At 71.4% G+C, this 57107-nt stretch carries 46 protein-coding genes and 3 pseudogenes (2 of these 49 running past the window's edge); 23 read left to right on the top strand and 26 right to left on the bottom strand.

Translation table 11 applies throughout. The features are described 5' to 3' along the window. Positions 1-122 carry the start of an alpha/beta fold hydrolase gene (locus tag OG747_RS05730; protein WP_405878202.1) on the bottom strand. The gene continues 670 nt to the left of window position 1, outside the view, so only the first 122 of its 792 coding nucleotides appear in the window; the start codon lies at positions 120-122; its stop codon lies off the left edge, out of view. An 806-nt stretch (positions 123-928) separates the two neighbouring features. On the opposite strand from OG747_RS05730, the gene OG747_RS05725 reads away from it, so the two are divergent. Next, positions 929-2635, top strand: a complete 1707-nt coding sequence (locus tag OG747_RS05725; RefSeq protein WP_405878201.1) for a nitrate/nitrite transporter — start codon at positions 929-931, stop codon at positions 2633-2635. A gap of 521 nt (positions 2636-3156) precedes the next feature. Here OG747_RS05725 and OG747_RS05720 read toward each other — a convergent pair. From OG747_RS05720 to OG747_RS05710, 3 genes are all read right to left on the bottom strand, one after another. Continuing rightward, positions 3157-3351 (bottom strand): hypothetical protein, encoded by a 195-nt coding sequence (locus tag OG747_RS05720; protein ID WP_405878200.1) that lies wholly within the window; start codon positions 3349-3351, stop codon positions 3157-3159. A gap of 157 nt (positions 3352-3508) precedes the next feature. Further along, positions 3509-4501: a LacI family DNA-binding transcriptional regulator gene (locus tag OG747_RS05715; RefSeq protein ID WP_405885454.1), complete on the bottom strand. Its 993-nt coding sequence runs from the start codon at positions 4499-4501 to the stop codon at positions 3509-3511. Between the two features lie 247 nt (positions 4502-4748). Beyond that, on the bottom strand, positions 4749-7127 hold the full coding sequence (locus OG747_RS05710; RefSeq protein WP_405878199.1) for a beta-galactosidase: 2379 nt from the start codon (positions 7125-7127) through the stop codon (positions 4749-4751). 414 nt (positions 7128-7541) lie between these two features. Here OG747_RS05710 and OG747_RS05705 point away from each other — a divergent pair, with 414 nt between their 5' ends. Then, complete coding sequence (locus OG747_RS05705) at positions 7542-9464, top strand: TIGR03767 family metallophosphoesterase (protein ID WP_405878198.1); 1923 nt, start codon at positions 7542-7544, stop codon at positions 9462-9464. 451 nt (positions 9465-9915) lie between these two features. After that, positions 9916-10614 (top strand): class I SAM-dependent methyltransferase, encoded by a 699-nt coding sequence (locus OG747_RS05700; protein ID WP_405878197.1) that lies wholly within the window; start codon positions 9916-9918, stop codon positions 10612-10614. A gap of 79 nt (positions 10615-10693) precedes the next feature. On the opposite strand, the gene istB is transcribed toward OG747_RS05700, so the two are convergent. Together istB and istA are read right to left on the bottom strand one after the other, a co-directional pair. Next, positions 10694-11542, bottom strand: coding sequence for an IS21-like element helper ATPase IstB (istB, locus tag OG747_RS05695; protein ID WP_405878196.1), 849 nt, complete (start codon positions 11540-11542; stop codon positions 10694-10696). Further along, a complete protein-coding gene (gene istA / locus OG747_RS05690) occupies positions 11539-13221 on the bottom strand; it encodes an IS21 family transposase (protein ID WP_405878195.1) in 1683 nt (560 codons plus the stop codon). The genes istB and istA overlap by 4 nt, the downstream gene beginning before the upstream one ends. A gap of 466 nt (positions 13222-13687) precedes the next feature. Between istA and OG747_RS05685 the strand changes: the two genes are divergently transcribed. From OG747_RS05685 to OG747_RS05675, 3 genes are all read left to right on the top strand, one after another. After that, positions 13688-16141 carry a beta-glucosidase gene (locus tag OG747_RS05685; protein ID WP_405878194.1) on the top strand — a complete coding sequence of 818 codons (2454 nt, stop codon included), beginning with the start codon at positions 13688-13690 and terminating at the stop codon, positions 16139-16141. Positions 16142-16233: 92 nt separating this feature from the next. Then, the gene (locus OG747_RS05680) at positions 16234-17904 is read left to right on the top strand and encodes a carboxylesterase/lipase family protein (protein WP_405878193.1); all 1671 of its coding nucleotides are present in this window, start codon (positions 16234-16236) and stop codon (positions 17902-17904) included. 80 nt (positions 17905-17984) lie between these two features. Further along, positions 17985-18635, top strand: a complete 651-nt coding sequence (locus tag OG747_RS05675) for a DedA family protein (protein ID WP_405878192.1) — start codon at positions 17985-17987, stop codon at positions 18633-18635. 98 nt (positions 18636-18733) lie between these two features. Here the strand turns inward: OG747_RS05675 and OG747_RS05670 are convergent, their stop codons facing one another. Continuing rightward, positions 18734-19264: a gamma carbonic anhydrase family protein gene (locus tag OG747_RS05670; protein WP_405878191.1), complete on the bottom strand. Its 531-nt coding sequence runs from the start codon at positions 19262-19264 to the stop codon at positions 18734-18736. 99 nt (positions 19265-19363) lie between these two features. Here OG747_RS05670 and OG747_RS05665 point away from each other — a divergent pair, with 99 nt between their 5' ends. Next, positions 19364-20164 (top strand): acyltransferase, encoded by an 801-nt coding sequence (locus tag OG747_RS05665; protein WP_405878190.1) that lies wholly within the window; start codon positions 19364-19366, stop codon positions 20162-20164. A 135-nt stretch (positions 20165-20299) separates the two neighbouring features. Here the strand turns inward: OG747_RS05665 and OG747_RS05660 are convergent, their stop codons facing one another. After that, positions 20300-21157, bottom strand: coding sequence for an EamA family transporter (locus OG747_RS05660; protein ID WP_405878189.1), 858 nt, complete (start codon positions 21155-21157; stop codon positions 20300-20302). Between the two features lie 107 nt (positions 21158-21264). On the opposite strand from OG747_RS05660, the gene OG747_RS05655 reads away from it, so the two are divergent. Together OG747_RS05655 and OG747_RS05650 are read left to right on the top strand one after the other, a co-directional pair. Next, a complete protein-coding gene (locus tag OG747_RS05655) occupies positions 21265-21837 on the top strand; it encodes a helix-turn-helix domain-containing protein (RefSeq protein ID WP_405878188.1) in 573 nt (190 codons plus the stop codon). Positions 21838-21880: 43 nt separating this feature from the next. Beyond that, positions 21881-22438, top strand: coding sequence for a YbaK/EbsC family protein (locus OG747_RS05650; protein WP_405878187.1), 558 nt, complete (start codon positions 21881-21883; stop codon positions 22436-22438). Between the two features lie 4 nt (positions 22439-22442). Here OG747_RS05650 and OG747_RS05645 read toward each other — a convergent pair whose 3' ends face one another. Then, on the bottom strand, positions 22443-23615 hold the full coding sequence (locus OG747_RS05645; RefSeq protein WP_405878186.1) for a cation diffusion facilitator family transporter: 1173 nt from the start codon (positions 23613-23615) through the stop codon (positions 22443-22445). A 62-nt stretch (positions 23616-23677) separates the two neighbouring features. Between OG747_RS05645 and OG747_RS05640 the strand changes: the two genes are divergently transcribed. Next, positions 23678-24037, top strand: coding sequence for an ArsR/SmtB family transcription factor (locus OG747_RS05640; RefSeq protein ID WP_405878185.1), 360 nt, complete (start codon positions 23678-23680; stop codon positions 24035-24037). A gap of 11 nt (positions 24038-24048) precedes the next feature. On the opposite strand, the gene ppk2 is transcribed toward OG747_RS05640, so the two are convergent. Both ppk2 and tnpA read right to left on the bottom strand, forming a co-directional pair. After that, the gene (gene ppk2, locus OG747_RS05635) at positions 24049-24933 is read right to left on the bottom strand and encodes a polyphosphate kinase 2 (RefSeq protein WP_405878184.1); all 885 of its coding nucleotides are present in this window, start codon (positions 24931-24933) and stop codon (positions 24049-24051) included. A 133-nt stretch (positions 24934-25066) separates the two neighbouring features. Then, a complete protein-coding gene (tnpA, locus tag OG747_RS05630) occupies positions 25067-25495 on the bottom strand; it encodes an IS200/IS605 family transposase (RefSeq protein WP_405878183.1) in 429 nt (142 codons plus the stop codon). A gap of 26 nt (positions 25496-25521) precedes the next feature. Here tnpA and OG747_RS05625 point away from each other — a divergent pair, with 26 nt between their 5' ends. Further along, positions 25522-26679, top strand: a complete 1158-nt coding sequence (locus OG747_RS05625) for an RNA-guided endonuclease InsQ/TnpB family protein (RefSeq protein ID WP_405878182.1) — start codon at positions 25522-25524, stop codon at positions 26677-26679. Between the two features lie 71 nt (positions 26680-26750). On the opposite strand, the pseudogene OG747_RS05620 reads toward OG747_RS05625, so the two are convergent. Continuing rightward, positions 26751-26992: pseudogene (locus tag OG747_RS05620) on the bottom strand (hypothetical protein). Positions 26993-27197: 205 nt separating this feature from the next. On the opposite strand from OG747_RS05620, the gene OG747_RS05615 reads away from it, so the two are divergent. Beyond that, complete coding sequence (locus OG747_RS05615) at positions 27198-28046, top strand: alpha/beta fold hydrolase (protein ID WP_405878181.1); 849 nt, start codon at positions 27198-27200, stop codon at positions 28044-28046. A gap of 15 nt (positions 28047-28061) precedes the next feature. Here the strand turns inward: OG747_RS05615 and OG747_RS05610 are convergent, their stop codons facing one another. Both OG747_RS05610 and OG747_RS05605 read right to left on the bottom strand, forming a co-directional pair. Beyond that, complete coding sequence (locus tag OG747_RS05610; protein WP_405878180.1) at positions 28062-28505, bottom strand: GNAT family N-acetyltransferase; 444 nt, start codon at positions 28503-28505, stop codon at positions 28062-28064. 75 nt (positions 28506-28580) lie between these two features. Beyond that, positions 28581-28988 (bottom strand): CoA-binding protein, encoded by a 408-nt coding sequence (locus OG747_RS05605; protein WP_405878179.1) that lies wholly within the window; start codon positions 28986-28988, stop codon positions 28581-28583. Positions 28989-29147: 159 nt separating this feature from the next. Between OG747_RS05605 and OG747_RS05600 the strand changes: the two genes are divergently transcribed. The 3 genes from OG747_RS05600 to OG747_RS05590 all read left to right on the top strand — a co-directional run bounded on the left by OG747_RS05600 (position 29148) and on the right by OG747_RS05590 (position 30772). Further along, a complete protein-coding gene (locus OG747_RS05600) occupies positions 29148-29255 on the top strand; it encodes a GntR family transcriptional regulator (RefSeq protein WP_405878178.1) in 108 nt (35 codons plus the stop codon). A gap of 207 nt (positions 29256-29462) precedes the next feature. After that, complete coding sequence (locus OG747_RS05595) at positions 29463-30128, top strand: SDR family NAD(P)-dependent oxidoreductase (RefSeq protein WP_405878177.1); 666 nt, start codon at positions 29463-29465, stop codon at positions 30126-30128. A gap of 116 nt (positions 30129-30244) precedes the next feature. Next, positions 30245-30772 (top strand): MarR family winged helix-turn-helix transcriptional regulator, encoded by a 528-nt coding sequence (locus OG747_RS05590; protein ID WP_405878176.1) that lies wholly within the window; start codon positions 30245-30247, stop codon positions 30770-30772. A gap of 276 nt (positions 30773-31048) precedes the next feature. On the opposite strand, the gene OG747_RS05585 is transcribed toward OG747_RS05590, so the two are convergent. Then, positions 31049-32218, bottom strand: a complete 1170-nt coding sequence (locus tag OG747_RS05585; protein WP_405878175.1) for an acyl-CoA dehydrogenase family protein — start codon at positions 32216-32218, stop codon at positions 31049-31051. Positions 32219-32220: 2 nt separating this feature from the next. Continuing rightward, the gene (locus OG747_RS05580; RefSeq protein ID WP_405878174.1) at positions 32221-33375 is read right to left on the bottom strand and encodes an acyl-CoA dehydrogenase family protein; all 1155 of its coding nucleotides are present in this window, start codon (positions 33373-33375) and stop codon (positions 32221-32223) included. Positions 33376-33859: 484 nt separating this feature from the next. Between OG747_RS05580 and OG747_RS05575 the strand changes: the two genes are divergently transcribed. Further along, positions 33860-34540 carry a hypothetical protein gene (locus OG747_RS05575; protein ID WP_405878173.1) on the top strand — a complete coding sequence of 227 codons (681 nt, stop codon included), beginning with the start codon at positions 33860-33862 and terminating at the stop codon, positions 34538-34540. Continuing rightward, on the top strand, positions 34537-35121 hold the full coding sequence (locus OG747_RS05570; protein WP_405878172.1) for a SixA phosphatase family protein: 585 nt from the start codon (positions 34537-34539) through the stop codon (positions 35119-35121). The genes OG747_RS05575 and OG747_RS05570 overlap by 4 nt, the downstream gene beginning before the upstream one ends. 17 nt (positions 35122-35138) lie before the next feature. On the opposite strand, the gene OG747_RS05565 is transcribed toward OG747_RS05570, so the two are convergent. Further along, a complete protein-coding gene (locus tag OG747_RS05565; RefSeq protein ID WP_405878171.1) occupies positions 35139-37130 on the bottom strand; it encodes an amino acid transporter in 1992 nt (663 codons plus the stop codon). A gap of 468 nt (positions 37131-37598) precedes the next feature. Between OG747_RS05565 and OG747_RS05560 the strand changes: the two genes are divergently transcribed. Beyond that, positions 37599-38246, top strand: coding sequence for a YigZ family protein (locus OG747_RS05560; RefSeq protein WP_405878170.1), 648 nt, complete (start codon positions 37599-37601; stop codon positions 38244-38246). A 276-nt stretch (positions 38247-38522) separates the two neighbouring features. Here the strand turns inward: OG747_RS05560 and OG747_RS05555 are convergent, their stop codons facing one another. After that, positions 38523-38927 (bottom strand): nuclear transport factor 2 family protein, encoded by a 405-nt coding sequence (locus tag OG747_RS05555; RefSeq protein ID WP_405878169.1) that lies wholly within the window; start codon positions 38925-38927, stop codon positions 38523-38525. Between the two features lie 196 nt (positions 38928-39123). On the opposite strand from OG747_RS05555, the gene OG747_RS05550 reads away from it, so the two are divergent. The 3 genes from OG747_RS05550 to OG747_RS05540 all read left to right on the top strand — a co-directional run bounded on the left by OG747_RS05550 (position 39124) and on the right by OG747_RS05540 (position 43871). Further along, the gene (locus tag OG747_RS05550; RefSeq protein ID WP_405878168.1) at positions 39124-39249 is read left to right on the top strand and encodes a hypothetical protein; all 126 of its coding nucleotides are present in this window, start codon (positions 39124-39126) and stop codon (positions 39247-39249) included. Positions 39250-39673: 424 nt separating this feature from the next. Continuing rightward, entirely contained in the window at positions 39674-40837 is a 1164-nt protein-coding gene (locus OG747_RS05545) for an exonuclease SbcCD subunit D (protein ID WP_405878167.1), read from the top strand. Between the two features lie 31 nt (positions 40838-40868). Beyond that, positions 40869-43871 (top strand): AAA family ATPase, encoded by a 3003-nt coding sequence (locus tag OG747_RS05540; RefSeq protein ID WP_405878166.1) that lies wholly within the window; start codon positions 40869-40871, stop codon positions 43869-43871. A gap of 407 nt (positions 43872-44278) precedes the next feature. On the opposite strand, the gene OG747_RS05535 is transcribed toward OG747_RS05540, so the two are convergent. Together OG747_RS05535 and OG747_RS05530 are read right to left on the bottom strand one after the other, a co-directional pair. Continuing rightward, positions 44279-45970 (bottom strand): DUF885 domain-containing protein, encoded by a 1692-nt coding sequence (locus OG747_RS05535; RefSeq protein WP_405878165.1) that lies wholly within the window; start codon positions 45968-45970, stop codon positions 44279-44281. Between the two features lie 63 nt (positions 45971-46033). Then, positions 46034-46564: an Lrp/AsnC family transcriptional regulator gene (locus OG747_RS05530; protein ID WP_405878164.1), complete on the bottom strand. Its 531-nt coding sequence runs from the start codon at positions 46562-46564 to the stop codon at positions 46034-46036. 60 nt (positions 46565-46624) lie between these two features. On the opposite strand from OG747_RS05530, the gene OG747_RS05525 reads away from it, so the two are divergent. Then, positions 46625-47821: a trans-sulfuration enzyme family protein gene (locus OG747_RS05525; RefSeq protein WP_405878163.1), complete on the top strand. Its 1197-nt coding sequence runs from the start codon at positions 46625-46627 to the stop codon at positions 47819-47821. 49 nt (positions 47822-47870) lie between these two features. Here OG747_RS05525 and OG747_RS05520 read toward each other — a convergent pair whose 3' ends face one another. The 5 genes and pseudogenes from OG747_RS05520 to OG747_RS05500 all read right to left on the bottom strand — a co-directional run bounded on the left by OG747_RS05520 (position 47871) and on the right by OG747_RS05500 (position 56066). Beyond that, complete coding sequence (locus OG747_RS05520; protein WP_405878162.1) at positions 47871-49325, bottom strand: GNAT family N-acetyltransferase; 1455 nt, start codon at positions 49323-49325, stop codon at positions 47871-47873. A 147-nt stretch (positions 49326-49472) separates the two neighbouring features. After that, positions 49473-52145, bottom strand: a complete 2673-nt coding sequence (locus OG747_RS05515; RefSeq protein ID WP_405878161.1) for a DUF6493 family protein — start codon at positions 52143-52145, stop codon at positions 49473-49475. A 287-nt stretch (positions 52146-52432) separates the two neighbouring features. Beyond that, positions 52433-52675 (bottom strand): annotated as a pseudogene (locus OG747_RS05510) (SWIM zinc finger family protein); the annotation flags it as partial. 146 nt (positions 52676-52821) lie between these two features. Next, entirely contained in the window at positions 52822-54414 is a 1593-nt protein-coding gene (locus OG747_RS05505) for an alkaline phosphatase D family protein (RefSeq protein ID WP_405878160.1), read from the bottom strand. Between the two features lie 197 nt (positions 54415-54611). Beyond that, complete coding sequence (locus OG747_RS05500) at positions 54612-56066, bottom strand: PLP-dependent aminotransferase family protein (RefSeq protein ID WP_405878159.1); 1455 nt, start codon at positions 56064-56066, stop codon at positions 54612-54614. An 87-nt stretch (positions 56067-56153) separates the two neighbouring features. On the opposite strand from OG747_RS05500, the pseudogene OG747_RS05495 reads away from it, so the two are divergent. Next, positions 56154-56510, top strand: a pseudogene (locus OG747_RS05495) (EamA family transporter); the annotation flags it as partial. A 585-nt stretch (positions 56511-57095) separates the two neighbouring features. Here the strand turns inward: OG747_RS05495 and OG747_RS05490 are convergent. Beyond that, positions 57096-57107, bottom strand: partial view of an alpha/beta fold hydrolase gene (locus tag OG747_RS05490; protein WP_405878158.1) — the final stretch only. Its footprint extends 819 nt past the window's final position; the window shows 12 of its 831 coding nt (coding positions 820-831); its start codon lies off the right edge, out of view — the gene reads right to left on this strand; the stop codon is at positions 57096-57098.

The following is a 57107-nucleotide window of genomic DNA, read 5'->3' as shown; positions in this document are numbered from 1 at the left end:
GGCGAGACGGTCTGGCCGCCGCCACCGTGCAGCAGCAGGAAGGGGTGGCCCTGGCCCCGGTCGCCGAAGGTGATGTCGAGGTCGCCGGAGTCGAGGGCGAGGGTGTGGACGGTCCTGGTCATGAGTTTCTCCTGATGGGCGCGCGTGGTCATCGGTGTGCGCAATGACTGGTGGTGACCGGTGTGCATGGTCGCTGACGTGAGTCGTCAGGTTGGCGAAGGTGTGCGGTGCGCCGGGCGGGATCATCGCGAGCGTGCCTGCCGAGCCGATGGAACTGTCGCCAGGCGGGGCCGGACGTGCGCGGGCCGGGGCGGTGCCGGCGGCGTGCAGGATCTCCCAGAGCGTGGACGGGGTGATCGGGTGCCCCGGGCGCGCCGGTTCTCCTTGGATCCGTCGATGGCTCCGCGGAGGATTCTCCTTCGCCGGGCGCAGCACCGGCTTCCTGGGCGCGGCTGCGGTCGGCGGGCGCCTGGTGCGGTTGCGGCGGGTGGAGTAGTCCCACTTCTTGGCGGTCATCTTGCGGTGCCGGACCAGTGGCGTTCCCGGCGTGGCGGGGAGGGCATCGGTCCAGCGGCGGTGCGGTATCAGTGACGACTGGGCCGCCGGCCAGAGGCGGTCGGCTGGCTCATGGCGCACCGGGCTCTTCGACTGCCGCCGCGGGATGGCGTTCTCGTGCCGCAGCGGCGGCGCCTGCCCGCCGGCTGGATTCGGTTCATCGCTGATCAGTGGCCTGACCAGGACGGATGACTATTCGGCACTCGCACCGTCGGCGGCCGGTGATGAACCGGGTGAATGACCTCGTGCAGACCTCTAGGCGTACCGACTAGTCGGTACTAGCCTCTGGCCACGCTCTCGGAGCCGGGCCGCACCGCGCCCCCGTCGCACCGACGCAAACACCCGGTTTCCAGGTATTCCCAGGAGGAGCCGTATGTCCGCCAACCCGACGACGTTCGACGCCGACAGACCCGCGCCCGATGTGCCCGCCGCGGACGCCCGCGGCCCGCTGGCCTGGCTGTACCGCCGCGACCTGGCGGACTACCCGCCCACCGGTCGTCGTATGGCGTATCTCGCGATCGTGGTCATCACCACCGTCGTCCTGTACTACATGCTGTACATCCAGTACGCGGTGGCGACGTCGATCATCACGCACTTCGACATGACGTACCGCTACTTCGTCTGGGTCTCGGTGATCGGCAACGCGATCGGGGCCTTCGCCTCGCTCGTGGCCGGTCTGGCGGACCGCTGGGGCCGGGCGAATCTGGTGGTCTACGGGCTGCTGATCGCCGCGCTGCTGGTCTTCTTCGGGCTGCCGAACGCGGCGAACAAGACCACCTACCTGGTGCTCTTCGCGCTCGTCAGCTTCATCGAGGGCATCGTGCTGGTCGCCACCCCCGCGCTGATCAGGGACTTCTCCCCACAGCTCGGCCGGGCCACCGCGATGGGGTACTGGACGATGGGCCCGGTCATCGGCTCCCTGGTGGTCACCACCGTCACCAGCAACACCCTCGACAGCGCCACCTGGCAGGACGAGCTGCGCTATTCGGCGATCGCCGGGTTCGTCGTCTTCGTCGTCGCGATCTTCGCGCTGCGCGAGCTGTCCCCGGCGCTGCGCGACCAGACCATGGTGTCGCTGCGGGACCGGGCACTGGTCGAGGCGCGCGCCAAGGGGCTGGACACCGAGGCGGTACGCCGCGGCGAGTGGCGGCAGATGATGCGCCTGGACGTGCTGGGCTCGGCCTTCGCCATCGCCGTGTTCCTGCTGCTGTACTACGCGGCGGTCGGCAACTTCGTCGTCTACTTCGCGACCACCTTCGGCTACAGCGAGCAGCGCACCAACGCGCTGGCCAACTGGTACTGGGGGGCGAACGCCATCGCCCTGGTCCTGGTCGGCCTGCTCTCGGACCGGCTGAAGGTGCGCAAGCCCTTCATGATCGTCGGCGCGGTCGGATCCGTCGTGGTGACCGCGATCTTCGCCACCCGCGCCACCCACCTGACGACCGACTACTACACCTTCGCCTGGCTGTTCATCGGCATCGGCGTCTTCAGCGGCATCGCCTACGCGCCCTGGATGGCGAGCTTCACCGAGACGGTGGAGAAGCACAACCCGGCGGCGACCGCGGCGGGCCTGGCAGTGTGGGGCTGGACGGTGCGCATCGTGGTCGCCGTCTCCGCGGCTTTCATCCCGGTGCTGGTCACCTCCGTGACCCCGCTCGTGGAGCACGGCGCCGAGGTCAAGGTCGCCTCGGTGCAGGCGGCGCCCGCGCTGGCCATCGTCAACGCGCACCCGCAGCTCTTCGCCGAGCTGAACAAGTACACCCCGGCCACCGTGCCGCCCGCGCTGGGCGCCCGCGCCGTCCAGGAGGTCGGCGCGGAGAACCTCGGCGTCGTGCAGAAGGCGGCGCCGCAGCTGAAGCTGCTGCAGGAGTACGGCGCCAAGGTCCAGAAGGCTTCGAAGGACGGGCCCGGCGAGTGGCGCAACTGGTGGTGGATCTGCGTCGGCGGCCAGGCGCTCTTCCTGCCCTTCGTCTTCGTGATGGCGGGTCGCTGGAGCCCGAAGAAGGCGCGTGAGGACGCCGAGGCGCACCAGCTCGCGGTCGACCGCGAGCTGGCAGCCCTCGCCGCCGCCAAGGAGTGACCGGACGCGGAGCCGGCCGTCCGTGAACGGGCCGGCCGGCTCCGCGGTGGGGTGTCGGGTACGTGACAAGATGCGATTCGCCGGTCCCTGATCATGACCGAACGTCCGTTTGGGGCCCTGGGGTTGAGTGCCGACGGTCCGGGCCTATCCGTTACTCGTGGCCACGCGGGGGTGTCGGCAACTGGACTGGCCAGCTGTGGTGTTTCACCCACGAGATGGCTGCAGGTGATGTGATCGTCACGCCCACCGGCGGACGCCGGATTGCCGTTGGCCATCTCGACGGCCCCTACCGCTACCGTCCTGAAGCCGACCCCGAAATGCGCCACGTGCGCAGCGTCAAGTGGGCACAGAGCGACATAGATGTCGTCCAGCGGCACCGTCGCCGTACGCCGCGCCCGCTGCGCGGCGTAGATGAGGCGGTGCGCCGCCCGGTCCCCGGCCCGCACCAGCCACAGCCCGGCCTGCGGCTCGCCCACCGGCATGGCCGCGAGCTCGACGGTCACCGCCGTCAGCACCTCCTGCTACAGCTCACAGGCCTCGACCTCGGCCAGCCGGGGCAGCCGGGCGAGCGCGCGCCGCAACCCCGGCACCGTGGAGCCGACGGCAACGGTGCCCCACGGCTCACCCTGCTCCCGGCGGCGGCGCAGGACTTCACGCCACACCCGGGCCCGGGCCTCGGCGGTGCAACTGGGGTGCACCAGCCGCGAACGGACCATGGATCGGGTGGTCGGCCGCGGGAATGTGACACTCGCCGCGCAAGTGTCACATTCTCCGGGCCACACACCGTGACCCTGGGGCACCGGCCAGACCGCCCACCACGCCGACCGGGATGCGCCGACAGCGTCCGGCGAGTGCCGGGCGGGGCCCGCCGCGTCAACCTTGTCGGGGTGGCGGGCCCGTGCTGCGGCGGACGACGAGCCGGACCGGCTCGATGTGATCGGTCCGCGGCTCGGCCGATCCGTCGATGCGGGACAGCAGGAGCTGCAGAGAGCGTCGGCCCGTCGCGGCGAAGTCGGTACGCACGGTCGTCAGCGGGGGCAGCATGTGGGCGGCCTCGGGGATGTCGTCGTAGCCGACGACGCTGACGTCGTCCGGAACGTGCCGCCCGGCCTCGTGCAGGGCGCGCAGCACGCCGAGCGCCATCTGGTCGTTGGAGGCGAACACCGCCGTGACATCGGGGCGCCCGGCCAGTCGGCGGCCCAGTTCGTACCCGGAGTCCGCGCTCCAGTCGCCGATGAGCGGCTCGGGGATCTCGGCCCCCGCTGCCCGAAGGGTGTCACGCCACGCTTCCAGACGGCGCTCGGCGGACAGCCAGCCGGTGGGGCCCGCGATGTGGTGAACCGTGGCGTGGCCGAGCGACAGCAGGTGTTCGGTGGCCTGGCGCGCTCCGTCGCGGGAGTCCGCGGTGACGTAGGAGGCGTCGTCCCCGAGGTCGTTCTCCAGGACCATCAAGGGGACGTCGAGCGCCGCCTCCGCCAGGGCCTTTCCCACCCAGCGCTGCGGTGCGATGGCAAGAAGGCCGTCCGCCCCCTCGGCCGACAGCGTGTGCACGGCGCGCACCAGGGTGTCCCGGTCGGCCGTGTCGAGCGCGATGGAGCTGACCAGGTAACCGGCCTCCTGGGCCACGGTGTTGATCGCGGTGAGGATGGAGGCGGGGCCGTAGCGCGCCGCGTCGAAGGAGATCACCCCGAGCATCCGCGTCCTGCCGCTGGCGAGGGAACGCGCGCTGCGGCTGGGGCGGTAGCCGAGCGTGCGCATGGCCGTCAGTACCGCCTCCCGGGTGTCGGAGCGCACCGCGGGACTGTCGTTGAGCACCCGGGAGACCGTCTGTTTCGAGACACCGGCCAAGCGGGCCACGTCGTCCATCACCGGACGCGCCCCCGCGAAGCTGCGCCGGCTGCGTCCCTTGGGCGCGTCGGGTCCGTCGGGTGCCTCGGGTCCGTCGGGCCCCTTGGGTCCCTCAGGGCGGTCGGGTCCCTTGGTTCCTTTGGGGACGGCGCCGTCCGTGGCACCTCGGGTCATGGGGGCGCATCCTCCGACGTCGTGGCGGCGGTCGGTCCTGATCCGCCCGGCAGGCCCACAGGATAGGCCTGCCGCGTACACCTCCCCCTCCTCAGTCCGCCCGGACCGCCCAGGCGCGGGTGGTCACCCACTCGACGCGCCACACCGCCGCCCGTCCCGTGACGTCCCCCGCCTGCTCGGGCACGTGGACCGGAGCGCCGGCGGCCGGGGGCAGCAGCCGCAGCGTCAGGCCATGGCCGCGCAGGGCTTCCGAGGGGAGCCGGTCGAGGCCGATGTCCCAGACGCGCCCCGAGAAGAACTGGTCGGCGACGAGGGTGTCCGCGACGTACGCGCGCCCCACGTCGCCGGTCCAGTGGATGCGCAGGAGCGTGCCGGACGGTCGGCGCAGGAGGTTGTCCGGGATTTCCACGTGGTACTCGGCCGCGGCGGCGGCGAAGTGCTCGTCCGCCGGGGTGCTCGCCCGGCCCAGGGGACCGGTCGCGGTCGCGGGTGGCGGGCCCGCGGGGCGCACAAGGGTGGCGGCGGGCGCGGCGTCCCCGTCGGCCCACTCCTCGGTCGTGCAGCGGGTGAACACGCCGTCGGCCGACGTGGAGAGGGGCGCGCCGGCCACCGTCAACGGCCGTTCGGGCGCGGGCAGTACGGCGAAGGAGGGCCGCGACGCCGAACTGCGCACGCGGAGTTCGTCCCGGTCGAAGACGACACCGTCCGGGCAGAGGACCAGCCGCTCGGCGCCCCAGGCCGTGCCCCGGTAGGCGGTGCGCGCGGTGGCGGCGTCGAGCACGAGCAGGCCGACGCCGTTCCCGTCGCGGGTCTTCACCTGGACCAGGGCGTCGGTGCCGGGGCGCAGCCCCGTGATCAGAATGCGGTTGTCGGACTGGGTGACCTCTCCGGAGGGCGCGTCGACGGAAACGACCGTGCCCGCGTCCAGGGCGAGTTCCACGGGGATGCCGTCGGTGGCGGCCAGCACCAGGACCGTGCGGCCGTGGTCCGCCATGCGGCACACCGGCTGGGCGGTCGCCCAGTCGAGCCGCAGGTCGGCGACGTCGAGGCGCAGCGGCCAGCAGAAGTACGCGCCGGTCGGGACGGTGACCGGGGCGCTGGGGAAGGTGAGTGCGGGGGTGTCGGGGAAGTCGACGGTGAAGGTCGTGTCGGGGTGGGCCGGCAGTGGTTCGTGCGGCTGGTGGTTGTTGACGAAGAGGAAGCCGGAGGTGCCGTCGCCGCGCACGGCCCAGCGGAGGGTGTCCCGGTCGGACTGGGAGGCCGGCTGCCGCTCGGGAAGGACGGACTCCATGGGGGCGATCAGGCCGCCGAAGTCGGCCAGCAGGAGGTGCTGGAGGCGCAGCGCGTGGTACGAGGGCCGGACCTGGCCGTACTCGCCGAGGGGAGCCTGGAAGTCGTAGGTGAGGACGGGCAGGTCGTTGGGGTAGTCGGTGGCGTGGGACTCCTGGAGCGTGCTGAGCTCACCGGCCGGGTTCGTGCCGCCGTGGAACATGTAGTAGCCCTGCCAGACCGAACCACAGCCGATCTTGGTGAGGCCGAGGGCGCCCACGTCGTCGGGTTCGACGCGCGGCCGGCGGTGGTAGGCGACGGCCATGCCGCCGCCCAGCTCACAGGTGGCCCAGGGGAAGCGGTCCGTGGCGGCGGGGGCACCGCCGCGTACGGTCGTCGGACGCAGATCGGCGCCGATGCCCTCGTCGTCGCGCTGGTGGGTGAAGAAGAAGTGCTTGCGGCAGGTCTCCGGCCAGCCGCCGTCCGCCTCGGTCCAGAACGCCTCGGTGTAACCGCCGTACAGGGGCAGCAGTTCGTCGGGCGGCAACTGGACCCCGCCCCAGGCCGTCGACGTCCACAGCGGCGCGCTCAGCCCGACCTCCTGGGCCATCCGCTTCAGGGTGAGGAGGTGGCCGGGCTGGTCGTAGAGCTCGTTCTCGATCTGGATGGCGACGATCGGACCGCCGTGGGCCCGGTCGAGTCCGCGCAGTTGCCCGGCGATGGCCGTGAACCAGCCGCGTACGGGCTCCAGATAGGCGGGGTCGTCGGTGCGGGGCGTGCACGTGCGGGCCAGAAGCCAGTCCGGCAGGCCTCCGTTGCGGACCTCCGCGTGGCACCAGGGGCCGATGCGGGGGATGAAGTCCAGGCCGTGCCGGGCGCACAGCTCGGCGAAGCGCCGCAGATCGCGGTCGCCGTCGAAGCGGACGCGGCCCTCGGCCTCCTCGTGGTGGATCCAGATGACGTAACTGGCGACGACCGTGACCCCGCCCGCCTTCATCTTCAGCAGCTCCTCCTCCCAGTCCCGGGCCGGGTAGCGGGAGTAGTGGAACTCGCCGGAGACCGGGAACCAGGGGCGGCCGCCGCGTGTGAGGTAGCGGCTCGTCACCTCGATGGGATCGTGCGCGGTGGCGGCATCGGTGAAGGGGAGGTGGCCGGTCAGGGGCGGTGCGGGGGGCGCGGGGACGCGCAGGAGATGCGGCATCGGGTCTTCTCCGGTCCGGGGTTGGGAGGGGTGGTGAGAGGGGCTTGGCGTGGCGGTTTGGGAGCGTTCCCAGGGTAGCGATGTTATCGGTAACATCCCGCGCGTCAAGGGGCTTTGAGGCCTGCCGCGAAGTGCTCGCGAAGTGCTCGCGGCGTGCTCGCGGCACGGCTGTGAAGTGGCTGTGGCCGGTGGCGGTGCGGCCGGCGGCGTCGGCGATCGCGCCGATCGGTTGCTTCCGTGCCTTGGGCGGACCGACGGCGCGGCGCGGTGCAGGCGGCGCCGTCGGAGACGTACGGGCTGAGCGGCGTTCTGCCTGTTCCGATGGCGTTCACGGCGACGCCACACCTGAGTCCCCGTGGCCTGAATGAGTGGATCCGCCCAGTGATTCGCTCGGAGGCACCGGAGGGTCGCCCCATGGCCGGAACCGAACCCGTATCCGAACCCGTATCCGACCCCGTATCCATACCCGTATCCCCGTCCGTGTCCGATCAGGTATCCACCTCCGTATCCGCGCCCGTGTCAGCCGTCGGTCGCCGTCGGTTTCTGCTCGCCTCCGGTGCCGGCATCGCCGTCGCCGGAGTGGGTACGGGGGCGTTCTTGCCGCGGCAGCGCCGGACCCCCTCCGTCGAGCCCGCCGCCGTACGGAGCGTCGCCCGGCAGCCGGCCCGCCGGGCTCCGCGGTCGGCGCCGTACGCCGCGACCACCCTGGAGACGACGGCCCGCCTCGGCGGCGGCGCGCACGCCCAGACCTACCGGCGGCTGGTCTCGGGGCCCGGCTGGCCACTGGTCGTACGGCGAGAGCTCGCCGCCCCCGGTTCCGGGCGCCAGGACCGGCGTACCGCGCTCGCGTGCTTCGTGCAGTTCACCGACCTCCATCTCGCCGATGTGCAGAACCCGCTGCGCACCGAGTTCCTGAGGGCGCGCGGTGCCGCCTCGTGGCGGGCGCAGGAGGCGCTGACGGTGGCCGGGGCGGTCGCGCTCGTGGAGCAGGTGAACGCGCTCGGCGGGGGGCCGTACACCGGGCTGCGCCCCGCGTTCGTGATGACGACGGGCGACAACGTCGACAACAACTCCGCGATCGAGCTGGAGTGGTTCCTGACGGTGATGAGCGGGGGGCGGATCACGCCCAACACCGGTGACCCGACGGCGTACGAGGGCGCCCAGAACTCCGGGCTTCCCCTGTACTGGCACCCGGGCGACCCGGCCGTGCGCGACCTGGACAAGCGGCGCGGGCTGCCTCTGATCCCCGGCTTCCTCGACGCGGCGATACGACCGGTGACCAGCCCGGGGCTGCGCATCCCCTGGTACTCCACGGTCGGCAACCACGACGATCTGCCCGGCGGCTGTCTGTCGCCCGCGCTGAACGACTTCGCCGTCGGTTCCCGCAAACTGCTGTCGGTCCCCGCCGCGGACGCGGCCGCCTACGCCAAGGCGCTGAGGTCGGGCGACGACCCCAAGAGTGAGGTGCTCAAGGCGATCCTGAGCAGGAACGCGGCCTCGGCGCGGACCGTGACGGCGGACGAGCGGCGGCGGCTGTGCACCCCGCACGACTATCTGGCCGCGCATCTCGATCCCGCTCTTGCCGGTGCCGGACCGGTCGGCCACGGCTATACGCAGGACCATCTGGACGGCGAGCGGATGTACTACACCTTCCGGGTGGCGGAGAACGTGATCGGTGTCAGCATCGACACGACCTACCGCAGCGGCCACTACGAGGGCTCGCTCGGCACCGAGCAACTCCGGTGGCTGGAAAGGACCCTGGCCGCGCACAGCTCCCGGTCCTACGACGCGGACGGCCGGCTCGTCCGCAATCCCGGGGCCGACGACGCTCACATCCTGGTCTTCAGTCACCACCACAGCCCCAGCATGACCCGGCGCCCCGACGCCGCCCGCACGGACGAGCCGCGTCACGACGGAGCGGAGGTCATCGCCCTGCTCAGCCGGTTCCCGAACGTGGTGGCCTGGATCAACGGCCACAGTCACGTCAACCGGATCACACCGCACCCGCACGCCACGCCCGCCCGCTCCTTCTGGGAGGTCAACACCGCCTCCCACGTGGACTATCCGCACCACGCCCGGCTGATCGAACTGGCCGACAACGGGGACGGGACGCTGTCCCTGTTCACCACCCTCGTCGAGTCCGCCGCCCCGCACCGCACCGCGCCGCACTTCGACGACTTGTCGGCGGTCGGCCTCGCCTCCCTGTACCGGGAACTCGCGTACAACGCTCCCGGTCTGGCCGGGAGTATGACGGCCGGAGTTCAGGAGAGCTGGGCGGGCCGCGCCGGGGACCGCAACGTGGAACTGGTGGTGACGGCCGGGGCCGCGTCAGGGTGACTGATTTAGTCGGGTCATACGGAGACCACCTTTTCGGTGACGATGGGTACCAGGGTTGGGCTGTCCGTGGCGGGGACGTACTCGACAGTGCTCTGTGATTTTCGGTGGGAATGGGCACCGTTTCGGCGCGTTCAGGAACCACTGATCGGGTGACCTGCCGGGCGGGGCGGAGTGTCCCGGGGGATGCCACCGCGGGAGTGTCGATAGCTTGTTGGTGCGGGCCCTGGGCTGCCTCCCTGACAAGATGCGGCGAGGGGCTCGCACCTGGTTATGCCTGGGGGCGGATGCCGTGGAGATTTTCGAGGAGGGGCCGGGACAGTCAGTGCTGGGCCAGAGGTCGGTGTGGGTGCCAACAGCGGCAGCGGCCGGGACAGCCGGACTGGCGGGGCGCAGCAGGGGACAGGACGATGTGGTCTTTCATGGCAGCCCCCCGCTGTGTTCCGATGGGGGTATGAGCGGACGGGTGCGCGAGGGTTACCAAGGAACCGGGCCGGGAGCAATCACGCCGGACGGGTGTGCAGTCGAGCTGTACGGGCGGCTCCCCGTGGGCGATGAGCCCGATATTATCCAACGGGCAGTCCCTGCCAAGGTCCATATCCTCGAGCTGGGATCTGGCGTGGGCCGCATGACGCATCCGCTGGTTGAGCGGGGCTTCACCGTAACTGCCGTCGATGAATCTCCCCAGATGCTTGAGCGGGTCCACGGCGCCCGGACCGTCTGCAGTCCGATCGAGGAGTTGGAGCTCGACGCGCGCTTTGATGTGGTGTTGCTGGGGTCGTTCCTTGTTCACGCCGGCGATCCACAAGTGCGTCAGGGGCTGCTGCGGACCTGCCGACGGCATGTCGCTGACGACGGCTGCGTGCTGATCCAGCGAGAGAGCGAGGGGCGGCACGAGAACCTGCCACAAGAGCGGAAGATCGCTGGCGGTCTCGTCCGGGTGGTGTCCTCCGATCCGGTGGGTCCAGGTGTGCGGTCCGTTCACGTCGAATACGTCTTCTCGGACGCGCGGTGGACCCAGACGTTCCTGTCACACCCTCTGACCACCAATGCCTTCGAGCTTGCTTTGAGCGAGGCAGGGCTGGCCGTCGATGCATACCTAACTGACGACCGCACCTGGGTACGGGCTCGGCCAGTCACCGGTCAGCCGTAGTTCAATGATCAAGACGGCCACCGCGACCACGGTCCATGCTCGGCTCGCCGACGAGGCATGCTTCAGGGCTGCTGGGCCGTCACTTCGTTGCTGGGAAGAGGGATTCTTGGGTGGTCTGGAAGCGGTAGGACTCGGTGCCGGTCTGGATGAGAGTGCAGCGGAAGGTAATCCGGTCGGCGATGGCCGCGCAGAGGCGGGCGTCCCCGAAGGTCTTGTCCCACTCGGTGAACGGAGAGTTCGTGGCGACCGCGGTGGCCTTGCACTCCTCGCGTTCGGTGAAGATCTGGAACAGTAGCTTGGCGCCTTTGCGGTCCAGGGCCAGATACCCGAACTCGTCCAGGCACAGAAGGTCAATCTTGCTGTAGCGGGCGATCACAGAGGAGAGCCGCCGACTGGCGTCGGCCTCGGCAAGCTCGTTCACCAGGGCCGAGGTGGTGGTGTAGCGGACTGACAGGCCGGCCTCCGCGATCGCGGTGCCGATCCCGATCAGCAGATGGGACTTACCGGTGCCGGAGTCCCCGATCAGCACCAGCGGGCGGCCCTCGCGGACCCACATGGGGGACTTCAGGTCGGCGACGACTTCCGGGGTGACATTCGGGTTCTTGGCGAAGTCGAAGTCCTCCAGCCGCTTGGGGCGCGGGAAGCGAGCCAGCCGCAGGAGCCGCTGCTGGCGGCGCACGTCGCGGTCGGCAAGCTCGACCTGCAAAAGGTCGAGGAGGAACTGCTTGTAGGTGGCCTGCTCGCGGCGGGCGGTGCTGGCCAGTTCGATGAACCGCTCGCGGAACGCGGGCAGTTTCAGGTCTCGGCATGCCTCGTCGATGAGCATGTCCTCCGGGTCGCCCGGCAGGGACACCCTGCTCTGCGGAACCCGGTCCCGGTCGCGGTCCTGGTCCGCGTCGTGGTCGGTGACGGTGATGGCGCGGGTCATGCCCCCTGGCCTTTCTGGTTCTGGCTGGTCTCGCGGGTGGTGACCGGGTTGAGGAGCCGGTCGTACTTGCCCATGTCGGGCAGCGTCGTGCGTGGATCGGGCGGCAGGCGGCGCGCGTGCAGCGAGATCACCCTCGCCCCGGCCGCCTCCTGGCCCGCGCTCTCGCCGCCCGCGTCGTGGGCCGGTGTGTCGTCGGTGAGAAGTTCGGCGTTCTCGTCGTCGGTGCCCTCCATCGCCTTGCGGGCCTCGATCGCGACGAGGTCGGTGGACACCGAGCCGATTCGAAGACAGGTCTCCATCGCCTTTACCAGGGACTCGGCTGGCATCTGACGGTGCAGGAGCAGGACTTCGATCAGCATTCGGGTGCCCTCCCGGTCCCCGGCCTTCTGCTTGGCCGCGGCCCAGAACGCCTCGCGGACCTTCGTGAAACCGCCCTCCGCGCGGTCCTGCGGCAGTGCGCAGGCGCCGGCGAACGCACCTGGCTTGACCAGCAGGATCTCCAGGTAGTGGTCAAGGAAGTCGTGGTAGGTGTAACGGCGCGTCAGGCGGGGGTGGCGGGCGACGACCTGGCGGCCGTCGAACACCCACAACTCGTTCGCCCGCAGCTTGACCCGCACCTTCTGCCCGATGAACTTCGCCGGCACCGAGTAGTAGCACTGGCGGACCGTGATCCGGCTGTTGCGGGCGACCGTGGGCGTCAGGTCGATCCCGCAGTCGTAGTCGTCGGCGGGCAGCGGCCGAAGCCGGTCGCGCTCGGCCTCGAAGTCGAACCCGATCGAGGTCGGACGGCCGTGGATGTGTCGCGCGTCCTCCGCGACGTCGATCGCGGCAAGGCGCTCGTTCAGCTCCGCCAGCGAGTCCACCTGCGGCGGCGGCACCAGGTGCTTCCTGCGGAACCGGCCGCCCTCATGCTCGACTCCGCCCTTCTCGTGGGCCCCGGCCTCGCCAGGCGCGCAGTAAAAAGCCGAGAACTGGTACCACGATTTGAACGACGCCCACCTGGACGACTCCAGCCGTGAGCGCCCGAACAGTACCTGCTTCACCGCGGGCTTCAAGTTGTCATAGCGGATGTGCACCGACGGGACCCCGCCCAGCACGGTGAACGCCTCCACGTGGCCTTCCAAGAACGCCTCCTGGGAGGCAGTGGCATAGACGCGGTGGACGGCCTTGCCGGAGTAGGACAGGCGCAGGGTGAACAGCACGCACTTGCGGCGCTGCCCGGCCAGGTCCAGCCAGAAGTCGGCGAAGTCGACCTCCGCCTCCTCTCCAGGCCGCTTCGCCTGCGGGACCACACCCTCCAGATGCCGCCGCCCCGCAAGAGCCTCCGCTTTGATCTCCGGGCGCCGCCTGGCGACGTACTCCCACACCGTGGTCTGCCGTGCCAGCTCGAAGTCGTGCTCCGCGGCCAGACGCTCCATGATCCGTACGATCGTGTGCTTCTGTTTCGGCGGCGCGTCCAGGTCCTCGCGCAGCATCGCGTCGATGAAGCCCTTCACCGGCTCCAGCACACTTGGACGCGGCGGCGGCGACTTCCGCTTCGGCGGCAACGGCGACGTGATCGCCTGCCGCACCGTCCGCCGCGACACCCTGAACCGCGCGGCCAGTTCCCGCCCCGACAGCCCCTGCTCACGATGGGCCCGGCGGATCCTCTCGAACAACACCTCACGCGACCTGTGCACCAGCGGTCTCCCTGACCTGGACCGTGATCAACAAGCACAGCGTGACGGCCAAACGGCCCACCATCCCCGATTACTCCGAAAGCGGCATGTCACCCACCACCACACCAGCTGGCTTCCAAACCCACCGAAAATCCTCCGGTGCCGAATCTCGACGGAAACGTGGCCCCCATACACCCCGAAGAAATCAGGGTGACCCCCTTGTAAGCCCTTCGATGGGTTCCTTCGATTGTGGGCTCCTTGGGTCGTGGGTTCCTTCGGTTGTTGTCGGGGTGTCGGCTGTTCCTGTTCATTTCGTTGACACGAGTCACCAACGGTCATAGTTTTCCCGCCGTACCCGTGCTGCCTGACGCCATGTCAAGTCCGGCCCTGTGTGGGGTGCGTTCAAGGACTGAACGCGGCGGCTGTCGTTGGCGCGTGTGCCTGCGGTCCACAACGAAGTGCCCGCGCACCGAAGGAGTGACGGCTCATGTCCCACACCTTTTCCCGGCGATCCACCCTGCGTCTGCTGGGCGGCGCCGTCGCGGTCGCCGCGGCGGCCACCACCGGTTCCGCGCCGCTCGCCCACGCGGAAACCAGATCCGGCGCCGGCCCTCGCGTAGAGGGTTTGATCGCCAAACTCACCCTCGATGAGAAGATCTCCCTGCTGCACGGCGCCACCGACCCCGCCTCGCTCGGCCAGGCCGGTTACGTGCCCGGAGTGCCCCGCCTCGGCATCCCCCCGCTCCGCCTCGCCGACGGCCCGGCCGGTGTCCGCGTCACCCGGCACGCCACCGCTCTGCCCGCCCCCGTTCTGCTCGCCTCGGCCTTCGACCCGGACCTGGCCCGCCGCTACGGGCAGGTCATCGGGCGCGAGGGCCGCGCCCTCGGCCAGGACGTACTGCTCTCCCCGATGGTCAACCTCATCCGCACCCCGTACGCGGGCCGCAACTTCGAGACCTTCAGCGAGGACCCGCTGCTCGCCGGCGATCTGGTCGCGGCCGAGATCCGCGGCATCCAGGGCGAGGGCCTCATCGCGACCGTCAAGCACTTCGCGCTCAACAACCAGGAGCAGGACCGCATGTCCATCGACGTGCGGGTCGACGAGCAGACCATGCACGAAGTCGAACTGCGCGGCTTCGAAGCGGCCGTCGCCGCCCGCACCGGTGCGGTCATGGGCGCGTACAACAAGGTCAACGGCACCTTCGCCTGCGAGAACAAGGCGCTCCTCTCCGACATCCTGCGTGGGCGGTGGGGCTTCGACGGCTGGGTGATGACGGACTGGTTCGCCGCCCACAGCACCGTCACCGCGCTCACCGCGGGCCTCGACATGGAGATGCCGGACGGGACGTACTTCGGCGCCGCCCTGAAGACGGCCGTGCAGAACGGTGGTGTCGCCGAGTCGTACGTCGACCGGGCCGTGCGCCGCGTCCTTGCCGTGATGGACCGCTTCGGACTCCTCGACGGCAGCCTCCCGCCCCGCCCGGGCCGCGACCCGAAGGCGGGCGCGGCCGTCGCGCTGGAGATCGCCAGGTCCGGCGCGACCCTGCTGCGCAACGAGCGGCACGCGCTGCCCCTGACCGGTGCCGCCGCCCGCAGCATCGCCGTCGTCGGCCCCACCGGCTCCCTCCCCTTCGTCAGCGGCGGCGGCAGCGCGCACGTCGTCCCGGACCACGCCGACAGCCCACTCGACGCCATCCGCTCCCGCGCGGGACGCGGCGCCCAGGTGTCGTACGCGCTCGGCGAGGATCTCTTCGGAAAGGCCATTCCGGGCGGGGTGCTGACCACCGGGATCGACACCGAGGCCCAGCGCGTCGCCGCCGGGAAGACCTGGACGTACGAGGGGACGCTCTCGGTCGCGGACGCCGACGAGTGGACCTTCGTCATCCACTACTCCGGCGCCCGGCCCACAGTGCTCGTCGACGGCGTCGAACTCTTCCCGCTGCTGCCCGGCTACGGCGAGTACTTCAGCGGCGGTCTGGTCTCCGCCGCGCCCGACGGACTCGCCGTACGCCGCAAGGCGCTGAACCTCTCCAAGGGCAGGCATCAGGTCTCCGTCACCGCCCAGGGCGGAGCCGCGGGCCAACTGTTCCGGCTGCGGCGCATCACCGGAGCCACCCGTGCGCAGGACCTCGCCGAGGCGGTCAACGCCGCGCGCGCCGCGCAGAGCGTCGTGCTCTTCGCCTACGAGGACGCGACCGAGGGCCTGGACCGCGGCACCCTCGCGCTGCCCGGCAACCAGGAGCGGCTGATCGAGGCCGTCACCGCGGCCAACCCCCGTACGACCGTCGTCCTCAACACCTCCTCCTCGACCTCGATGCCCTGGCTGGACCGCACGGCCGCCGTGCTGCAGATGTATTACCCGGGGCAGGAGGGCGCGGCCGCCACCGCCGCGGTCCTGTTCGGAGACTGCGACCCCGGCGGCCGGCTCACCCAGTCCTTCGCGGTCGACGACACCCACCACCCGGTCGCCGGGGACCCGCACCGCTACCCGGGCGTGGACGGCACCGAGGACTACTCGGAGGGGATTCACGTCGGCTACCGGTGGTACGACGCGAAAGGTGTGCGCCCGCTGTTCCCGTTCGGGCACGGACTCTCGTACACGTCGTTCGCGTACGAGGATCTGCGGGTCCGAGGGCGAGAAGTGAGCTTCACCGTGCGCAACACCGGGCGGCGCGACGGCGTCGAGGTGGCGCAGGTCTACCTGGGCCCGTCGCCGGATCTCCGGCTCGACCAGGCCGTACGGGTGCTGGCCGGCTACCGGCGGCTCGCGCTCAGGGCGGGGGAACGACGGCGGGTGACGCTGCGCCTCGCCCGGCGCACGCTGTCGTCCTGGGACGCGCAGCGGCACGACTGGGTCCTCGGCACCGGGCGGCGCACGGTGTGGGCGGGGTCGTCCTCGCGGGACCTGCGACTGCGCGGCAGTGTGGACGTGGGCGCGTGAACAGGGGGCAGAGGGACGGCTCCGGCCGCCTGCACGGCCTGCACGGTCCGCGGGGCGTACAGGGTATAGGGGATATGCGGAATATATGGAGCATGCAGGGCGTGCGGGCCATGCGGGCCATGCAGGGCATACGGGGCATGCGGGGTGTGCGGGGCCTGCGTGGTCTTGGCGGGCTCGCGGCGGGGGTGATGCTCGTCGCCGCGGCGCTCACCGGCCCGTCCCCGGCCCCAGCCCTCGCGCTCGCCGCCCCGGCCCCGGCGCGGGCCGCGCAGGACCCGGCCGTCGTCCGTACCGACGCAGGCCTCGTGCGGGGCGATGTCACCGCCGAGGGGCGTCAGTTCCTCGGCATCCCGTACGCGCGGCCGCCCGTCGGCGCCCTCCGCTGGAAGGACCCGCGGCCGGTCGAGCCCTGGCACGGCATACGCGCCGCGCGGGACTTCCGCAACCGGTGTGTACAGACGTCGAGTTGGGACCCCGGTTACGAGCGGCCCAGCCACACCGAGGACTGCCTCGACCTCAATGTGTACGTCCCCCACGGCGCCGGAAGCCGACCGGTCATGGTCTGGCTGCACGGCGGCGGGTTCACCGCGGGCGCGGGAGCGGACATCGTGCCCGACACCTTCGCCCGGCAGACCGACACGGTCGTCGTGACCGTCAACTACCGCCTCGGCGCGATGGGGTTCCTCGCCACGGCCGGACTCGACGGCGAGGCGCGCGACGGGGTCTCGGGCAACTTCGGGATGCTCGACCAGCAGGCCGCGCTGCGCTGGGTGCGCGCCGACATCGGCCGGTTCGGCGGCGATCCGGGGCGCGTCACCATCGCGGGCGAGTCGGCGGGTGGGCGCTCGGTCTGCACGCAGATGGCCTCGCCGACCTCGGCGGGTTTGTACCGGGCGGGGATCGTCGAGAGCGGCGCGTACGGAAACTGTGCGGCGCGCGTTCATGACGCCGCTGTCGCCGCCGGTGCGGCCTTCGCGAAGAAGGTGGGTTGTGCCGACCTGTCGGTGGCGTGTCTGCGCGGGAAGTCCGCCGCGGAGATCCTCGCCGCACAGGGCGGATTCGACTGGGGACCCGTCGCCGGCGGCACCTTCCTGCCGGTGCAGCCCTTCGAGGCGTACGCGAAGGGGGCCGCCGCCCGGGTCCCGGTACTGAACGGGGCGAACGAGGACGAGGGGCGGCTGTTCGCCTTCGGCCGGTTCGACAACACCGGCACACCGCTCAGCGCCGAGCGGTATCCGACGGTCGTGAAGGAGGGCTGGGGCGCCGACCTGGGTGAGCGGGTGCTCAGGCGCTACCCGCTCGCGGGCTACCCGTCGCCGACCCTCGCGTATGCCACCGCCTTCGGCGACTATCTGATGGCATGCCCGGCGCTGCGGCTCGATGCCGTGCTCGCCGGACGCGGGCCCGTGTACGGGTACGAGTTCGCCGACCGCACCTCCCCGCCGTTCGCCTCGCTGCGCAATCTGCACACGAGCTTCGACTTCGGCGCGACCCACGTGAACGAGGTGCAGTACCTCTTCAAGCACTTCGGCCTGGTGACCCCGCTGAACGCGGAGCAGCGGGTGCTGTCGCGGCAGATGATCCAGTATTGGGGGTCTTTCGTCCGGGGCGGTGTGCCGCGTGCCGATGGGCAGCCCGCGCTGCCCGGCCGCTCCGGGCCGGTGCTCTCGCTGCGGACCGCGTCCCGGGGCGGGAACGGCTTGAGCGCGACCGTCCACCAGGAACATCGCTGCGACCTGTGGGACGCGGCCGCGCGCGGCTGAGCGGTAGGCTTCCCGGCGTGCGCCCGTCGCGGGCGCACGCCGGGAAGTACAGGAAGTACAGGATTCAGGAGGAACCGGCGTTGCACGTCCAGGATTGGCTCGAGACGGTGCCCGCGGTCAGCATCTACGCGCTGGTGGCCCTGGTCATCGGCCTGGAGAGCCTGGGCGTTCCGTTGCCCGGCGAGATCATCCTGGTCTCGGCGGCGCTGCTGTCCTCGCAGCACTCGGGCATCAACCCCGTCATTCTCGGCGCGTGCGCCAGCGTCGGCGCGGTCGTCGGCGACTCCATCGGCTATGCCATCGGCCGCAAGGGCGGGCGTCCACTGCTGGCCTGGCTGGGCGGGAAATTCCCCAGGCACTTCGGTGAGGGGCACGTCGCGACGGCCGAGCGGTCCTTCCAGAAGTGGGGCATGTGGGCCGTCTTCTTCGGCCGCTTCATCGCCTTGCTGCGGATCTTCGCTGGGCCGCTCGCGGGTGTGCTGAAGATGCCGTACTGGAAGTTCCTGATCGCCAATGTGCTGGGCGGGATCATCTGGGCCGGGGGCACCACCGCGATCATCTACTACGTCGGTGTGGTCGCCGAGTCCTGGCTGAAGAAGTTCTCGTGGGTGGGGCTTGTCGTGGCTGTGCTTGTCGGGCTTGCCTCGATGTTGATCGTGAAGCGTAAGGCGAAGAAGGCGGCGGCCGAGATCGAGGCGGGGGAACGGCAGCCGGTGGCGGCCGCCGAGTAGGTTCCGGTCGGTTCGCAAAGCGCGGGCCGTCAGTGGCTGGTCGCGCTTACGCGGCGGAGCCGCATAATGGCACGGCCCCGCGCCCCTGAAGGGGCGCTTCAGCTCCCGTGTGCTGCCTTGTGGGCCTTCGCCAAGTCCACGTAGAACGTGCCGTTCAGGGTGAGGCCCTGGCGTTCCTCCTCCGTCAGCGGGCGCTTGACCTTGGCGGGGACGCCTGCCACCAGGGAGCCCGGGGGCACCTGCATGCCCTGCGGGACCAGGGCTTGGGCCGCGACCAGCGAACCGGCGCCGATCACCGCGCCGTTCAGTACCGTGGCGCCCATTCCGATCAGGCAGTCGTCCTCGACCGTGGCGCCGTGCAGCACGGCGTTGTGGCCGACCGAGACGCGCTCGCCGACCGTGATGGGGAAACCGGGGTCGACGTGGAGGGTGCAGTTGTCCTGGATGTTGCTGTCGGCGCCGATGACGATCGGACCGGCGTCGGCGCGCAGCACCGCGCCGTACCAGACGCTCGCGCCCGCGTGCAGGGTGACGTCCCCGATGACCACGGACGTGGGCGCCGCGAACGCCTCCGGGTCCACCCGCGGATCCTTGCCGCCGATCCCCATGATCAGCGCCTGCTGCGTCATCGCCGTCTCCTCATCGTCGGTACCTCGTAGTCGATACAGCGGCACCGTATGCCATCGCTCCCGGCTCCGGTGGGGCGAAGATCACAGCGGTGATCTCTGATGGGCCCAGGTCACCCTGAGTACCGTGAGCGGGTGCTCAGGAGCAGGAACACGTTCTCATCATGGCGGCGCCGCCTTGCGCAGCGTGTCGTCCACGCCTGCTGGGCCTGGGTGCAGCGCACGGGTTCGGTGACCGCCGAGCACCCGGGGCGGCTGCGTTTCGGCGCGATGGGAACAGGTACCAGACTCGCCTTCCCGCTCGGCACCGTCTTCGGGGAGCCCTGGATCCACCTCGGCGCCCACTGCATCGTCGGCGAACAGGTCACCCTCACCGCCGGTCTGATGCCCGACCTCGACCTCGGCCCCGAGCCGATCCTGCGCCTCGGCGACGGTGTCGTGCTCGGCCGCGGCAGCCATGTCATCGCCGACACGACGGTCACGATCGGCAGCGACTGCTACTTCGGGCCGTATGTGTATGTGACGTCCACGAACCACTCGTATGACGATCCGCACGAGCCCATCGGCAAGCAGTGGCCGCGGATGGAGCCGGTGGAGATCGGCCCCGGCTGCTGGATCGGCACCGGCGCGGTGATTCTGCCGGGGGCGCGGATCGGGCGGAACGTCGTGGTGGCGGCCGGTGCGGTGGTACGCGGCGCGGTGCCGGACCACTCGGTCGTGGCGGGCGCTCCCGCGCGGGTCGTGCGGCGCTGGGACGCGGCCGACGGATGGCAGCCGCCGCTGCGGACGCCCGCGCCGGTGCCGATTCCCGACGGGGTGACGCCGCAGCAGCTGCTCGCGCTGTCGGAGCTGGACGAGGAGACGGTGGCGCGGCTGGCGGAGCTGGACGCCGAGTCGTCCTGAAGCCGGTCGTCCTGAAGCCGGTCGTCCTGAAGCCGGTCGTCCTGAGGCCGACCGTCCTGAGGCCGGTCGTGCTGAAGTCGATCTGTCGTGAAGTCGAGCCCGAAGCCGATGCGCGCTGAAGCCGGTCGGTGGTGATCAGCCGGTGGCGAGCAGTACCGTGCCGACCAGCGCCAGGCCCGCACCGGCCGCCTGCACCCCGCGCAGCCGTTCGCTGAGGAAGCCGCGTGCGGCCAGGGCTGTGACCACCGGGTAGAGCGAGGCGAGGACGGCGGCCACGGTGACCGGGCCGTGCTGGGCGGCGACGGAGTACGTGCCGTTCGCCGCGACGTCCGCGAGGCCGACGAAGGCGAGCGCGGGCAGGGAGCGCCAGGGGAAGCCGCCCTCGGGGAGGGCGGCGGCGCCGCGCCGCACGGAGACGAACAGCGCCGCGCCACCGGTCACGACGTTGGTCACGCGCTGCACGAACAGCGCGAGGAACAGCCCGGTCACCGACGACGACGCCTCCGCGATCAGCGCGAACACCGTGCCGAAGCCGAGCGCGGCGATCAGCGTGAGGAGGACCGCCTGCCGCTGCACGGGGGCGCCCCTCAGCTGGGGCCCGCCCGCGAGCACGACGCCCACGACGGCGACCGCGATGCCCGCCAGCTGCATCAGGCCGGGGCGCTCCCCGAGGAAGAGTCCCACGGTGATGGGGACGGCCACGGCCAGGGAGCCGAGCGGGGAGACGACGCCCATCGGGCCCAGGGCGAGCGCCTTGTAGAAGGAGAGCAGCGCGACCGGCCCCACCAGCCCCGCCGCGACCGCGAACCACAGCTGCGGACCGGCCGCGCTCCATCCGCCGGTCGCGACGACGATGGCGCCCAGCACCGCTGCCGCGATCGACTGCGAGGCGACGACCACGGTGAGCGCGGGCGTACGCCGGGTCAGCAGGCCTCCGCCGAAGTCGGCCAGGCCCCACAGGAGGCTGGTGGCCAGGGCGAAGAGCGCAGTCATGGGTTGCCTCGCAGTACAGTTCAGTGAACGATCAGGTGCACCACACCATAGTTCATTTCATTGAACTCTGTCATTTAAAATATTGGACGCAGACTATTGGACGGAATGTGTCGGACCTCGACCTGCTGACCCAGTCCCTGGCGCGCAACGTCAAGCGCTGGCGCACCGAGCGCGGCTTCACCCTGGACGCGCTCGCCGGCCGCGCCGGAGTCAGCCGCGGCATGCTCATCCAGATCGAGCAGGCCAGGACCAACCCCAGCATCGGCACCATCGTCAAGATCGGCGATGCCCTCGGGGTCAGCGTCACGACCCTCCTCGACTACGAGCAGGGCCCCAAGGTCCGGATCGTCCCGGCCGACCAGGCCGTACGGCTCTGGCACACGGACGCGGGCAGTTACAGCCGCCTCCTCGCGGGCACCGAGGCGCCCGGACCGCTGGAGATGTGGGACTGGCGGCTGATGCCCGGCGACGGCAGCCCCTCGGACCCGCACCCCACGGGGACGGTCGAACTGGTCCATGTCACGGCGGGCGAACTCACCCTCACCGCCGACGGGACCGAGTACCGCGTCCCCGGGGGCGCGAGTGTGTCCTTCGAGGCCAACACCCCTCACACGTACGCCAACAAGGGCGACGTGCCAGTGGAAATGGTCATGGCGGTGTCGGTCCCGCTCGTGCACTGAGACACCCGACCGGGCAGACCGGGGCGGCTGTTAGCGTGCCGTCATGCGCGCTCCCATCGGACACTTCGACCAGGCCACGGCCGCCCCCGACTGCCTCGACGAGCTCACCCGCCCGGTCGCCGACGGCGTACGCCACTGGCGCGGGACCGTCCCCGCCGACCAGATCGTGTACGTCGACACGGACCCCGAGTGGGCCGACACCGCGACCTTCGTCGAGCACTACGGCAAGGAACTGCTGGAGCAGTCCGCCAACTGTGTGGTCGTCGTGGGCAAGCGCGGCGGCGAGACCACGCTCGCCGCCTGCGTGGTCCTCTCCACCACCCGCGTCGACGTCAACGGCGCCGTCCGTCGCCGGCTCGGTGCCCGCAAGGCCTCGTTCGCGCCGATGGACACGGCGACCGGCGGGAGTGGCATGGAGTACGGCGGCATCACCCCGATCGGACTGCCGGGCGACTGGCCGGTGCTGGTGGACTCGGCGGTCGTCGAGCTGCCGTACGTCCTGGTGGGCAGCGGCCGGCGGCGCGGGAAGCTGCTGGTGCCGGGGAAGGCGTTCGCCGAACTGCCGAACGCGGTGGTGCTGGAGGGGTTGGGGATCGCCTGACCGGTTACGCGACCATGTGGTGCGCCAGCGCCAGGTGCGGGTCCGTCTCGCCCGGCGCGGGGGCCGGATCGGCGTGTACGAGGGCCGCGGTGAGCTTCGGTACGGCGTGCAGCAGGGCGTGTTCGGCCTCGACAGCGATGTGGTGCGCCTGCCGTACGCTCGCCTCGCCGTCCACCACGACCGCCACCTCGGCGCGCAGCCGGTGCCCGATCCAGCGCAGCCGCAGCTCACCCACCCCGCGCACACCCGGGACCTCGCGCAGTGCCCGCTCGGCCGAGTCCACCAACTCCGGGTCCACGGCGTCCATCACGCGCCGGAACACCTCGCGGCCGGCGTCGCGCAGCACCAGCAGGATCGCCGCCGTGATCGCCAACCCCACCAGCGGGTCGGCGAGTTGCCACCCCAGTGCCGCGCCGCCCGCCCCCACCAGCACGGCCAGTGACGTGAATCCGTCCGTACGGGCGTGCAGGCCGTCCGCGACGAGTGCGGCGGAGCCGATCTCACGGCCGACGCGGATGCGGTGCCGGGCGACCCACTCGTTGCCGAGGAATCCGATCAGCGCGGCCGCCGCGACGACCGGAAGGTGGTGCACGGGACGCGGGTCGATCAGTCGCTCGACCGCCGTCCAGGCCGCGAAGGTCCCGGACGCGGCGATCGTCAGCACGATCACGATGCCCGCGAGGTCCTCCGCCCGGCCGTAGCCGTAGGTGAAGCGCCGCGTCGCCGCGCGGCGGCCCAGGACGAAGGCGATGGCGAGGGGGACGGCCGTGAGCGCGTCGGCGGCGTTGTGCACTGTGTCGCCGAGCAGCGCGACCGATCCGGAGAGCACCACAACGACCGCCTGCGCCAGGGCGGTCGTACCGAGGACGACGAGGGAGACCCAGAGGGCACGCATGCCGCGGGCCGACGACTCCAGCGCGGAGTCGAGCTTGTCGCCGGTCTCGTGGGAGTGGGGGGTGAGGAGGTGGCGCAGACGGGGGAGGGGGCCGGAGGGGGTGTTGTGGGTGTGGGGGTGCGGGTGGGGGTGCGCGTGTGTGTGGTCGTGCCCGGAGTGGCCATGGTCGTTGCCATGGTCGCGGGGCGACCCGTGATCGTGGGAGTGGCCGTGACCCTTGCTGTCGTGACCGTTGCTGTCGTGGTCGTGGTCGTGGTCGTGGCCGTCGTGCCGGTCGCTCACGGGGGTCCCCTTCCGGTGCGCGGGAGTGGACGTGTCGGCGCCCATGAGGCCATTATGTGCGTATGAGCGCACGCATGCACCTATCACCTGCGCATGATGCGCATCCGCGTACCCCCGGCGAGGAACAGTTCGCGCTGGCCGCCGAACTCCTCGCCCTCCTGGGCGACCGCACCCGCCTCGCCCTCCTGCACGCCCTGACCGGTGGCGAGGCCGATGTCTCGACGCTGACGGAGGCGTGCGGTGCCGCGCGGCCGGCCGTCAGCCAGCATCTGGCCCGGCTGCGTCTCGCCGGCCTGGTGAACACCCGGAAGGAGGGCCGCCGGGTGATCTACTCGCTCGGCGACGGCCATCTGCGCCGGGTGGTCGACGAGGCGTTGAACCTGGCCGACCACCGCCTCACCAACCGTCCGGCGCACGACTGAGGTCCGTGGACCTATTGGCCGGTGTCGTCCTCGCCCGCCTCCAGCAGGTTCACCGCCGCGCCCACGATGCTCGGATCGGGGCTGCCGACGACCTCCTCGTCCTTGTCGGCGTACGCGAAGCGGGCCAGGACGCTGCGCATGGCCTCGACACGGGCCCGCTTCTTGTCGTTGCTCTTCACCACGGTCCAGGGCGCCTGCGAGGTGTCCGTCTCGCGGAACATGGCGACCTTGGCTGCGGTGTAGTCGTCCCAGCGGTCCAACGAGGCCAGATCCATGGGGCTGAGCTTCCACTGCCGTACGGGATCGACCTGACGGATCGTGAAGCGGGTGCGCTGCTCACTCTGCGACACCGAGAACCAGAACTTGATCAGATCCACCCCGTCGTCGACGAGCATGCGCTCGAAGGCGGGCGCCTGCCGCATGAAGCGCCGGTACTCGTCGTCGGAGCAGAAGCCCATCACCCGCTCGACCCCGGCCCGGTTGTACCAGGACCGGTCGAACATCACGATCTCGCCCGCGGTCGGCAGATGCTCCACGTACCGCTGGAAGTACCACTGCCCGCGCTCGCGCTCGGTCGGCTTCTCCAGCGCCACCACCCGGGCGCCACGCGGATTGAGGTGCTCGGTGAACCGCTTGATCGTGCCGCCCTTGCCGGCCGCGTCCCGTCCTTCGAAGACGATGACGAGACGGCGGCCGGTCGCCTTGATCCAGCTCTGCAGCTTCAGCAGCTCTATCTGCTGGAGCCGCTTGTGCCAGTCGTACTCCTTGCGCTCCATGCGCTCGTGGTACGGGTAGTTCTCCCGCCAGGTCTCCACCGGACTGCCGTCCGGCCGGATCAGTACGGGGTCGTCATGGTCGCTGTAGTCGACGGTCAGACCCGTCAGCAGTGGCGTCATCGCGCCCTTCCCGGCTTGGCTTCAGCATGTTCTAGCGCGGAGCCCCGGGCGTTCACGCCCGGGAGGAATCGCTTCTCTGGACTGCTCTGACCCGCGCGCGGCAGGGGTCTGCACTGTTGTTGGCCTCAGCCGTCTACTGCGGGCGCTTCTGGTTCTCGATGTACTCCTTGATGATGCTGAGCGGGGCGCCGCCGCAGCTCGCCGCGAAGTACGAGGGTGACCAGAAGTGCGCGCCCCACAGGTACTTGCGGATGTGGTCGGGGTACTCCTGGCGGAGTCTGCGGGCGGAGACGCCTTTGAGGGAACCGACCAGCTTGGAGACCGAGACCTTGGGCGGGTAGTGCACGAGGAGGTGGACGTGATCCTTCTCGCCGTTGAACTCGACCAGTTCGGTTTCGAAGTCGGCGCAGACGGCTCGCATGACTTCCTCGCAGCGTCGCAGGATCTCGTCGGTGAACGGCCCGTGCCGGTACTTCGGAGTGAAGACCAAGTGGGCGTGGAGGGTGTAGACGACCGTGCGGCCCCTGCGGATATTGGGGTTTGGTTCCCAGCGTGGTGACATAGGTCAACTGTAGTACGGTGATCCACGTGAAGATCGTCGTGCAAGTCAAACTGGTGCCGGATGCCGCGCAGGCATCCGCTGTCGGCGCGACCTTGCACACGGTCAACGACCGGGCCAACTGGGTGTCCGAGGTGGCTTTCACCCGTGGTGTGCCGCGCGAGTACGAGCTGCGCAAGCACACCTACGCCGAGCTGAAAGCGGCCGGCCTCGGAGCGCAGGCGGCGCAGCACACGATCAAGAAAGTCGTGGACGCCTACACCACGCTGCGGGCGAACCTGCGGGCGGGGAACCTCGGCAAGCTGGGCTCGAAGCGCCGGAAGAAGGCCGAGTCCAAGCCGGTCGCCTTCCGCCCCGAGGCCGCGCACCCGTTTGACGACCGGTGCTTGTCCTGGCAGTACGACGCGCAGACCGTCTCCATCTGGACCACCGCCGGACGACTCAAGAACGTCCGCTTCGCCTGCTCCCCGGACGCGTTCAAAACGTTGCGGGAGTACCGCAAGGGCGAATCGGACCTGATCGAACGTGACGGCGTCTTCTACCTGATCGCCGTGTGCGAGGTTCCCGAGGCCGAGCAGTACGAGCCCGACCAGTTCATCGGCGTGGACCTCGGCATCGCCAACATCGCCACCACGTCCACCGGATACCGGGCGGCCGGCCGCGGCCTGAACCGGCACCGTAAGCGGCAGCTCGACCTGCGGAAGAAGTTGCAGGCCAAGGGCACCAAGTCCGCCCGGCGACGGCTCAAGAACCGGCGCCGCAAGGAAGCGCGGCACGCCGCGAACGTCAACCACATCATCGCGAAACAGATCGTGACCGAGGCTGAACGCACCTCGTCCGGCATCGCCCTGGAAGACCTGGGCGGAATCCGGCAGAGGGTACGGCTCCGCAAGCCCCAACGGGTCACGCTCCACTCCTGGGCCTTCCACCAGCTCGGGCAGTTCGTTGAGTACAAGGCGCGCCGGGCAGGTGTCCCGCTGGTGTACGTCGATCCGGCGTACACCAGCCAGGAATGCGCCGAGTGCCATCACATCGAGAAGAAGAACCGGGTCGACCAGGCCCTCTTCATCTGCCGGAAGTGCGGGGTCGTTGCCCACGCCGACCGGAATGCTTCCCACAACATCGCCGCTCGCGGTGAGGCTGTGTGGATTGCGGGGCGTGAGTCACGCGTCCCAGCACCTTCCTAGGTGTCTGGACGGAGGAGGCCACACCACAGCCAGTGGTGCCCTACCTCCAAGCCCGGTCGTTTACGGCCGGGTCAAGTTGACTGGAACTGCGGCACGATCAGGTAGATCCCGTACGCGACGACGGCCGCGCATGCCAAGAAGCAGAGCCCGGCCTGTGCGAGGCCGAGGACGGGGTGCCGCCGCCGTCCTTCGCGCGCGCGGCCTCGACCTGGGAGATACCCAGGACACCGAGAGCGAAGACGACGACCACGCCGACGGTGACGGCGATGCTCACCGCAGTGACCTCGCCGAGTGCGCTCCAGTCCACATGTATGGTACAGGTTTCTCTTGATTCAGGCGGCCGTGCCGATGCTCGCCTGCCCGCCGGGCTTGCCCGTCCTCGCGGCCGGGGCCGGGCCTCGGGGCCCCGTCCGACCGCGCGCATCGCACCCGGCCCCGGCCACCCCGGTGACTGACCGCCCGCCTCCGGCCTGCACAGACCGGTTGCCGGGAGGGGGCGTGGTGACAAGGATGACGGCATGCCCACCTTCTTCGCCCCCGACGGGACCGAACTCGCCTATCACGTCAGGGGGGAGGGTGAGCCGTTGCTCTGTCTTCCCGGTGGTCCCATGCGTGCCTCCGCCTACCTCGGCGATCTGGGCGGACTGGCGCGGCACCGCCGACTGGTCGTGCTCGATCTGCGGGGGACCGGTGACTCCGCTGTCCCGGCCGACCCGGCGACGTACCGCTGTGATCGGCAGATCGACGACGTCGAGGCGTTCCGCGCGCACCTCGGGCTGGAGCGGGCCGATCTCCTCGCCCACTCGGCGGGCGGCGATCTCGCCCTGCTCTATGCGGCCCGGCACCCGAGCCGCATCCGCACCCTCACGCTCGTCACCGGCCGCGCACGGGCCCTCGGTGTCGACTTCACCGAGGAGCACCGCCGGGAGGCGGCGGCGCTGCGCAAGGCCGAGCCGTGGTTCGAGGAGGCGTACGACGCCTACGAACGGATCTGGGCGGGCTCGGTGGCCGACGCCGACTGGGACGCCATCGCCCCGTTCTTCTACGGCCGTTGGGACGCGACCGCGCAGGCGCACGCCGCAACCGACGTCGAACAGACCAACGAGGAGGCAGCGGACCGGTACGCGGCCGCCGAGGCCTTCGGACCCGTCGCGGCCCGCGCCGCCGTCGCCGCGCTGGACGCGCCGGTCCTGCTCCTCGCGGGCGCGCTGGACGGCGGCCCGCTGCCGCGCGTGGCCGCCGCCGTCGCGGAACTGTTCCCCGAGGCCGAGCTGTGCGTCCAGCCGGAGGCCGGCCACTTCCCGTGGCTCGACGACCCCCGGCGCTTCACGGACACCGTGGCGGCCTTCCTCGACCGGACGCGGTGACCGGCCACGTACGGTTCAGGCCAGCCGCAGGTCTATCCACTCGGCCGTCTCGCCCGGCAGCACGTACCGCTCGATCTCGACGAACCCGTGCTTCAGGGCGAACCGCAGCCCGTCCTCGTTGGACGCCAGTACGACCGTCTCGATCACGTCGGCGCCCAGTGCTCGCGCCTGCTTCAGCCCATGCTCGTAGAGCTCCGCGCCGAACCCCCGCCCACGGTGACCGGGCAGCACCCGGGCGATCACGGTGGCCGTCGAGGTGTCGTCCTTGGGCGGGCGCACCGTCGTGCAACCCACCAGGACGTCGCCGAGATAGGCGACTTCCAGGTGGTTGCGCCCGGCTCGCTCGCGGGCCTCGTCGAGCGACATGGCGGCGGGCGGGACGATGACATTGTGGACGTGTTGCCAGTCCTTGAGACCGGCCTCGTCGTCCGTCTGCTGGAAGCGAAGGGGTGTGGACACCGGTGCAGCAAACCCAGTGGCACCGCACGGAGTCAACTCGGTTTGCCGCGAACCCTCGTTCCGCGACCGTGCCGGTCAGCCGAGGCGGGGGATCTCGATGGCCGGGCAGCGGTCCATGACCATGTCGAGTCCGGCGGCGCGGGTGCGGTCGTACGCGGCCTCGTCGACGACGCCGAGCTGGAACCAGACGGCCTTGGCGCCGACCGCGGCGGCCTCGTCGGCGACGGGCCCGGCCAGGTCGCTGTTGACGAAGACGTCGACGACATCGACGTCGAACGGGATCGCGTCGAGCGAGGCGTACCCCTTCTCGCCGTGGACGGTCTCGGCCTTCGGGTGCACGGGGATGACCCGCTTGCCGTAGCGCTGCAGGACGTCGGCGACTCCGTATGCCGCACGCCGCTGGTTCGACGAGAGGCCGACGATCGCCCAGGTGTCGCCGAGGTCGGTCAGGATCTTGCGGATCGTTGCCGGGTCGCCGTACACAGTCGGCCTCCTAGGTTTCCTGCCATGGACCGTCATTGACGGGCGTGGACTGTCATGGATGCTCAGCCGGGAAACAGTGTGGGGCACAGGGTGATTCCCCGTGGGGGCGACCGCGCCCGGTAGCGTGTATACAGCGTTCGCCCGAAGCCGGGGGCGAAGGTGGGCGAGGTGCAGTTGGGCGAGGCGTCGGGTGCGTCCCGGACGCCGGTGCGGGAGGCCGTCCGGCGGCCGGCCCGTGAGGGACTGGTGGAACTTCGTGCCCGGTGAGGTGGCACGGTCGGCATTCCTGTCGCTGGGCGGTGTACGCGCTCTGTTCGCGTTCCGGATGCTGCTGGAGCCGCGGGCGGCCGCCCTGGTCGCGGCCTCGGGCGCGGGTGACGAGCGGCGGGCACCGACCTCGGGGCATGCTCCCCTCGTACGTCCCTCGTATCTCCCTCGTACGCCGTCCCATCCCCAAGGCCCCCAAGGAAGACCATGACCACCATCGCCATCATCGGAGCGGGACCCGGTCTCGGAGCCGCCGTCGCACGACGGTTCGGCCGTGAGGGCTTCGACGTCGCCCTCATCACGCGCAGCAAGGACCGGGCGGACGCACTCGCCGCCGACCTGACCGGCGAGGGTCTGACGGCGCGCGGTTTCGCCGCCGACGTACGAGAGCCGAAGGCCCTCGAAGCGGCCCTGGACGCCGCTACCGCCACCCTGGGCCCCATCGAGGTCATGCAGTACAGCCCAATCCCGCAGCGGGAGTTCATGCGGCCCGTCCTGGAGACCGGCCCCGCCGACCTCGTGGGCCCGATCGAGTTCTCCGTCTATGGGCCCGTCGCCGCTGTGCACCAGGTACTGCCCGGTATGCGCGCCCTCGGCCGCGGGACCATCCTCTTCGTCAACGGCGGCACCGCCGCAGTGCCGCACCCCGATCGCGCCGGCACCTCCATCGCCTTCGCCGCCGAGAGCGCCTACGGCCAGCTGCTGCACGGAGCCCTCGCCGACGACGGCATCCACGTCGCCCAGCTCGTCATCCCCGGCGCGATCACCCCCGGTCACCCGAGGAAGGACCCCGCCGTGCTCGCCGACACCCTGTGGAGCATCCACCAGGACCGCCATGGGTTCCGGCACTTCGCCGACGACCTCGACTCCTGACCGGGCAACCGGGCCCGGTGGGGTCCACCGGGCAAAAGGGGGAGTGGATTGCTTGGACCAAGCAATCTGGGTCATAGAATTGCATAACTTATGCAAGTAGACGGTAAAATCAACTCATGTCCACACCACCACCACCGCCGGCGGCGGCAGCCGCCTTCGAGTCGACGGAGGTGGCCGAGATCGAGCGAGCGCTCACCCGCATCTCGTACCTGACCAGCCGAGTTCGCCGGCACGAGCGCCTGATGGCGTTGGCCGGCCTCCCGCTGGACCGAGCCGCCGTGGCGCTGCTGCGGCAGGTCGCCGACTCGGGCTCGCTGCGGCCCAGCGAGCTGGCGAACCTGCTGTCCGTCGAGGCGTCCCACGTGACCCGGCAGGTGCAGCAACTGAAGAAGGCCGGCTATCTGACCCGAGTCCCGGATCCGAAGGACCGCCGCGCCCAGCGCATCGAGCTCACGCTGTCCGGCCGGGACGCGGTCGACCGTGTCCGCGAGGCGAGCTGCCGTGGTGTGTCGGTGGCCCTGGCCGGCTGGTCACCGGAAGACCTTCAGCAACTGGCCACCCTCTGCCATCGGCTGGCCGACGACTTCTTCGAGCATGCCGAGGACGACATCGACATGGTGCACGACATCTCGTCCGGGGGCTGATGGCTTGGGGCGCGGGCCGGTGTGGGTGGCCGCGCCCGGTTGTCCAGGGGTGGGAGTACTGCCGTGGACTGTTCGCGCGAGCCCATCGGCCCCGTCGGGTTCCATCAACCCCGTCAGGTTCCATCGGGCCCGTCGGGTGGCCGGAGTCGGCCGGCCACCGCACATCCGGCGCAGGCGCTCGCCCGTCCGTCCTCGTCGGCGGAGGGCAGGCGGTGAGGATCCGCGCCCACCGGTCGGTCGGACGATGACCGGCGGGACGGGGCGCGTCCGGTGGTCCTAGCGGTTCCTGGGCAGCTTGAGGCGGCGCTCGGCGATGATCTCCCGAAGGATCTCGCTCGTTCCGCCGTAGATGGTGCCGACCACCGCCGCCCGGAAACCTTCCTCGAACCTGCCGCCGTCGGGGGCGTCTGCCGCCTCGGGGGCCAGTACGCCCTCGGCGCCCAGGATGTCGAGGATGTCGCTGTAATGGCGCTGGGCGGCCTCCGTCGTGAACAGTTTCCACATCGAGCCCTCGACCCCGGGCAGGTCGCCCTTCTGGGCGCGCCACCGGTTGCGGAGGGCGAGAAGGCGCGTGACCTCCTCGTCCACCGCCATCCTGCCGATCCGCTCGGCGGTCAGGGGGTCGTCGAGGACAGTGGTCCCGTCGGGTCGTCGGGTGGTGTGCGCCCAGCGCGCCAGATCCTTCACCGCGGACCCTCCGTCCGAGCCGGGGCCCGACGCGGAACGTTCATGGACCAGCGCGACATGCATGACGCCCCACCCCTCGTCGACCCCACCGAGGCGGGCGGAATCCGGGACGCGTACGCCGGCGTAGAACGTGGCGTTGGTGCGCTGCCCGCCGAGCGTGTGGATCGGCTGGATGTCGTACCCCGGGCTGTCGGTCGGCACGAGGAACATCGAGAGCCCCTTGTGCTTCGGCACGTCCGGATTGGTGCGGGTCAGCACGAAGACGTGACTGCACAGCTGAGCGGTGCTGGTGAACATCTTCTGCCCGTTGATCACCCACTCGTCGCCGTCCCGGACCGCGGTGGTCTTCACCGCGGCGACGTCCGACCCGGAGTCCGGTTCGCTGTACCCCAGGGCGATCAGCGTGTCCCCACGCAGTGCGGCTGGGATGTACGCGCGTTTCTGCTCCTCCGTACCCACGTGCTCGATGGTGCGCAGCACCATGGAGGTCGTGGACCACCCGTCCGATACGAGTCCCATGCGGCCGAGCTCGTCGAACACCGCGCGGGCGAAGCCGGGGTCGATATCGCTGCCGCCGTGTTCGGGCGGCCAGTCGGCGGCGAGGATGCCGTCGCGCGCGAGCAGCGCGTGCAGTTCGGGCGTCTGATGCGTGCCGGTCCGGCGCTGCTCCGCCACCCACTCCGGTCGCACATGCGCCTCGACCCAGGCGCAGGCCGCCTCGCGGTGCGAGGCCAGTTCGTCGAATTCACGGAAGTCCATTGTCAGCCCACCTCTTCTTCCGGTGCTTCCTCCATGCCGAAGACGCGGTGCGCGAGCCGCGCGTACGCCGCGCGGGAGTCGCCTGCGACGAGTGACCAGGCCTTCGCCCGCCGGAAGTAGAGCTGGATGTCGTACTCCAGCGTGTAGCCGTATCCGCCGTGGAAATGCAGGACCTCCGACGCCGTCTTGAAGGCGGTTTCCGAGGAGAACAGGAACGCCATGGTCGCCAAGGTGTCGGCCGTGGGCAGGTTCTCGTCCTGCGCCCAGGCCGCCTCGTAGGCCAGCAGGCGTGCGCCGTCGAGGGCGATCACGTCGTCGGCCAGGCGGTGCTGGATCGTCTGGAAGGTGCCGATGAGCACGCCGAACGCCTTGCGCTGCATCACATAGTCGATACCGATGTCCAGCGCCTTCGAGGCGAGTCCGACGAGTGCCGCGCCGGTCAGCAGTTCCCAGCGGCTCAGTGCGCGACGGTGGGCGCGGACGGCGGCCGGCCCGCGTGCCATCACCAAGGTGTTCTCCGCGTCGATGCGGCAGTCGGCGAGCGGAAGCGCCCCGAGGTTGTGGACGGCCCCGCCCGGTACGGAGGGACTCCTGTCCGGTTGCCGGAGCAGGAGGAGCTCGTCACCCCGCAGGACGACGACGAGATCGGCCACCGCGCCCGCCGGAACCAGCCGGGCGACGTCACCGGTCGCCGGGCGGAGGGCCAGGGTCGCGAGGAGTTCGCCCGCGACGGCACGTGCGGCCAAGGACTCCAGCCGGGGGTCCGGCCCGTCGGACAACGATCCACCCGACAACGATGCACCGGACAGTGATCCGGCGGACAGCGATCCACCGTCGTCGTCCGACGACGAACCCCCGAAGGACAACGACGCGATGAGATCGTTCGCCACCGCCGCCTCGATCAGTGGCACGGGGGCGAGTGACTGTCCCAGGCACTCCGCGGCGATGGCGAGCTCCACGAACCCGGCGCCGCCGCCCCCGTGCTGCTCGGGTACGGCGATCGCGCCGAGCCCGAGGTCGACGACCTTCCGCCACAGCGCGGCGTCGAACCCGAGTGGCTCCGCCGCCCGCACGGCCGCGGTGGACGCCTCCTTCTCGAAGAACGTACGCAGCGTGTCACGAAGCGCCGTCTGGTCGTCCGTGAAGTCCAGGTCCACGAGTCCAGCCCCCTCTTGAGTGGTCGCGACCAGCCGTTCCTGTCCTCGCCTGACTCTCGACCATCCTGCTCACAGTTGCCTCGGGCCACCATGCATGGAGCAGTGACATAAGTCACATTCTCTAATTCTGGCATACGTCATTCTCACCCTCCGGGGGGAAGCTGCGGGCCGCGATGGCCGGAGGGGTCAGCGCAGTACGGTTCCGCAGCCACCACGAGGGAGCGCCCTCCCGAACCCCTGGTGCAGTGGGCTGCACCACCGAGGTGGGACCCCTCACCCGCGTACGTCGGCCAAGGCGCCCGCAAGGATGCCCGTTGCCCGTTGCCCGTGGCCCGCGGGCCGTCGGCTCGGGTGCCCTCGGCCCTGCGCGCAGCCATGAAGCACCCCGCCCACGTGCGCGTCCTCCCGCCGTGGAGCAGTTCCGCCCGTCCGGAACGGGCCCCTCCTCCCTGCGTCCGGCCGCCCGCCCGCCTACGCTCAGCCCGTGCTGCGAATCACCGACGCCCGAACGGGCGAGCCCATCGACGCCGTCCCTGCCCGCCGGGGCCTGACCCGCGTCGAGGCGCACGTGGAGCGGGACGATCTGTCCGCCCTACGGGTGCTGCTGGTCGCCGACGTGCTCGCCAGGGCCCTGGAAATCGGCCGGACCCCCGTCGTCACGGTGGCCGACCCACCCGCTGAGCTGCGGGCACGCGCCGACGCGCTCGGCATCCGCCGGGCCGAGGGCGACCGAGGCGGCGTGGGCCCGGCACTTCACGTGCTCGCGCCCGGCGAGACCGCCTCGGAGGGCATGTGGATCGAGGTCGCCCCGGTGAGCGGCACGGCCGACCCGGTGCTGCTGCGGATGGTCCTGCTCGCGACCCCGCGCCGGCAGCCCGTCGACCTCGCCACCGCCGACCTCGACGGCGCCCGGGAGACGCTCGCCCGCTGGCGCAAGGCAGTCGCCGGCTGGGCCACCCGGCCGTCCAAGCCGGTCCCCGAACACGTACGACAAGAGCTGCGCGCGGCGTGGGAGGACGACCTCGACGTGCCCGCCGTACTTGAGGTGCTGCGGCGCGTCGAGCACGCCGAGGACGTGCCGGACGGCGCCCGCTTCGAGACGTACGCCTTCGCGGACCGACTCCTCGGGCTCGAACTCACCCGGGACATCGGGACGCAGCGATGATCACGCCTGCCGGAGCCGGTCCCCTGCGCAGGCTCGTCGTCCTGCGGCACGCCAAGTCCGCCTGGCCCACGGGTGTCGCCGACCACGAGCGGCCCCTCGCCCCGCGCGGACGCCGCGACGCGCCGGCCGTCGGACGCGCCCTGGCCGAGGCCGACTGTCTGCCGGACTTCGCCCTGTGCTCCACCGCCGTACGCGCCCGCCAGACCTGGGAACTTGCGGCGCAGCAGTGGGGCACCCCGCCACCCGTCCGGTTCGATCGGCGGCTGTACGGCGCCGACGTACCGGAGTTGCTGGCGGTACTGCACGAAGTCCCGGACCAGATCAGAACGTTGCTGCTGATCGGACACAACCCCGGGCTCGAGGAACTGGTGCTCGAACTGGCCGAGGACAGCCTCGACGACGCGCTGGACGACGTACGCACGAAGTTCCCGACCTCCGCGATGGCGATGCTCGCCTGGCACGGAAGCTCCTGGGACGCGCTTGCCCCGGGCACGGCGCTGCTGACGGACCTGACCGTGCCGCGGGGCAAGAAGGGCAAGAAGGGCAAGAATGAGGACCAACGGGGCGAGAAAAAGCCCTGACGGGACGAGACGAAGGACTAACCCACGTGGATCCGGGGCCTGCGCTCCGGGTCGGGCTCGGCGCGGCGGAGCACTTCGCGGGTGACCGGGGCGACCTCGCCGTCGCCGAAGACGAGGAAACGGACGAGGTGGCTGAGCGGGTTGCCCTCGGTCCAGTTGAAGTAGGCGTGCGGGACCTGACCGGTGCGGTCGCGCAGTCGCATCATGACGGCCGCGATGGTGTTGGGCACGGTCGCGCCCTCGACGCGCAGCCTGCGCACCCCGTGCTTCTCGTCGCCGTGCACGGTCAGGTCGGCGGTGAAGTCCGAGGAGTCCGTCACGAAGACCTCCAGGAACAGCACGGGACGGCCGTCCGGGATGTGTGTCTGCTCGCGCTGGCTGTATTCCTTGGCGCGGTACTCCCGGGTGCTGTGCTCGTGCGGCTCGTTCGCGATCAGCTGCAGTGGTCCGCTCGCCGCGGCCTGGTCGATGAAACGGGCCGCCGCCTCGTCGAACGTGACCTCGGCGGCGCGCAGTTCGAAGGCGCGGTGCACACGGGAGGCGAACGAGGTGAGCAGGATCGCCACGATGAAGATCAGTGCGATCTTGAGGCCGTCGGGGCGTTCGATGACATTGGCGACCAGGGTGTAGGCGAAGACCGCGGTGATCGTGCCGAAACCGATCGCGGCGGCGCGTTGACCCCGCTGGTGCACGGCGACCGCCGAGGCGAAGGACGCCGAGAGCATCAGAACGAGCACACCGGTCGCGTACGCCCCGCTCTGGTCGTCGACGTTCGCGTTGAACCACAGCGTGATGACGACCGCGGCCGCCATGAAGACGAGCACGAGGGGACGGACGGCGCGGGTCCACTCGGGGGCCATGCCGTAGCGCGGCAGATAGCGCGGTACGAGGTTGAGGAGACCGGCGAGCGCCGAGGCGCCGGCGAACCAGAGGATCGCGATGGTCGATATGTCGTAGACCGTGCCGAAGGCCCCGCCCAGGTGCTGGTGCGCAAGGTAGGCGAGCGCGCGGCCGTTCGCGGCGCCGCCGCTCTTGAACTCGTCCTGCGGGATCAGGATCGTCGTCGCCAGGCTGGACAGCAGCAGGAAACAGCTCATGATCACGGCGGCCGTGGTGAGCAGCCTGCGGGTCTCGCGGATGCGGCCCGTGGGCTTCTCGTACGTGTCCGACGGGTCCCCCTCGACCTGTGGCATCACCGCCACACCCGTCTCGAAGCCGGACATGCCGAGCGCCAGCTTGGGGAAGACGAGGAGCGCCACGCCGATCATCGCGAGCGGTGAGGAGTGCTCGGCCGTCATCGCGTCGGTCCAGTCGCCGATCTTGACCGGATGACTCAGTACCTGCCAGGCGGAGACGGCCAGAACGACGACATTGAGTGTGAGATAGGTGGCCACGAGCGCCACCGCGATGCCGATGGCCTCCTTGAAGCCCTTCAGGAAGACCGCGCCCAGCGCGGCTATCAGGAGGAGGGTGATCCAGATGTTGCCGCCGTGTATCCAGTGCGGAGCGAAGGGATTTTCCACGACGTGTGCGGAGGCGTCCGCCCCCGACAGGGTGATCGTGATCAGGAAGTCGGTGGCCGCGAAGCCGAGCAGCACCAGGACGAAGATCTTCCCGGCCCACCAGGGCAGCAGCCGCTCCAGCATCGCGATCGAGCCCTCGCCGTGCGGACTCTCCTTGGCGACGTGACGGTAGACCGGCAGTGCGCCGAGCAGGGTGAGCGCGATCAGGACGAGCGTCGCGAGCGGGGAGAGCAGCCCTGCCGCGAGGGCCGCGATACCGGGCTGGTAGCCCAGCGTGGAGAAGTAGTCCACGCCCGTGAGACACATCACCCGCCACCACTTGTGGCCCTGGTGCTCGGCGTCCGGGGTGGCATGGGGGCCCGGGTGCCGGGCCGACTGCTCGCTCAGCCCCTCCAGGAGCCACGCCCGCCAGCGCGGCGCGGCCGCGGAGGGCTCCCGTTCGAGGGGCTCGGCGGAGTCCGAACTGTCCACCTGGGTGCCGGTCATGCTGCGATCTCCCTGCGATCGGTCGGGCCGGCGATCCGGCTTCGGGCAACGAGGAGCGAGTATCCACCACATCGCCCCGCCCACCTGCGCCGGGGCCGCCCGCACGGAGGGGCCCCGCCGCGACCGGGGCGCCGTGCCGCTGCCGGAGGCGATCATTCAGGGAGGCCGGGCTCGCGATCGGGGGCGCCGCACGGGCAACCGGTGTGCCACGGCAGGGCCCCATCGGGTGGGGAGCCGCCGCCCGCGGCCGGAGCCGCCGTGTCGGCGCCGGGGTGGTCGTGCGGGGAATCGTGGTGCCGCCGGGCCCGCGTGCGGTTGAGCGCGCCGCCACCGAGGTCGTCGTGGAGCGATCCGTGGCCCTACCGCCGGGAGCGTGAGGAGATCCCCGGTGCATGCGCACACGCGCGCGTGGAGTGCGGCCCAGGTCCCCTGTGCCGCACCCGCGCGGGGAGCGCATACGCTGGCGTGATGCAGGACGAGTACCGCACAGTGGCCCGCGCGGGTGTGCACGAGACCGAGGTCAACCGCTCCCGCTTCCTGTGCGCCCTCGCCCCGGCGGCCACCGAGCAGGAGGCCCAGGAGTTCATCGCGGGCGTCCGTAAGGAGCACGCGGACGCCACGCACAACTGCTACGCGTACGTCATCGGAGCCGACGCCGCCGTCCAGAAGGCGAGCGACGACGGCGAACCCGGCGGCACCGCGGGCGTCCCCATGCTCCAGATGCTGCTGCGCCGCGACATGCGGTACGTCGTCGCCGTCGTCACCCGCTACTACGGCGGGGTGAAACTCGGCGCGGGCGGACTGATCAGGGCGTACGGCGGATCGGTGGGCGAGGCACTGGACACCCTGGGCACCCTCACCCGCAAGCGCTTCCGGCTGGCCACGGTCACCGTCGACCACCAGCGCGCGGGCAAGGTGCAGAACGACCTGCGCTCCACCGGGCGCGAGGTGCGCGACGTGCGCTACGGCGAGGCCGTCACGATCGAGATCGGGCTGCCGGACGCCGACGTGGCGGCCTTCCGGGCCTGGCTCGCCGACATGACGGCAGGGACGGCCGTGTTCGAACTGGGTGGAGAGGCGTACGGGGACGCCCCGTCCTGCCGCCCTGCGCGGTGACGTCGAACCGGCCCGGACCATGGCGGCGGAAGCGGAGGCCGCCTGCCTTTCCAAGGGCATCGGCTGTCTGCCGGCGGTCGTCCGGATGACCCGTGGGAGCGCCCTCATCACCGAGGGGCGCCCCACCGAGGCCTACGACGTGCTCGCCGCGATGTTCGATCCGGCCCAGCCCCGCCGGCACCAGCGCGAGAGCTACGGAGGCGTGGGCCTGCCCGCGGAGCCACTGCCCGCGTTAGCCCTCGAAGGGGTGGCGCGGGCGCAGCGTCCCGAGGGTGCTCACGAGCCGAGAGCCCGCAACAGGGGCGCGGACTCCACGTGGATCTCCAGGGAGGCGATGAGTCCGTCGCGGATCTGCCAGATGTGCACCTCATGGGCGTCGAAGGACTCGCCCGTCGCCAGGGCCTTGCCCCTGGTCCGGCCGACCTGGACGACGCGGTCCGCGCACACGTACAGCTCGCCGGTCTCGACCGTGCTCGTGATGGTGGCGGCGTATGCGCCGAGGAAGCGCAGGAACCCTTCGGTCCCGACGTGATGGCCGCCCCAGGGCACTTCGTCGGACTGCCGGATGGTGATGTCGGGAGCGACCAGATCGGCCCACTCGGCGCGCCGGCCGCCCAGGAAGTCGTACGCGGCTCGCACCACAGCCAGTGCCTGCTGGTCGCGCTCATCCCGCCGTGTCATCGCTGATCCTCCTCATGGGACCCGGATTCCCCGAATGGGACCCGGATTCCCCAAGCGTCGGGGAGGCGGCGGGCTGGGCGCTTCAGTCGATCGACTGCCTTCACCCGGTCGCCCGCGCCGCAGTCGAATGACTCAAGCGACAGACGCCGACGACTTCCTGGGTTGTTTCCGTCGCCAACCGAGGAGGAGTGTCTCCATGGCACAGCCCAGTACCACCGACCCGAGCCCGAGGGAGGTCGCGGAGGCGATGTACGCCGCCCTGCGCCGGTCCGACCGCGACGCCCTGCGGGCCCGTGGCCGCCGCGCACGTGGTCCATGCTGATGCCCTTGACGTGGGCGTGGCGTTCCGCGGACCCCCGTGGCGGACGGGCGGGGCCGTCGGAGTGTCCGGAGACCGCGACGGCGGAGAGCGGTACGGGTTTCTGAGCTGCGGTCGGCTGTCCGACCGCGTGGCCCCCGGCCTCGACGTGACGGGCGACACGTTCCCGGTCGTGACGGCCACGATCCGGCCTGCCGCTCCCGCGTACGCGGTCCGGTCCGGTCCTATGATGCTGCTCGCTCCCGCCATTCGGATTAATGCGGATATCTATGGACATTTGCTGCCGGATGTCCTGGGTGGACCGGGGTTTGTGGTGGATCAGGTACTGAAAGGCGTTAGCGTGGTCGGTGCTGACGGCGAGACCCGTGCTGGTCGGTGCTGGTTCCAGGGTTTTGGTTAGGTGAAGCATGCAGGTCGGAGCGGCGTCTTGAGAATTCTGCACACTTCCGACTGGCATCTCGGCAGGGCGTTCCACCGGGTGAACATGCTCGGGGCCCAGGCCGACTTCATCGGCCACCTCGTCTCGACCGTGCGCGAGCGCGACATCGACGCGGTGGTCGTGTCCGGGGACGTGTACGACCGGGCGGTCCCGCCGCTGGCGGCCGTCGAGCTCTTCGACGACGCCCTGCACCGGCTCGCCGACCTCGGGGTGCCCACGGTGATGATCTCCGGGAACCACGACTCGGCGCGCCGGCTCGGCGTCGGCGCCGGGCTCATCGGGCGCGCGGGCATCCATCTGCGGACCGAGCCCTCGGCAAGCGGTACGCCCGTGGTGCTGGCCGACGCTCACGGCGATGTCGCCTTCTACGGACTGCCGTATCTCGAACCGGCCCTGGTCAAGGACGAGTTCGGGGTCGAGAAGGCGGGGCACGAGGCCGTGCTCGCCGCCGCGATGGACTGGGTTCGCGCCGACCTCGCCACGCGCGCGCGGGGCACCCGTTCCGTGGTCCTCGCCCACGCCTTCGTCACCGGCGGGGCGGCCAGCGACAGTGAGCGGGACATCACCGTCGGCGGGGTCGCCGCCGTACCCGCCGGGGTCTTCGACGGCGTCGACTACGTGGCGCTGGGGCATCTGCACGGCAGCCAGGCCATCACCGAGTCTGTCCGCTACTCCGGCTCCCCGCTGCCGTACTCCTTCTCGGAGGCGGACCACCGAAAGAGCATGTGGCTGGTGGACCTGGGGCCGGAAGGCGTCCTGGGCGCGGAGCGGGTCGACTGCCCCGTCCCCCGGAAGCTCGCCCGCATCCGGGGGCACCTGGAAGACCTGCTCGCCGATCGGGAGCTGGCGCGCCACGAGGAGGCGTGGGTCGAGGCGACCCTCACCGACCCGGTGCGCCCGGCCGATCCCATGGCACGGCTGACCGAGCGCTTCCCGCACACGCTCAGCCTCGTCTTCGACCCGGCGCGGGCCCCCGAGGACCCGGACGTGTCGTACGCCCGGCGGCTGGCGGGCCGCAGCGAGCAGCAGATCGCGGAGGACTTCGTGGCCCATGTGCGCGGCGCGGGACCCGACGCCGACGAACAGGCCGTACTGCGGGACGCGTTCGACGCCGCCCGCGCCGACGAGGCCGTACGGGAGGTCGCCCGGTGACACCACGCACTCAGGACCTCAAGGGGGCCAGGTGAGGCTGCACGGTCTGGACATCACCGCCTTCGGGCCTTTCGGGGGCACCCAGAAGGTCGACTTCGACGATCTGTCGGCCGCCGGGCTCTTCCTGCTGCACGGCCCGACGGGCGCGGGCAAGACGTCCGTCCTCGACGCCGTCTGCTACGCGCTGTACGGGGCCGTGCCGGGCGCCCGTCAGAGCGGCCAGGGCATGACCCTGCGCAGCGACCACGCGGCCTCCACGACCCGTACCGAGATCCGCCTCGAACTCACCGTCGCCGGGCGCCGGTTGGAGGTCACCCGGCAGCCGCCCTGGGTCCGCCCCAAGTTGCGCGGCGCGGGCACGACCACCGAGAAGGCACAGAGCCGGCTGCGCGAGTACGACGCGGCGGCCGGCTCCTGGAAGGACCTCAGCCGCTCCCATCAGGAGATCGGCGAGGAGATCACCCAGCTCCTCGGCATGAGCCGCGAGCAGTTCTGCCAGGTCGTGCTGTTGCCCCAGGGCGACTTCGCGCGCTTCCTGCGGGCCGACGCCGAGGCCCGCGGCAAGCTGCTCGGCCGGCTCTTCGACACGCACCGCTTCGCCGAGGTCGAGAAGCGCCTCGGCGAGCGGCGGCGCGCCACGGAGGCCGAAGTACGCGACGGGGACGCGACGCTGCTCGCCGACGCGCACCGCATGCAGCAGGCCGCCGGGGACACCGTGGAGGTGTCGCTGCCCGACCTCGCGCCCGGCGACCCCGGCCTCGCCGAGGCCGTCCTGACCTGGGCCGCCGTCGCCCGCAGCACGGCCCGCGAGCGGCTCACCCTTGCCCACACCGCGCGTACGGCCGCCGAGTCCGCGCAGGCCGCCGCCGATCGCGTACTGGACGACGTACGCGAAGTGGCCCGGCTGCAGCGCAGGTTCACGGAGGCACGGGAGCGCGCCGCGCGGCTGGAGGAGCGGGCCGACGCCCATCGGGCGGCGCAGTCGCGGATGGAGCGGGCACGGAAGGCCGAGACGGTGGCGCCCGCGCTCGACCTGCGCGACGCCACCGAGGCCGAGCACCGGCGCGCGGCCGCCGACGAGGCACGCGCGCGTGCCGGCTTGCCCGAGGCCTTCGGCGGAGCCGGGGCGCCCGGGCTCGCGGCGGCGGCGCGCAAGGCGGCCGAGGAGCTGGGCGGCCTGGAGTCGGCGCGCCGGGGCGAGCGTCGCCTTGCCGAACTCACCACGGAGCGCGCCTCCTTGAACCGGCAGGAGCGCGCCGACGAGGACGTCCTCCAGGACGCCGACAGCTGGCTCGCCTCGTGGGAGGCGGCCCGCGCCGGGCTCCAGGCACGCATCGACTCCGCGCAGGAGGCCGCGACGCGCGCCGAGCGGCTCGCCGTGCAGCGCGATCCCGCCCAGGCCCGGCTCAGGGCAGCCCGCCGGCGCGACCAGTTCGCCCGGGACACGGACGACGCCCAGGGGCGGGCTCTGGTCGCCCGCGCCCGTGCGACCGACGCGCGTGTCCACTGGCTGGACCTGAAGGAACAGCGCCTGCAGGGCATCGCCGCGGAACTCGCCGCCGGTCTCGTCGACGGCGAGGCCTGCGCCGTCTGCGGCGCCACCGAACACCCCGCGCCCGCACGGAAGATCGCCGGACATGTCGACCGGGAGGCCGAGGAGCGGGCCCTCGCCGTGTACCAGCGCGCCGACGAGCAGGCCACCGAGGACGAGCGCCGGCTCGGCGTCGTACGCGAGGCGCTGGCCGCCGCCACCGCGGAGGCGGGCGACGCGCCGACCGCGCGACTCGCCGAGCAGACAGAGGAACTGGAGCGGCAGTACGCCGAGGCGCGGGCCGCCGGCTCCGGGCTGCACGCCGCGCGGGAGCGGCTCGCGCAGGCCGAACTCGAGCATGAACGCCGAGTCGCGGCCCGGCAGCAGGCCGCACTGCGCGCCGCCGCCCGGGTGACCAACCGCGACCGGATCGACCGCGAAAGAGCCTCCCTGGAGGAGGAGTTGACGCAGGCCAGGGGCGTCGCCGACAGCGTCGCCGCGCGCGCCGCGCAGTTGGAGCGGCAGGCCGCCCTGCTCACGGACGCCGCGGACGCCGCGCGCGCGGCCGAGGACACCGCGCAGCGCCTCAAGGACGCCGACGCACGCCTGTCTGACGCGGCCTTCCGCGCCGGCTTCGACACGCCGCAGGCCGCGGCCTGCGCGCTCCTCGACGACGCGGCCCACCGGGACCTCCAACGGCGCCTCGACGCCTGGCAGTCGGAAGAGGCCGCGGTACGCGCGGTGCTCGCCGAGGCGGACACGGCCGCCGCCGCCCAGCAACCGGCCGCCGACCTGGCCGCCGCCGAACAGGCCGTCGAGTCCGCCGCCATACGGCTGCGGGACGCCGCCTCCGCCCAGGACGCGGCCGACCGGCGCTGCACCGAGCTGGACCGGCTGTCCACGCGCGCGGCCGCGTCCGTACGCCGTCTTGCGCCACTGCGCAAGGAGCACGACCGTGTGGCCCGCCTGGCCGGGCTGACCGCGGGCACCTCGGCGGAGAACGAGCGCAAGATGCGCCTGGAGGCATACGTCCTCGCCGCCCGCCTGGAACAGGTCGCCGCCGCCGCGACCGTACGGCTGCAGCGCATGTCCTCCGGCCGCTACACCCTCGTCCACTCCGACGACCGCGCGGGCCGCGGCCGCAGCGGGCTCGGACTGCACGTGGTGGACGCCTGGACCGGCCGCGAGCGCGACACGGCGACGCTCTCCGGCGGCGAGACGTTCTTCGCCTCGCTCGCGCTGGCCCTCGGCCTCGCGGACGTCGTCACGGACGAGGCCGGTGGGGTGCGGCTCGACACGCTCTTCATCGACGAGGGCTTCGGCAGCCTTGACGACCAGACCCTCGACGAGGTCCTGGACGTACTCGACTCACTGCGGGAACGGGACCGCAGCGTCGGCATCGTCAGCCACGTCGCCGACCTGCGGCGGCGCATCCACGCCCAGTTGGAGGTCGTGAAGGGAAGAACGGGATCGGTCGTACGGCAGCGGGGTGTCCAGGACTGAGGCAGTGGTCCGGTGACTCGCCGGGCGACCGGGTCAGTGGCCCAGCGGGCGGCGGGGGAGCGGTGAGGAGTAGACGACACGATCCCGGACGACCTCGGGAGCTCGCCGTCATGGAGCGGCTGGCGGCGGAGCGCCCCCGCGTCGTGGTGCCCGGCCACGGTGAGGTCGGCGGACCGCGGTTGCTGGCGAGCGGACCATCGTCGAGGAGATCTCGGAGCTGATGATCCGGCGCCACCCGGAGTGGGCCGGCCGGGAGTGGATCGAGAAGGGCGTCGGATGCCTCTGCGCGGAACACTCCGCCCCCTCCGCGCCCTGCGTATGACGAACCGTTGGCCCGGTCTCCGGGGTTCCCGGCGGCCGGGCTCACGCCCTGGTGTGAGCCTGAACCCGGCCGCTGCCGCTGAGGGTCAGAGCCGGGACAGCTCGTCCACCAGGTCGTCCAGACCCAGCGAACCCTGCGACAGGGCAGCCATGTGCCAGGCCTTGGCGTCGAAGGCATCCCCGTGCCGGTTCCGCGCGTTCTCGCGGCCCTGCAGCCAGGCCCGCTCGCCGAGCTTGTAGCCGATGGCCTGACCGGGGATCGAGAGATAGCGGGTGAGCTCGCTCTCGACGAAGTCCGCCGGACGGCTGCTGTGCGCGCCGAAGAACTCCTGCGCCAGCTCGGGCGTCCAGCGCTCACCGGGGTGGAACGGGGACTCCGCCGGAATCTCCAGTTCCAGGTGCATGCCGATGTCGACGATGACCCGGGCCGCGCGCATCATCTGCGCGTCCAGGTAACCGAGCCGCTGCTCCGCGTCCTCGAGGAAGCCCAGCTCGTCCATCAGCCGCTCCGCGTACAGCGCCCAGCCCTCGCAGTTGGCGCTGACCCGGCCGACGGTGGCCTGGTAGCGGGAGAGGTCGTCGACGACGTACACCCACTGCGCGAGCTGGAGGTGATGGCCGGGGACGCCCTCGTGGTACCAGGTCGAGACGAGGTCGTACACGGGGAACCGGGTGAGCCCCATCGTGGGCAGCCAGGTCCGTCCGGGCCGCGAGAAGTCCGCCGACGGCGCGGTGTAGTACGGGGCCGCGGCACCGCCCGGCGGCGCGATACGGGACTCCACCTTCCGTACCGGCTCGGCGAGTTCGAAGTGCGTGCCGTCCAGCGCCTCGATCGCCTGGTCCATCAGGTTCTGCAGCCACGCCTGGACCTCGTCGACGCCCTCGATGTGCCTGCCGTGCTCGTCGAGGTACGCGAGTGCCACCCACGGGGTCTCGGCGCCCGGCAGGACCTTCTCGGCCTCGGTCCTCATCTCGGCGAGCAGCCGGTGGTACTCGGCCCAGCCGTACGCGTACGCCTCGTCGAGGTCGAGATCCGTACCGTTGAAGTAGCGCGACCAGCGCGCGTACCGCTCGCGGCCCACCGTGTTCGGCGCGCCCTCGACCGTGGGCGCGTACACGTCACGCATCCAGTCGCGCAGTTCCACCAGGGACCGCGTGGCGTTACGGGCGACCGCGTCCAGCTCCTCGCGCAGCGCGTCGGGGCCCGCCGACACGAAGTCCTCGAACCAGCCGCGACCCTGCCCGTCCACGTCCGACCACTCGGTGAGCTGCTCGATGAAGGTCGCGGTCGGGCGCGGGCCCGCGTACAGCTTGCGCTCCAGGCCGAGGACGAGGGACTCGCGGTACCCCGCCAGCGCGGTCGGCACCGCGCGCAGCCGCTCGGCGATCGCGGCCCAGTCCTCGTCCGTCTCCGTCGGCGCGATGGAGAACACCTGGCGCACGGAGTGCGCGGCCGTCTGCATGTTGCCGACGGCCCGCAGGCCCTCGTCGGCCTCGTGCACGGCCAGTTCGGCAGTGAGCCGCTCGCGCAGCAGCCGGGCGCAGCGGCGCTCGATGTCGCTGTCCGCGCCCGGCTGCCGCTCCGCCTCGTCGAGCCGCGCGAGGGTCGTCCGGGCCAGCTCCGCGATGGCCTCCTGCCCGGCGGGCGAGGTATCGGGGAGCTTGCCGGAACTCTCCTTCACACCGAGATAGGTACCGAGGACCGGATCGAGGGCGACGAGGTTGTCGACGTACGCGTCGGCGACCTCGCGGGGCAGCGGGCTCTTCGTCTCTGACATGCGGACATCCTCGTACGGGGACGGGGGCCGCGTCAGCTCGGTTTATCGGGCCCCGAGCCGGGATCAGCCTGATTTCATCGATGGAGGGACCGACGGCGAGACCGACAGCGAGGCCGTGGGCGGGGCGGGTGGGAGGAGAGGTCCGCAGTCCCACTGCTGGAAGATCAACCGCGTCTCCACGCGGGCCACTTCGCGCCGGGACGTGAACTCGTCCAGGACCAGCCGCTGCAGGTCCGCCATGTCCGCGACCGCGACCTGCACGAGGTAGTCGTCGGGACCGGTGAGATGGAAGACGGTCCGGGACTCCGGCAGCGCCCTGATCCGCTCGACGAACGGCCCCACCAACTCCCGCCGATGCGGCCTGACCTGCACGGACAGCAAGGCCTCCAGGCCCCGCCCGAGTTTCGCCGGATCGAGTCGCAGCTGATGGCCGAGAATGACCCCCGCGCGGCGCAGCCGGGTCACCCGGTCCAGGCAGGTCGAGGGCGCGACACCGACCTGTGCGGCGAGATCGCGGTACGTCGTCCGTGCGTCGTTCTGCAGCAGCCGCAGCAGATGAAGATCCACCGGATCGAGTACGACAGAATCAGCCATGTCCCGAACGTAACACGGGCTTCACGCACTGAACCCCGGTCGGTGTTCAGGCTGCGGCCTATGGAATCCGTGGTGCACGACTCATACGACGCTCAGGACCAACGGAACGGAACCGGCCATGGCACGCTCGCGGCCCGTGCGCTCGCCACCGAGGCCGTGCACGCAGGGCGGGAGGATCTCGCCCGGCAGGGGCTGCACGCCGCGCCGATCGACCTGTCCACGACCTACCCCTCGTACGACAGCCGCGGCGAGGCCGCCCGTATCGACGCGTTCGCGGCCGATGGCGCCGCACCGCAGGGCCCGCCGGTCTACGGCCGCCTCGGCAACCCGACCGTCGCCCGCTTCGAGACCGCCCTCGCCCGTCTCGAAGGCACCGAGAGCGCGGTCGCGTTCGCCAGCGGCATGGCCGCGCTGAGCGCCGTGCTGCTCACACGGAACGCGATCGGCCTGCGCCATGTGGTCGCCGTACGTCCCCTGTACGGCTGCAGCGACCACCTGCTCACGGCCGGGCTGCTGGGCTCCGAGGTGACCTGGGTCGATCCGGCGGGCATCGCGGACGCCCTGCGCCCCGACACCGGGCTGGTCATGGTCGAGTCCCCGGCCAACCCGACGCTCACCGAACTCGACCTGCGCGCCGTCGCGCACGCCTGCGGCTCCGTCCCGCTGCTCGCCGACAACACCTTCGCCACGCCTGTGCTGCAACGCCCCGCCCAGCAGGGCGCGCGCCTGATCCTGCACAGTGCCACCAAGTACCTGGGCGGACACGGGGACGTCATGGCCGGAGTGGTGGCCTGCGACGAGGAGTTCGCCCGGAGGCTGCGCCAAGTGCGGTTCGCCACGGGAGGCGTTCTGCATCCGCTGGCCGGCTATCTGCTGCTGCGCGGCCTGTCGACCCTGCCCGTACGGGTCCGGGCCGCGTCCGTGAACGCCGCGGAACTCGCCCGCCGGCTCGCCGCCGACCCACGCGTCGACCGCGTCCACTATCCGCGCATCGGCGGCGCCATGATCGCCTTCGAGGTCCACGGCGATCCGCACGCGGTCATCGCCGGGGTCCGTCTGATCACCCCGGCCGTCAGCCTCGGCAGCGTCGACAGCCTGATTCAGCATCCGGCGTCCATCAGCCACCGCATCGTGGCCGCGGACGACCGCCGCGAGGCGGGGGTCAGCGACCGGTTGCTGCGCCTGTCGGTGGGGCTGGAGGACGTCGACGATCTATGGGCCGACTTGGACGGCGCGCTGCCGGTCATACGGCGGTGAGGTAAGCGGGGGAGGCCCCGGGCGACGTGCCCGGGGCCTCCCGACGTTCCTAGTCCCGCACGACCCGCCCGCCGCGCAGCGCTTCGCTCCGGTTCTGCCCCTGCCCGTCGTCGTACGGCAGTCGGGAGGTCACCGGCGTCGCGTCCAGGCGGGCCGTGATGACCAGGGTGCCCTCCTCGATCTGGTAGTCGAGGGGGAGGCCCAGGCCGCGCATGGCGGCGACCATGCCGGTGTTGGAGGCCTGCGTGACGGCGTAGACGCTTTCGCAGCCCGCCTCGACGGCCATCGTCACGAGCCGACCGAGCAGTTCGCTGCCGATACCGCGCCGCTGCCACTCGTCCTCGACGAGCAGTGCGATCTCCGTCTCGTCGCCGTCCCAGAGGAGGTGGCCGAGCCCGACGATGCGTCCCGACGCCGTCTGCACGGCGAGGGTGCGGCCGAAACGGGGGCTGAGCAGGTGGTTGAGGTAACGGTCCGCGTCCCCGACCGGCCCGTGGTAGCGCATGGTCAGCGTGCGCGAGGAGCAGCGCTCGTGCATCGCCTTCGCGGCCTTGAGGTCGCAGACGTCGGCGCGGCGCACGGTGATCGCGGGGCCCTCCGGCAGCGTCAGCATGTCCTGGCTGCGCGGGATGCGCGGACCCAGCCGCGTGTCCAGCTCCACCAGCGCCCGTGCCCGAGCGAACTCGGTCGGCGTGAACGGCAGATACGGCCGCTCCACGGTGATCACCCCACCCTCCGGCGCGCGCAGCCGCAGCACCGTGTCTTCCAGCGCTCCCTCGACCGGAGCACCCTCTTCCGCCCGACCCGACCCAGGGGACCTGGCGGGCAGCGAACGAATGGTGCACCGACCGAGCAACTGCCGGAGGGCCAGCGGAAGTTCCGCAGCGTCCAAAGCCGTTCGCGTGGCCAGGCCCAGTACGCGCGTCGGCGCGTCCACCAGGTCGTGGGCGTCGGCCCGCTCGATCCAGGTCCCGGTGCCGCCGGCCAGCGCGAGTGCCCGGGTGATCTCGGACGCGGCCAGCGCCGCGGGCGCGCGCAGCAGGAACTCGTCCACCGTGCCCTCCGCGAGCGGATGCGTCTGCAGGCTCAGGATGTCGACCTGTCGCCGCGCCAGCGCCGTGCACAGCGCGGCCAGCGAACCCGGCTCGTCCTGCACCGTCGTCCGCGTTCGCCACAGCACCGTCGCTCCGGTGACGGCCTCGGGCATGGCGGGGGCGGCCTCGGACTGCCCGGTCCCTCGCCCGTCGGCGAACGTCCGGGCACCGGTATCGCTCGTCGGCGGCGCGTGACCGTGGCGCCGTGCCCACCAGGTGTGGAATCCGGCCGTGGCGACCAGCACGACGGCCGACATCACGAGCAGGGCCGGTCCGTCGGGGCCGTGCCCGATCAGGTTGGCGAGGGCGTCCGCGACCGCGACGGCCGTGAACAGGGCCGCGAGTTCGATCACGTCCCGCCGCCAGTGGTGGACGGGGCGACCGTGCTTCGCCCGGGTTACATCAGACATGTCTGGAGTCATGCAGCCACTGTGAAGGAGTGGTGTTGCGTGATCACGAACGGTCTGTGACTGATCGGTAAAGTGTCCTTCTATCCCTTTTGTAGTTCTTTTTACGGTTGTTTTGCCTCGATCGGACCGCGTGGGTTACGCGCCTGGTCAGAACGGCGCGGTGGCGGTCGGCCGGGTCAGTGCGGCGCGAAGCCGACGGGCCTGGGTCACCAGTCTCGACGAGCCGCGCCGGCCGGCCGTCTGCGCGAGATGGGCGATATCACCGCGCGCCCCGGACCGCTCGGCGCACTCCGCGGCGACGGCCAGCAGATCGCCGAGCCCGCGCGGGGGCATACCGCTGGTCCCCTCCTGTGTCTGCGCCTGCGCGTCCGTCACGAGATCGGCGAGCAGGATCGGCAGCGCGTCGCGGAGCACCGTCCAGACGGTGGCGTACGCGCCGGTGGCCGCCGCCGTCCGTATCGCCTCGGCGAGCCGCAGCGGCTTCACGGCCCCGGAGCGCACCGACTGCCCGAGATCCATACCGAGCCGTCCCGCGTCGAGCTGCCCGCGCGCGGCCAGCACCAGCAGCGCGTCCACCGCCGAGAGCCGGTCCTCCGGGTGCCGCGCCCCGAGTCCGTACGCCAGGCACAGGTGCACGGCCTCGCCCGCCGCTCCGTCGGCCTCGGCGAGGAGGGGAAGGATCGCGGCCCCTCCGCGGGTGTCCTCCACGGCGACCGAGGAGAGGTCCCGCAGCATCCGCGCCGCCACCAGTTCCCTCCCGGCGGGGAGGACACCGAGCCAGTGCTGCGCCTCCCCGCCGACCCAATGGCCGCAGTACCGCCGTCCCGCGAAGGGGGACACGGGGTGGCCGAGCGCGCGGAACTCCGGCGGGAACGAGTGCTGCGGCTCCTTCAGTTCACCGAGCTCGACCAGAATGCGCACCCCCGACGTCCGGCGTCTGCTGGGCGCCGGCGCCGGGCCCTGGCTGGTGAGCCACTGCGCGAGCCGCTCCCCCTCGGCGGTGCCCAGCCGCTCGGCTCGGCTCGCCGCCGCCTCGGCGCCCGCGCGGTCGTCCCTGCGCAGCCGCAGCAGCGCCTGGGCGAAGTCGGCGGCTCCGGGCCGTGCTTCGAGCCGCCGGTAGGTGTCCAGCCGTGCGACCAGGTCCTCGGGCTCCAGCAGTCCGGTGGACCAGGTCGGCGTGGCCAGCAGGAACGGCTGCGGGTCGGTGCGCAGCCGGTACGCGATCTCCCGCATACGGGCGTGAAACGGGTCGGCGATCCCGGAGTGCGCGCAAGCGGGGCCCATGACGCGGCGCTGCACCGTGTCGTGGAGGGTGGCGGTGCGGGTGCGGCCCAGCAGCGTCGCCAGGATCAGTTCGAGGTCGTGGGCGTTGCCCCGGAAGTACTGGTCGACGCAGTCCGGGGAGGCGCCGGCCCACCAGCGGTGCGAGGTCAACGGCCGCAACGCCTCCGCCAGCCGCTGCCCGTCCTGGTACGCATGGCGCACGAGTCCGTCCAAGGTGCGCTCGAACACGCCCAGTTCGCCGCCCGACACCAGGAACGAGCCCACCTCCTCGACGACCTCGGCCAGGGTCTCCGGAGCGGGCGCGAGCCGCGTCCGCTCCGGCACGGGCGGAAGTACCTCCTCGTGGATTTCGGGGGTGGAGGCCGGGGCCCCGCCACCGAGCAGCCGCTTCGCCCGGACACGCAACCCCGGGCTCAACCGGGCCACCATGTCCGCGAGTTCCTCACGTACCCCACCCGCTGCTTCGAGCTCGCCGACATGGCGCTCCACGAGCTTCAGCGCACGCTCCTGCAGGTCCGTGTCCTCGTGGCCGAAGGCCTGCGCCACCGAGGGCAGCACCTCGGACGCGGCGGACGGATCACGCCTGAGCGCCTTGCCCAGCAGGATGAGCTGGGCCCGTACGAGCTTCTTCTCCGTGCGGAACAGCACGCCCGAGGCCATCTCGGCCAGTTGCCGTGGTGACAGCACCCCCTCGAGCGCGAGGGAGGCAAGCACCGACTGGGCGTGGGAGGCCACCGGGACCACGGATTGCGATGCCATCGCCATCCAGTCCGCCGTGCGCTCGCGTTGCTCGTCCCCGCTGAGTTCCAGAGCGGTCAACAGGTTGAGGAACGCCCGAAGTTCGGTGGCGGAGCCGCCGCGCAACAGCCGGGCGAGGCAGGCGTCGACCATCACCTTGCGGTCGAGGACACCCTCCTCGGCCAGCTGCGCCAGCGCGTACGTCCAGCTGTTCGGTCCCTCGCCGTATCGCCACTCGATGCGGCTGCCGATGTCGTCGATCTCGAAGAGCGCTGCGACGAGCTCCGGCAGATACGGATCCTTCCGCAGCCGGTCCAGAACGGTGTCCCCCTGCTGCCAGACCGAGCCGATGTGCTCCATCCAGCCCTGGACGTACGCGTCGGTCGTCGGCACCGGGCAGCCGGAGAGCCGTACGAGACCGGCCATCAGCTGGTACGGGACGCCACCCGACGCGAAGGGACGTTGTGCGAGCCGATGGGTCACATCGGCGAGCCACTCGGGCTCGCGGTCGCCGAGCACATCGAGCAGCACGGCGGGTGAGGCCTGCGCCCACCTCATGTCGGCCGCCACGATCCAGGCGGCCACTCCCGCGGCACCGCTCTGGCACGCCGCTCCGGCCAGATGAAGGGCCGGCCAGGCGCGGTGGGACGCCGCGTCCCACGGGGCGCCGCGCAACTCACCGCGCAGCGCCTTCAACTCCGGGACGACCGCCCGGCGTTCGGCATCCGTCATCCCGTCGAGCAGACTCACCGCCTCCGCCGTCCGCCCCGTACGCACCGCCTCCAACAGCGAACTCATCGCACACCCCCGTCCTTTCGTGCCGTGCCCGGCCTCGTCAGCTCTGTCAGATCCGTTACCGCTGTTACCGCTGTTGGCTCGGCCGGTGCTTCCCGCCGTACCATCCGCACCGCCAGCGCGTGCTTGCAAGGGCCACGCCCTCCCCGGTACTTGGCCCAGCACCGGCGGGAGCAGCTGAGCGTCCCCGCGTCGTCGCGCACCCGGTGGATGTGTCCGTCCTCCGCCGTCACCGTGCCGAAGGCGCCGTCCAGGACCACCGCGCCCGCGGCCACCAGCGCGCGGGCCGACGGGTCGAGGGAGGCCCGCAACTGTCGCTGGTAGTGGCGCGCCGCCGCCACGTCCGCGATCGCGAGCAGCCCGGCGGCGGCCACCTGAGGAGAGGTCAGGAAGCCTGCGAAGAACCGCGGATGGTCCCTCATCCCCGCGGGCGTCGTACCCCGCGAGGTCTCAAGTCCCAGGCGCCGTCCGCCCGGTGCGGACTCCAGCACGGAGGGTCGGGTGTAGGCCACGGCCTGCAACGATCGCGTCATGGAAAAACCGTAGAGGCGACCACTGACAATCGGTTCTGACCTGCGCAGACTTGCGCGCAGGCGGGTTTTGGCGAAACGGGGACGCGCACCGGGGGATGACTCCGGTGCGCGTCCCGACGCTTCGAGGGTACGGGAGGGGGACGGGGTTACTGGCCCACACGCCCCGGCTGCAGCACCTGAGTGAACAGCACGCTGCCGTCCTGCTCACGCAGTCGCACCGTCAGCTCCCCGCTGTCCCCGTCGATGTCGACCTCGCCGAAGAACTGGTAGCCGTCGGCCGGCGAGACGTTGGCGGTGGCGGGCGCCTTGACGAAGACCCGGTCGGGGCCGAAGGTACCGTCCAGCGCGTTCGCCGGGAAGGCACCCGCGTTGAGCGGTCCGGAGACGAACTCCCAGAACGGCTCGAAGTCCTTGAACGCGGCGCGCGAGGGGTCGTAGTGCTGCGCCGAGGTGTGGTGGACGTCGGCCGTCAGCCACACGGTGCCGGTGATCCGCCGGTGCTTGATGAACCGCAGCAGTTCGGCGATCTGCAGCTCACGGCCGAGCGGTGCGCCCGGGTCGCCCTGGGCGACGGCCTCGAAGTTCGGCTTGCCCTCGACCGGGTCCGGCACGACCAGACCGAGCGGCATGTCGTTGGCGATCACCTTCCACACCGCACGCGACGTGGCCAGCTCGCGCTTGAGCCACTCCAGCTGTTCGCGGCCGAGGATGCCCTGCGGGTCGGTGGTCTGGTTGTCGGGCGAGTTGGCGTTCCGGTACGTCCGCATGTCCAGCACGAACACGTCCAGGAGCGGACCGTGGTGGACCGTCCGGTAGATCCGGCCGTCCGGGCGCCCGCTGATCGTGGAGATGGGGAAGTACTCCGAGAACGCCTGCCGGGCGCGGACCGCCAGGTCGTCGAGTTTCGTGCCGGCCGGGTAGGCGGTGCCGGTCCCGATGACCTCGCCCGGGTACCAGTTGTTGCGAACCTCGTGGTCGTCCCACTGGATGATGTTCGGCACCTGGGCGTTGAACCGGCGCAGCGCCGAGTCCAGCAGGTTGTAGCGGAAGTTGCCCCGGTAGTCGGCCAGGGTGACCGCGACGTGCGACTTCTCCTCCGTGGTGATGTTCCGGTAGACGTCGCCGTCCGGGAGCGCCGCGGTGGCGGAGATCGGGCCGTCGGCGTAGATGTTGTCGCCGCTGCACAGGAAGAAGTCCGGGTCCACCTTCGCCATGGCGTCGAAGATCCGGTATCCGCCGATCGACTCGTTGATGCCCCAGCCCTGCCCGGCCAGGTCACCGGACCAGACGAACCGGACATCCTGTCGCCGCTTCGCGGGCGCGGTGCGGAAGGTGCCCGCCACCGGCTCGCCGGTACGCCGCGGGTCGTCGGGGTCGGCGAGCAGCACCCGGTAGTGGATCTGCTCGCCCGCGGGCAGCCCGCGCAGCCGCGTCGTACCGGTGAAGTCCGATTCAGCGCCGAGCAGCGGTCCGTGCCATCTGCGCGGGTTGCGGAACGACTCGGTCGCGGACGTCTCGACGATCATCCGTGCCGGTCGGTCGGAGCGGACCCACACCAGGCCGGAGTCGGCGGTCACGTCTCCGGCCTGGACGCCCCACCCCGCCTTCGGCCGCCCGGACAGGGCGAGCGCCGGGGCCGCGCCGAGGGTGGCGGGCAGGGCCAGTGCGGCCGACGCGGCGAGAGAACCGCGCAGTACGCTGCGACGACCGGGGAAGGGGCTGTGCGGACGGTGTGACATGAATGCGCCTCCAGGGACGGATTCGGCCGGTGTGCACTGCCACAACTACTGGTGCGCCGCAGCGCACACGGAAACCACAAGTGAACAACTGGCCCCGAGGGCAGGGGAACCGGCGTTCGACTCCAGGCGGGCCTCGCACGGGGGACTCACGCGGGTCCCTCACCTGGGCTGTTCGCACGGGCGCGTACCCGGGTGCCTCACGAACGCACCGCCTCCGCCAGCAGCCGTACGCCTTCACGGATCCGCGCGGGGGCCTGGTGCGCATAACCGAGCACCAGCCGTACGCCACCGTGGTCGACCACCCGCCCGTAGGCCGTCAGCGGACGCACGGCCACCCCGGCGGCCTCGGCCCGCTCGAGGAACTCGTCCTGCGGCCCGTACCGCTCGGGCAGTGCGGCGATGACATGCAGCCCCGCCGCGATTCCGGACACCTCCGTGCCGGGAAAGTGCTCCTCCAGAGCGGATACGAGGGTGTCGCGCCGTTCCCGGTAGGCGCGCTGGCAGCGGCGCAGCTGCCGGTCGTAGTCACCCCGCTCCACGAAACGGGCCAGGAGCGCCTGGTCGACGACGGGGTTCCCCAGATCCATGGTGCGCTTGCGCTCGACGACCTCCTCGGCGAGCGACGCCGGTACGAGCAGCCAGCCGAGCCGCAGCCCCGGAGCGAGCGACTTGCTCACCGACCCCGCGTAGGCGACGTGCTCGGGGTCGAGTCCTTGCAGTGCTCCCACGGGAGCACGGTCGTAGCGGAAGTCCCCGTCGTAGTCGTCCTCGATCAGCAGACCGTCCACCGAACGCGCCCAGTCGAGGAGCTCGGCGCGGCGCCGCGCGGAGTACGCGATCCCCGAGGGAAACTGGTGGGCGGGCGTCGTCACCACCGCCCGTACGCCCGACGCCTTCAGCGGCCCGGGCGCCAGCCCTTCCCCGTCCAGGGGCAGCGGTACGGTGCCGATGCCGGCCGCGACGTACAGGGCACCGTGCTCCGGGCTTCCTGGATCCTCGACACCGACAGAACGCACCCCGCGCGCGTGGAGCACGAATCCGAGGAGCGTCGTCGCCTGCGCGACCCCGGAGACCACGACGACGCGCTCCGGGTCCGCGACCACACCACGGCGCCGTTCCAGCAGCTCGGCGAGGGCGGTGCGCAGTCGGGGCAGACCGCGCGGATCCGGGTAGCCCAGCGCTTGGTGGGGCAGTTCGGCGAGCACCCCGCGCTGGGCGGCCGCCCAGGCGGCGCGCGGGAACAGGGACAGGTCCGGTGTCCCGGGAACGAAGTCGGCGCGGGCCCCGGCGCGGCGTGGCGCGAGATCACGCGCGCGCGGGCGGGCCGCTCGGACGGCGCCGCCGACCCAGGTCCCCGCGCCGCGGTCGCTGCGCAGATACCCCTCGGCGGTCAACTGCTCGTACGCCTCCGTGACCAGCCCCCGCGACACCCCGAGATCGGCCGCGAGTGCGCGGCTGGACGGCAGCCGGGTGCCCGGCGCGAGCCGACCCGTGCGCACCGCCTCGCGCAGCGCGGCCTGCAGTGTGCGGCCACGCGCGCGCGGCGGTGCCGAAGCGACCGGCAGGAGCAACTCCCAGGCGGCCGCCCAGGGCGCGGAGCCCGACCGGGCGGGGTGGGGCGGCTCGCCGCTGTGGGCCCCCGATGCCGTCATGCGGCCCCCCATGGCCTCATGTGGTCCCCGATGGCGTCATGACAGTGGACCTTAATCCGGACCGCGCCCGTTCATAGCGTCGCCGTCATGAACGCCACCGCCCGAGGGTCGCTGCTCGCCGCCCTCGCCTGCGTCCTCGTCGGAGCCTCCTTCACGGCAAACAGCGTCCTGGGCCACTACCCGTACGCGGGCGGTCAGTTCCTGCGCTACGGCCTCGCCTGCGTGCTGCTCCTGCCGTCGGCCGGGCGGGGCGGTACGGCACCGCTGCGGCGGCTCGCGGCACGCCAGTGGGGGCGCCTCGCGCTGCTCGCGGCCGTCGGCATGGTCGGCTTCAACCTCGCCGTGATCTCCGCGGAACGGACTGCGGAACCGGCGGTTCCGGGTGTCTTCGTGGGCTGCGCCCCGGTGGTCGTGGCCGTTGTCGTGCCGCTTCTTGAGGGCCGTCGTCCGCAACGTCCGGTTCTGTACGGGGCGTCGTTCGTCGCGGTGGGTGCCTGCATGGTCCAGGGGTGGGGCCGCACCGACGGCGCGGGGATCGCGTACTCCGTGTGTGCGCTGGCCGGCGAGGTGGGCTTCGCGGTCCTCGCCGTGCCGGTGCTGCGCCCCCTCGGTCCACGGCTGCTGTCGGCGACCGTCTGTGGGATTGCCGCGGCCGAGTCGGCGGTGGCCGGAATCCTCGTCGGCGGCGGCGCCTGGCTTCGGATGCCGGACGCCACCGAGGCCGCCGCGCTGCTGTGGCAGGCGGCGGTCGTCACCGTCGTCGGCTTCGTGTGCTGGTACATGGGCATGCAGCGGATCGGCGCGGAGCGCGCCACGCTCTTCTCCGGCCTCATCCCTGTGGCGGCGGCCTGCACGGCGCCGCTCGTCGGCATCGGCGCGTACGGTGCCGCGCAAGCCGCGGGCAGCGCGCTGGTCGGTGCCGGGGTCGCCCTCGGCTCCGGTGCGCTGAGCCTGGCCGAGCGCCGCTCAGTGGCTGCCGCAAGGCGTTCGGCGAGTGGCGTCGAGCCCTCGGCGGTCGGTGTCGAACCGTCAGCGGCTGCC

The sequence above is a fragment of the Streptomyces sp. NBC_01384 genome (assembly GCF_045040035.1).
GTDB lineage: Bacteria > Actinomycetota > Actinomycetes > Streptomycetales > Streptomycetaceae > Streptomyces.
The sequence above is the reverse complement of the archived record's forward strand: the minus strand, read 5'-3'. Positions and strand labels throughout refer to the sequence as shown.

Excerpts from the sequence above, each read along its gene's own strand:
- OG747_RS05725 (WP_405878201.1), top strand. The coding sequence starts at position 929 with ATGTCCGCCAACCCGACGACGTTCGACGCCGACAGACCCGCGCCCGAT.
- OG747_RS05720 (WP_405878200.1), bottom strand. The coding sequence starts at position 3,351 with ATGGTCCGTTCGCGGCTGGTGCACCCCAGTTGCACCGCCGAGGCCCGG.
- OG747_RS05715 (WP_405885454.1), bottom strand. The coding sequence starts at position 4,501 with ATGGACGACGTGGCCCGCTTGGCCGGTGTCTCGAAACAGACGGTCTCC.
- OG747_RS05710 (WP_405878199.1), bottom strand. The coding sequence starts at position 7,127 with ATGCCGCATCTCCTGCGCGTCCCCGCGCCCCCCGCACCGCCCCTGACC.
- OG747_RS05705 (WP_405878198.1), top strand. The coding sequence starts at position 7,542 with ATGGCCGGAACCGAACCCGTATCCGAACCCGTATCCGACCCCGTATCC.
- OG747_RS05700 (WP_405878197.1), top strand. The coding sequence starts at position 9,916 with ATGAGCGGACGGGTGCGCGAGGGTTACCAAGGAACCGGGCCGGGAGCA.
- istB (WP_405878196.1), bottom strand. The coding sequence starts at position 11,542 with ATGACCCGCGCCATCACCGTCACCGACCACGACGCGGACCAGGACCGC.
- OG747_RS05685 (WP_405878194.1), top strand. The coding sequence starts at position 13,688 with ATGTCCCACACCTTTTCCCGGCGATCCACCCTGCGTCTGCTGGGCGGC.
- OG747_RS05680 (WP_405878193.1), top strand. The coding sequence starts at position 16,234 with ATGCAGGGCGTGCGGGCCATGCGGGCCATGCAGGGCATACGGGGCATG.
- OG747_RS05670 (WP_405878191.1), bottom strand. The coding sequence starts at position 19,264 with ATGACGCAGCAGGCGCTGATCATGGGGATCGGCGGCAAGGATCCGCGG.
- OG747_RS05665 (WP_405878190.1), top strand. The coding sequence starts at position 19,364 with ATGGGCCCAGGTCACCCTGAGTACCGTGAGCGGGTGCTCAGGAGCAGG.
- OG747_RS05660 (WP_405878189.1), bottom strand. The coding sequence starts at position 21,157 with ATGACTGCGCTCTTCGCCCTGGCCACCAGCCTCCTGTGGGGCCTGGCC.
- OG747_RS05650 (WP_405878187.1), top strand. The coding sequence starts at position 21,881 with ATGCGCGCTCCCATCGGACACTTCGACCAGGCCACGGCCGCCCCCGAC.
- OG747_RS05640 (WP_405878185.1), top strand. The coding sequence starts at position 23,678 with ATGAGCGCACGCATGCACCTATCACCTGCGCATGATGCGCATCCGCGT.
- ppk2 (WP_405878184.1), bottom strand. The coding sequence starts at position 24,933 with ATGACGCCACTGCTGACGGGTCTGACCGTCGACTACAGCGACCATGAC.
- tnpA (WP_405878183.1), bottom strand. The coding sequence starts at position 25,495 with ATGTCACCACGCTGGGAACCAAACCCCAATATCCGCAGGGGCCGCACG.
- OG747_RS05615 (WP_405878181.1), top strand. The coding sequence starts at position 27,198 with ATGCCCACCTTCTTCGCCCCCGACGGGACCGAACTCGCCTATCACGTC.
- OG747_RS05595 (WP_405878177.1), top strand. The coding sequence starts at position 29,463 with ATGACCACCATCGCCATCATCGGAGCGGGACCCGGTCTCGGAGCCGCC.
- OG747_RS05590 (WP_405878176.1), top strand. The coding sequence starts at position 30,245 with ATGTCCACACCACCACCACCGCCGGCGGCGGCAGCCGCCTTCGAGTCG.
- OG747_RS05585 (WP_405878175.1), bottom strand. The coding sequence starts at position 32,218 with ATGGACTTCCGTGAATTCGACGAACTGGCCTCGCACCGCGAGGCGGCC.
- OG747_RS05570 (WP_405878172.1), top strand. The coding sequence starts at position 34,537 with ATGATCACGCCTGCCGGAGCCGGTCCCCTGCGCAGGCTCGTCGTCCTG.
- OG747_RS05565 (WP_405878171.1), bottom strand. The coding sequence starts at position 37,130 with ATGACCGGCACCCAGGTGGACAGTTCGGACTCCGCCGAGCCCCTCGAA.
- OG747_RS05560 (WP_405878170.1), top strand. The coding sequence starts at position 37,599 with ATGCAGGACGAGTACCGCACAGTGGCCCGCGCGGGTGTGCACGAGACC.
- OG747_RS05555 (WP_405878169.1), bottom strand. The coding sequence starts at position 38,927 with ATGACACGGCGGGATGAGCGCGACCAGCAGGCACTGGCTGTGGTGCGA.
- OG747_RS05550 (WP_405878168.1), top strand. The coding sequence starts at position 39,124 with ATGGCACAGCCCAGTACCACCGACCCGAGCCCGAGGGAGGTCGCGGAG.
- OG747_RS05535 (WP_405878165.1), bottom strand. The coding sequence starts at position 45,970 with ATGTCAGAGACGAAGAGCCCGCTGCCCCGCGAGGTCGCCGACGCGTAC.
- OG747_RS05530 (WP_405878164.1), bottom strand. The coding sequence starts at position 46,564 with ATGGCTGATTCTGTCGTACTCGATCCGGTGGATCTTCATCTGCTGCGG.
- OG747_RS05525 (WP_405878163.1), top strand. The coding sequence starts at position 46,625 with ATGGAATCCGTGGTGCACGACTCATACGACGCTCAGGACCAACGGAAC.
- OG747_RS05520 (WP_405878162.1), bottom strand. The coding sequence starts at position 49,325 with ATGTCTGATGTAACCCGGGCGAAGCACGGTCGCCCCGTCCACCACTGG.
- OG747_RS05515 (WP_405878161.1), bottom strand. The coding sequence starts at position 52,145 with ATGAGTTCGCTGTTGGAGGCGGTGCGTACGGGGCGGACGGCGGAGGCG.
- OG747_RS05505 (WP_405878160.1), bottom strand. The coding sequence starts at position 54,414 with ATGTCACACCGTCCGCACAGCCCCTTCCCCGGTCGTCGCAGCGTACTG.
- OG747_RS05500 (WP_405878159.1), bottom strand. The coding sequence starts at position 56,066 with ATGACGGCATCGGGGGCCCACAGCGGCGAGCCGCCCCACCCCGCCCGG.